Consider the following 54,547-nt stretch of genomic DNA (forward strand, 5'->3'; position numbering starts at 1 on the left):
GAAGGGAGCGCAGCGACCGCCTCGCTTGCACATCGCGCAGCGATGTGGTACCCGCTCCGCGGGTACCACATCGCTGCGCGATGTGCAAGTGCAGCGGTCGCTGCGCTCCCGCTGGCCCGCGCGATGCGCGGGCCCATCCCTGCGCTGCGCTCCGGGATAGATGGGAGCCGGCCGCTGCGCGCCCGGCAGGCCGCGCGGGGCACGGCCGAGCGGCTGACGGCGTGTCGAGTGCGGCTAGCGGGGCCTCCAGTACGGGAGTTGGGGGAGCGCTTCGCACCGGGCGGGTCCGCTGCGCTCCTCCGCCTGACGGTCCTTCCGGCTGCGCCTCCAGAACCTCCTGGACCCGCTGACGCGGGCCGGGCCGGCTAGGAGGGGGTGGGGGGTCACTCGTTCGTGTCGGGTTCTAGTGTAGCGGGTGCATCAGGATGATGCAGAATGTACCGTTGGCGAAAACACGAGACACCCCCAACCAGACGGAGACCTTCCAAAATTCCGAGAGGAACAGCCTCAGATGACCGGTCACCACAAATCTATCGGACCAGATCCCGCGCTGAGCAGCGATTCTCTGCGCCGGGTGACGCAGTACCAGACGGCGGGCGTGAACGCCCGGTTGAAGCTGTTCGCGCTCCTGGAGGCGCAGGGCGTTCCCGCGAGCGAGGCGGACGACCTGGTGGCCGCGCTGGAGGCCGGAGCGGTCGCCGGGGCGCAGTGCGAGGTCGTGGAGCGCGATGTATACACGGGCGCCCGGGGTGAAGAGTTCGGGGAGGGCTGGTACGCGGGTGTGACGGCCGTGAGCGAGGCCCTGGTGGGCATCGCGGACCGGGACTGGGCGCTGCGCGGCGGCCGGTCGGCCGGGGCCGCTGAGCTGGCCGTACATGTCGCGGCCGTGCGGCAGCGTGAGCGGGCGGACCTGGTACGGCTGGAGGCGTTCGTCCGGGAGACTGTGCTGCCGCGTACGCACCCGAACACCACCGAGCGGCGCCGGGTGCTGGAGGCCCTGGGTGAGGCCGGCGGTCTGTGTACGGCGCGGACGGTGGAGATGTCCAGCGGTGACGTCATCCTCTGCACGCGCGAGGCCGGGCACTACGACCCAGACGACTTGCCGGGGTGGAAGCGCGGGAAGTCGGATGGGACGCCCGGCGGCTGGCATCTCGCGTGCGGCTCGATCTGGAGCGACGCCGGTGCTGCCTGTACACCGCACTCGGCCGTCTGAGAGACCACTAGAATTTGGCATCTGGGAGGCAAGGAAATGTCAGTGATCAAGCTCAAGGAACACCAGGTCGACCAGAAGTCGGCGTTCCGTAAGTGGGTGGGATTCCCTGCAAGATCGTCTGTGCCCCCGCAGGGGGCCCGGGGCACGATCGTGTCCGCGACCGGATCGGGCAAGACGATCACGGCCGCCGCGTGCGCGCTGGACTGCTTCCCCGGCGGCCGGATCCTCGTCACCGTGCCGACCCTGGACCTGCTCGTGCAGACCGCCCAGGCGTGGCGCTTGGTCGGCCACCGGACCCCGATGGTCGCCGTGTGCTCGCTGGAGAACGACGCGGTCCTGAACGAGCTGGACGTGCGCACCACCACGAACCCGATCCAGCTCGCGCTGTGGGCGGGGTCCGGGCCGGTGGTCGTGTTCGCCACGTACGCCTCCCTGGTGGACCGCGAGGACATCGACGCTCCCCTGGGGGGTCAGCGGAAGGTCCGCGGGCCGCTGGAGGCCGCTCTGGCGGGCGGGGAACGCCTGTACGGGCAGCAGATGGCGGGCTTCGACCTCGCGATCGTGGACGAGGCCCACGGCACCGCCGGTGACCTCGGCCGGCCGTGGGCAGCGATCCACGACAACCAGCGGATCCCCGCGGACTTCAGGCTCTATCTCACCGCGACGCCGCGCATCCTGGCCGCCGCCCGGCCCCAGAAGGGCAAGGACGGCCAGGAGCTGGAGATCGCGAGCATGGCCGACGACCCGGACGGCACATACGGCGCATGGCTGGCCGAACTGGGGCTCTCGGAAGCGATCGAGCGCGAGATCCTCGCCGGATTCGAGATCGACGTCCTGGAGATCCGCGACCCCTCCCCCGTCCTCGGGGAGTCGGAAGAGGCCCAGCGGGGCCGGCGCCTGGCGCTCCTGCAGACCGCGCTCCTCGAGCACGCGGCGGCGTACAACCTGCGCACCGTGATGACCTTCCACCAGAAGGTGGAGGAAGCCGCGGCGTTCGCGGAGAAGCTGCCGCAGACCGCTGCCGAGCTGTACGTCAACGACGCCTCCGACGACGACCTGGCCGCCGCGGACCGGCTCCCCGCATCATCGATCGACGCCGAGTTCTACGAGCTCGAGGCCGGCCGCCACGTCCCGCCGGACCGGGTGTGGTCGGCATGGCTGTGCGGCGACCACCTCGTCAGCGAACGGCGTGAGGTCCTGCGCCAGTTCGCCAACGGCATCGACGCCAACAACCGACGAGTGCACCGAGCGTTCCTCGCGAGCGTCCGTGTGCTCGGTGAAGGCGTCGACATCACCGGCGAGCGGGGCGTGGAAGCCGTGTGCTTCGCCGACACCCGCGGCTCCCAGGTGGAGATCGTCCAAAACATCGGCCGCGCACTGCGGCTCAACAAGGACGGCAGCACCAAGGTCGCGCGGATCATCGTGCCGGTGTTCCTGGAACCCGGCGAGGACCCCACCGACATGGTCGCCTCCGCCAGCTTTCGCCCCCTTGTAGCGGTGCTCCAGGGCCTGCGCTCACACGACGAACACCTGGTCGAGCAGCTCGCCTCCCGCGCCCTCACCAGCGGCAAGCGCAAGGTCCACCTCCGGCGCGACGAGGACGGTCGGATCATCGGCGCCGATGGCGAGGGCGACGGCGAAGACCAGGAGCAGGACGACACGCAGGCCGCTGCCGAAGCGGCGCTGCTCCACTTCTCCAGCCCGCGCGACGCGGCGACGATCGCGGCGTTCCTGCGCACCCGGGTCTACCGGCCGGAGTCGCTGGTGTGGCTGGAGGGCTACCAGGCCCTGCTGCGCTGGCGGGCAGAACACGAGATCACCGGCCTCTACGCCGTCCCGTACGACACGGAGACCCAGGTCGGCGTCACCAAGAACTTCCCCCTGGGGCGATGGGTGCACCAGCAGCGCAAGGCCCTGCGAGCCGGGGAACTGGAGGAGCGGCGCAAGACCCTGCTGGATGCCCCCGAAGCCGGCATGGTCTGGGAGCCGACTGAGGAGGCATGGGAGAGCAAGCTCGCCGCGCTCCGGTCGTACCACCGGGCCACCGGGCACCTCGCACCCCGGCAGGACGCGGTGTGGGGCGAGGGCGAGGCGATGGTGCCCATCGGGCAACACATGGCCAACCTCCGGCGGAAGGGAGTGAAGAACGGCCTGGGCAAGGACCCGGAGCGGGCGGCGGAGCGCGCGGCGCAGCTGACGGCGATCGACCCGGACTGGGACTGCCCGTGGCCGCTGGACTGGCAACGGCACTACCGCGTGCTCGCGGACCTGGTCGAGGCCGACGGGAGCCTGCCCGAGATCCAGCCCGGCGTGCTGATGGACGGCGATGATCTCGGCAAGTGGCTGGAGCAGCAGAAGCAGCCGACCGCGTGGGCGCGGCTCCTGCCGGAGCAGCAGGAGCGGCTGTCCACGCTGGGCGTCAAGCCGCTCGAGGCGCCGTCTCCCGCCCCGGCGACCACGCGTGCGGTGAAGGGGCCGGGCAAGGCGCAGCAGGCATTCCAGCGAGGCCTGACGGCCCTCACCCAGTGGGTCGAGCGGGAAGGCGCCCACCGGCCCGTGCCAAGAGCCCACGGCGAAGAGATCACGGTCGCCGACGAGACCGAGCCGGTGATCGTGAAGCTCGGCGTGTGGGTCTCGAACACCAAGTCCAGGCGCGACAAACTCACCCAGGAGCAGCTGGACGCGCTGCGGAAGCTAGGCGTGGAGTGGGCGTGAACGGTCACTGATCCGGACCGGCACCGAGGCCCCGGGCGGCAGCCCGGGGCCTTCGTCTTGCCCGCTGGAGCCGGACGAGGGTGCAACACGAGCCCCGGGATGGACATGGACTGGTGTTTGTGCAGGTCATGGGTGCAACGCACAGGCGTGTTGCAGTGCCCGTGTTGCGGTGCCGGGCGTCCGCGTTGCAATCGCACGGCAGCAGAGCGAGGAGATGTCCGGACGGGTGAATTTCCCTCGCGTACGCGGGCGCCTATCTAACCGAAAAGATCCAACTTGCCCACTTTTAAAGCAGCTTGACAGGATTTCAGATATTCTGTCAAGGTCGTGTCCGCCCACTCCGGGCCGACCCACGAGAAGGGAAGATCCCCATGGCACGACGTACCGAGTACGACGAGAGCCAGGCCGCCGGACGCCTCCGGGTGCCCATCACGGCCTTCCGGTGGGCGCGGCACACCGGCCTGGTGCCGGACCCCGACGCCGACTCCCACCAGTGGTCGCGGGCCGCCGTCGAGGCGATGGACACGGAGGCGATCCGGGCCGCGCTCCCCCAGGACCCGATCCCGGGCGGCGTGGCGGCGGACCGGATCGCCGAGGCGCTCGGCACGCCGAACGTGCCGGGCGAGAAGGCGAAGGTCACCTCGTTCGTGGTCCGCCGGCTCGTCGCCCGCGGACTGCTCACCGACCTCAGCGGGAACCCGGAGGGGACTCTCCACCACCCCGGGCAGGTCGCCGAGATCTGCGCCCGCGAGGACCTGGCCGAATTCGTCGCCGCGAACACCCCGCTCGGACCCGACCAGGCCGCCGCCTGGCTCAGGGTGAGGCGCGTCGAGTTCGACTGGATGATCCGGCTCGACTGGATCCGGCCCACGGAAACGATCGAGGTCCGCTTCGGCACCTCCCGGGCCGGAGCCGTCGACGTCCCGCTCTACCGCACCGCCGCCGTCGACGCACTGCCCGCCGCACACCCCGAGGTCGACTGGGAGCAACTGCGCACGATCGAGAAAGGCCGGCGCTCCCCGCTCGCCGCTCTGCAGCCCCAGCCGGCCTGACAGCCTCGCCAGAAAACGGCGACGCCTCTTCGCTGTCGGCTACTGCACAGGGAAGAGGCGTCGCCATCTCGGACGGGCATGCGCAGCACCTGGGAATCAGGAAACCTGCCGTGAGCACGGCCTGCGGTCGGCAGGATGAGCGTATGGGTCATGGGGAATCAAGTCCGGGCGGGATGCGGCCGGTCATCGTCAGGTATCCGGAGGGTCCGGTGGAGGCGGTCGCGGAGGCCGACGCACTCGACGCCGCACTGGATATGAACGCGGTGCTGGTGCGGGGGCCGCTGTTCGGAGTAGCCGCACAGGACGCAGGCGAAGCACCGCGGTGGCGCGTCGTGGTCGGCGTGCAGGCCGGCTGTCCGCAGCAGGCCCGGGACAGCCTCAACTCACTGTTGTGGTTCCGGGCAAAGGACGAGGCGAAGAGCGCGGCGGAGCGGCGGGCCCTGCTGACGGCGGTGGCCCAGCTGGAGAGCGAACGCGTCGACGAGCTCACCGTCCTCGGGACCCGCTACCGGGTGGTGCGCGCCGAGGAGTACGCCGGGCTGGGCCCGGACGGCATCGAGCAGCCCCGGCCGACCGACCCCGAGCCCGCCGTCCCCAACTGGGACCGCGGGAAAAGGGAAGCGCGGATCGATGACGGTCTGGTCCTGGATCCGGAAGCGCCGGTCACCCCCGCCCAGGCCGCGGAACGGTTGGCGTTGCGCGATCTGGACTACGCCGGGGACCGATTTCCCGAGGACGTGCGCCAGGACTCCCGACAGGCGCTCACGACGCATCCGGACGTGCTGCTGCTGCCCACGGTCTTCAGGGTCGTGGAACAGGACGGTCCCGGGTGGAAGACCGGCAGCGGTGCGCATGCCTATGCCCACGACGCCCGCAAGTCGCTGGACTTCGCCCTGACCTGGTTCGAGCCCCGCCGACGGGGCCTGATCCCCTGGGACGCCGACGACAGGGCGGTCGACGCCCGCGCGGTGTCCGCGGAAGGAACCGATCCCGCGGCCACAGAGCTGGCCGAGTACGCCCAGGCTGCCGACCGGCTGCGGTCCGAACGCACCAACCGGATCGAGGCAGGGGGCACCGCCTACCAGATCTGCCGCGCCCGCCGGCTCCTGCGCTGGGGCCCGGACGGGCCCGAACGACCACGCCCCTCCGACACCAACAGCCACCCACCCGCCCCGCTCCACCCCCACCTCGACGAAGACGGCAACGTGCACTACGACCACGACAACGACCAAGCCTGAACTCACCGGCGCGCGCAGAACGACGCACAGATCCCGACGCCGCCGACAACCCGGCCCAGCCTCGAGGAGATCCGCGGGTTCCTCCAACGCCGGCACCACGAGAAGCAGGCGGTCGAGGAACAACTCGACAGCATCGCCCGCGACAGCCACCACGGCGGTGGTGGTGGTGGTGGTGGCGATGCGTAACCCATGGAAGAGCGCGCCGGAGCGCCACGGCCGCGAGGACCGCGTCCTGGAGGGAGGGGAAGCGGTGGAAGAGAGCTGGCCGCCGATCGATGCCGGCGCGGAGATGCGGCAGGCCTTCGTCACCGCGCGGGAGCGCAGCTTGCAGCGCGATCTGCGCGTCCTCGCCGACCGTATCCGGACCGCGGCCGAAGCGCAGGATCAGACCGCGCAGTTCCACGCCGGGGTCGAGTGGGCCGTCCTCTACATCGAGAACACCGCCAACAGACTCACCGAAGGACACCGCTGACACCGCGAACGCGCCCTTCGGCCGGGCGAATTCCGCCGCGGTGGCTCAGGGAACGTCGCCGGACCAGTCCCAGCGGCGTCGGTCGCCGGGGCGCGGGTCGTACATGGCCCGGCCACCGGCACCGAATTCCCCGAGCTCCGTCTGCAACGCGACACCGGTATCTATCTCGTCGGCCGTCCAGCCGGTGATGTCGAGCAGCAGACCGTCCAGCGGCCCGCCCACCAGCTCGGCGTAGCTCCGGCCCGGCTGCGGGCTACGGAGCGGGTCATCGTGATCCGCGCCGTAGACCCGGCCGCGCAGCAACTCCTCGTCCCTGTCCATGCTTCCCAGCCTTCCAGGCACCACCGACAAACGGTTGGCCATCATCGGGCACTCGGGCATCCGGGCGATCGTCCGGCGTGTGCGACGGGCCGTCCGAGAGGCGTCCGCGTAGACAGTTGCGCGGGGCTGGCATCAGCTCTGGGCACCGGACGGACGAAAGACACCGGGGACGAGAGGTTGGGGACGAAGTGACGGGTGAACAGCTCGCCGAAAGCCTGCTGCGGGGCGTGGACGACGAGCAGACGGAGGCGGCGACCCGCCTGCTCGGCGCGTACCGCAGCGGCTACTGGCTGCGACGCCTCGCCGAGGACCAGGGTCTCGCCATGGTGTCGCACTTCCCCCTGGTGAACCGGTCAGGGAACCATCCATCGGTGGAGTGGGAAGCGGTGCAGATCCTCCTGGCGAGAAGCCCCGCCCTCTTCCGAGCGTCGGACAGCGAGCTGGCGATCCTGGAGATCGCCGTCTCCCTCGCAGCCGACCTCCCCATCAGGCTCGGGACCGCTCTCTGCGCCATGGACAGCACCGAGCTCGAGCTGGTCCTGAAGGCACTCAAGGACGCCGGACCGGGCCGCCTCATCCCTCTACCCTCAGCCCACGCCTAGCGCCCCGGAAAACGGCAGGCCGCGCCGCCGGCCCGCCGCCACGTTCACCGCGGTGCCGGCAGCGCGGCCAGAGGCCGACGATCCTCCCCATGACCGACAACCCGCCACACCGGCCGCTCGGGCCCGTGCGCGGTCAGCAGGGGCAGGGTCGTCGTCGCCACGGTGATCCGCCAGTTCGGCCGGGCGCGGTCGTGGAAAGCTGCCTCCCTCGTCGCCGGGGCCGCGCGGCGCTGGGCGGGGGCGAAGACGAACAGCAGCGGCGGGAAGGAACGCTCCAGCGACGGCCCGGCGTAGGTTTCCTGCCAGTGGGAGCGCGGAGCGCGGGCGGCGTTGCCGCGGCCGGACGCCGGTGCGTTGCGGTAGGCGTCGTAGCGCTCGAGCTTGGCGAGCAGGCGGGCGTAGGACATGGTGCGGTCGATCTCCACGAACGCGTGGGAGCCGCCTGTCAGGAGCACCACGCCGTCGGGCACCAGGGAGCCGGCCGGGGTGGGGTGGGCGACTTCCACCTGCCAGTCGGCCTGGTCGGCCGCACCGGCGTGGTGGAAGGCGATGACGGTGTCGGCCAGGGCGAGGGCGTGCTCCCGCAGGCCCGTCTTCGCCGCCGCGCGCTGCCCGGTGGTCCGGCCGGCCTTCGGCGCGAGTTCACCGGAGGCGGCGGCTTCGGCCAGGCCCGCCGGTGTGCAGTACCAGTAGCTCTGCTGGGCGCGGTGGGTCCGGCCGACCAGGGCGTCCGCGCGGAGGTTGCGCAGCGCGCGGCGGATGTAGTCCGTGTCCTGGTGGTGCGGCAGCAGGAGCGCCTTGAGCTGGTGGGGCGTGGCCAGGCGGAGCTGGGCGAGGGTGAGCAGGACATCGCCCCGGATCTCCGCCCCGGCCTTCGCCGGCGCGGTGCGTGCGCGGGGCCGGGACGCTTCTCCAGGCATATCCATGCTGGGAGAAGAGGAGTTGCAACCAGCCTGGGCGGGCGGACAAGGGGTGTGACCAGCAACAACGGCAAGACGGCGGCTCGAGGCTGCAGGGCTGGGAACGGGGCTCGCAGCAGGGCCCACTGCGGGGCTCGCTGCCACAGCGGCATCCGACGCGCTGCGCGTGGCCGATGTCGTCGGCAGGATGGGTGCGGTGGTCATCGCGTCCTCGGGCTTCTCCGGCCATACACGGCCGGGTCGGTGACAGGTCCAGCCGCGTTGCGCGAAGCGGTACGCAGCTGGGGCCCACCGTGAAGAGGCACCCCTTGACCAACGTCTGGTCCAACTCGCTAGCCCCACCCCAACACCGCCCCGATACACACCCTTTCACCCCTTGCACAGCCGGTTTGTCCGTGACCAGCAGCACAACCGTCCGCAGAGCGTGCGCCGCCGAGCGGGGAGGGAGACTTCTCCCCCGCTCGGGCGCGCCCTTTACCCACAGGTGATCCATCCCAGGCTCTGTGGTGAGGCCGCCGCGACCAGCGAGACGGCCCGTACGTAAGGAGCCGTCATGCCCGACACCACCATCACGCCGCTCGCCCCGATGACCCCGGACGCGGCGATCAGCGCGTTCCACTACCTCCGGGCCGTCCAGGCCGACGACACCGTGGCCGCCACCGAGTTCGCCGCCGCCGAGCCGCGGATGCCAGCGCTGCTCGTCGACGTCGCCGAACGGATCGTCGTCCCGATCACCGCGCTGCTCAGGACGGACGTGGCCGTGCCGTGTGACGACGCCTTCGCCCTGGAAGCACTCGGGCGGGTGTTCACCACCACCCTGCGCAACTGGGCGCAGACCGGGCCGGACACGGCGCAGGGCATCGCCCACGCGATCATCGACTTCGCCGCGCAGATCCTCACCGACGACCACGAGGACATCGCCGACATCCTCCGCCAGCTGGAGGCCGTCGGCGTGGACCAGGCCCTCGATGCGCACCCCGCACCGGCCAGCGGGCACCCGGTGCCCCCGGTGCGCATCACCGTCGTGTAGTGCGGCACGCGGTGCGCACCGGCCGATCCGGTGCGGGTGCGCACCCGGTGCGCACCATGGCCGGCGCGCATCGCGGTGCACACGATGCGGCGCATCCCCGGCCGCACCGGATCACACATCGTGACGATGCGGCGCATCGCCTACCGGAACCGGGTGCACACCGCGTCACGGCGCGCATCGCGAACGCATACCAGGACATACAGGGTCTCTAGCGGGCGCTGTCAAGGGGATTCACCGCGATGCTGGGCCTGGTCAAGGGGTGCGCACCGGATGCGCCGCACTCTGGTCAAGGGGGTACGGACCAACCACACGAGCCCGAGCATCGTCACCCTGCGTGCACGCACCGCAGTGGTGCGCACCGGCGCGGACATCGCGATGCGCACTGATGCGACGGCGAGGAGTGCACCGCATCGCCGGTGCGCGACCCGATGCACGGGGTGCGGTGCATCGTGGCGCGCACCGCACCCGGGTGGCGCGTCATGATGGTGATCAGCATCCGCGAGGGCGGGGCGAGACGGAACCGGGGTGGGTGAGGGAGCTGGCCTCCGAGAAGAATCCGCTGGAGCAGCACGCCGACGCGGTGGTCCTCACCGCGTGCGCCCTGGCCGATACGGCGGTCCCGGACGGGTGGAGTCCGGGGGCGGTGGAGGACGTGGCGACGGCCCTGGAGGTCCTGGCCGGCGCCCTTGCTCAGCGCGACCCGGAGAGCGCGGAGATCCTCGCCCTCATCCCCACCGCGGTCGCCGCGCTGCGCGAGCGCACCGAGCAACAGGCCCAGGGGGTCGGCGAGCGCACGCGCGACGGGGCGGGGGCGACGACGGAACTGCGGCGAGCCTTGGGCGTGCACCGCGTTGCCGGGCGGGTCTATCAGCTCGGGGCCGCGCTCATCACGGTCACCCTGGACGCCGCCGACGCCCAGGCCCTGGCCGTCCTGCTCGCCCAGCCCGACAATCAGCACCCACACGCCGCGGCGCGGGAAGCCGAGTGGGGCGCCGGGCCGGCGGCCACGGCGGCCGCCGCCCTCGGCGAAACGCTCACCGCGTACGGGCCAAGCACGTACGCCCGCACCCTCGACTCCGGACAGGTCACCGCCGGCATGAGCCCCGAAGCCGCGCAACAGCTCGCCGCCACCCTGACCGCCAAGGAAGCGGGCGGGAAGGGACGTCGGCGGGGGCTCGGCCACGGGTGGAAGGGCGTCGGAGCTACCACGCGCCCTCGGTAGGCGGTGGGGACTACGGACGGCTCAGATGGTGAGGGCTACCGGCTGCCCAACGGGTGCTCCCTGGGGCTCATCGTTGGTCAGGTCTGGATGACGGCCAGCATGTGCGCCGACATGTCGATCTGGCCTGAGCAAGCGTCAGACAGTCGGGCTGCTTCGACGGCCGCATCGAAGAGGGCCGTGCCTGCGACGGACTGGCCGGTGTGCCGCTCAATGCTTTTGATCAAGGACCAGCTGGGTCCCTCGATTCCGTACATGGCGGCGAGGGGGAGACCGGCATCCGCGACCTCGGCGCGCAGCTCGGTGCTGGTGTGGAAGTACGCGGCGGTGAACAGACCGGTGGGGTCATGGTCCGGCTCGGGAATGTAGCCGGTGCGCAGTCGGGCGCCGAGGCGGTCACGGACTCCGGGGCCGGTGAGGCTGCTGACGGTGCCGTAGTCGAGAAGGAGGGCCCAGCGGCTGATCGCGGCGACGGCCATAGGGCCGCCGGGCCGCACGACGCGGCGGGCTTCGTGCAGGGCGGTGAGGCGGTCTTCCCGGTTGGGGAGGTGGTACAGCGGGCCCAGGAGGAGGGCGCAGTCGTAGGTGTCGTCTTCGGCGGTCAGAGCGCGCGCGTCGCCGAGTTCGGTGGTGCATGCGGCGTACTCGGCGGCCTGGACCAGGTGTCGGGCAACCGGGTCGACCAGGTGGACGGTGTGGCCGTCGTCGGCGAGCCATCGGGCGTGGGTGCCGGGGCCGCCGCCGACGTCGATGATCCGGGCCGGGGCGGCGGGGAGGTGGCGGCGCAGGAGTTCTTGGGTGCGGAGGAGTTCGAGGCGGCCGGCGGCGGGGGTGAGCAGCCGGTCGGTCTGGTCGTGGGTCTCGTAGTGGGCGATGACGCGCGGGTCCATCTCGGGCATCGGTGCCTCCGGCTTCATCGGTAGTCAGCGGGTGGTGGCCGCAGGGTGGTTGGCGTGCAGGGCGGACAGGGTGGTGAACAGGCCGCCGCCGTCCAGGTGCCGGATGAGGGCGGTGTCCCCGTTGCCCTGGCCGTCGAGGGCCGGGGCCCCGTCGTCGACAGGGATTTTGATGAGCTGGCTGTGGGGGAGGAGGTGGTGGAGTTGGTCGCCTGCGGTCCCGGGGAATGGCTGCCAGGTGTGGGCGCAGCGGGGGCAGGTGGCTGCGGCCATGTTCTCGATGATCGCGATGACGGGGATGCCGGCTTCCTGGAGCATGCGCAGTGAGCGGCGGACGTCGACGAGGGCGAGTTCGTGGGGGGTGGTGACGATGACGGTGCCGAGGCAGGGGAATTCGTCGATGACGGCGAGCTGGGTCTCGCCGGTGCCGGGGGGCATGTCGATGACGAGGAGCTCGAGGGGGCCCCAGTCGGTGTCGTGGTAGAGCTGGTGCAGGGCGCCGCGCAGGAGGGGGCCGTGCCAGATGTAGGGGTGGTCGGCGTCGGCGAGGAGCCCGGTGGAGACGACGGGGATGCCATCGGCGATGGCGGGCTGGATGCGCTGGTTGCGGATGCGCAGGCGGGCGTCGGCTCCGAAGAGAGTGGGGGCGCTGGGGCCGGTGAGGTCGGCGTCGAAGTGCCCGACGCGCAGGCCGCGGGCCTTGAGGCCACGGGTGATGGCCTTGGCCACGGTGCTCTTGCCGACGCCGCCCTTGTTGCTCCAGACGTACAGCGACATCGTCCTGGGCCCTTCGGTCATGACGGGGCCTCCTTCCTGCTGGTAGTGGGGGCTTCGTCGATGGAGAGGCGGGTGCCGGCGACGGTGGCGGCCACGCCGACGGGGTAGGTGGGCAGCGGGTCCACGTGTCCGCCGTCCATGCCGGTGATCACGGGGTAGTGGCCGGTACGGGTGTGGTGGGCGAGGACGTCCTCAAAGGCGTCGGCATCGTGATGGGGAGTGCGCAGGAGCACCACGGCGGCCGGGTCGGCGGTGATGCCGGTCTGGTGGAGGTGGGTCAGGTCGGCGTCCGCGTCCTCGGGCCGGTAGCCGCCGTCAGGGACGTCGATCAGCAGGACGTGGCCGGTGAGGTCGGGTTGCCAGGGTGTTCCAGCGAGGTGCCGCAGGGACGGGAGGCAGAACGGGGCCAGAGGGCCGCGGGCCTGGCCGGGACGCAGGACGCGGCGAGGTGGGGCCGGCCGGGCGAGCCGGGGTCGCTGGGCGGCCTGGGCGGTGGCGTGGTCCTCGTGTACGACGTAGCGGGAGGGCGGGACGGGGCCGGGCGCGGTGGTGGCGGAGGTGACGGTGCGGAAGTGGCCGGCGGTGTAGGGGAACGGCTGGTGGTGCTCGCCCCACTGGGGGATCAGGGCCGGGCCGTAGAAGGTGACCAGGCCGGTGGTCTGGCGGAGGGCGTGGTGCAGGACGGTGGTGTCGGAGTAGCCGCACAGCACCGTGGGGTTCGCCGCGATCGTGTCGAGGTCGAGGTGGGGCAGGAGCTGGGCGGTGTGGTTGCCTCCGATGGTGGTGACGATCCCGCGGATGCCGGGGTCGGCGAAGGCCGCGTTCAGGTCCGCCGCGCGCTGCTCGGGGGTGCCGCTGGTCCACCCGGAACAACCGAGTGTCGTCGGGGCGGTGACGGTCCAGTAGCCGAGGGCCTTCAGGTTGCGGATGCCCCTGGCGTAGACCTCGGGGTACTGGGCGGGGCCGGGCGAGGACAGGGTGAGGACCGCGATGGTGTCGCCGGGCCGCAGCGCCGGAGCCAGGAGCCGCCGGGGCGTCACGGCCGGTCCCTGGGAAGGATCTCGGTGATGTCCCCGGGGACCGCGGTCGCCCAGGCGGCGAGATCCGGCGCCATGGCGGCGGGGTAGTCGCCGCGCAGCAGCCCGAGGCACACCAGGCCCACCGCGACGGCGCCGCCGGCCGGGGGGATGCACGCGGCCTCGACGGGGGACGGGCGGCGCACGCGGGCGTAGGCGCCCAGGAGGTCGGCCGCGGCGGCCCGGTCGATGGGGCCGGGCAGGACGGGGGCGAAGGTGGTGGAGTCCTGCTGGTAGTGCACGGAGCAGAAGGACAGCAGGGCCTCGGCGATGTCGCGCAAGGAAGGGCCGCGGTGGGCGTTGTCGAAGTCGATCAGCATCGCCCCCGCGTCGGTGTAGATCAGGTTCCACGGGTTGGTGTCGCCGTGGGTGAGCTGCCCGGCGAGTGTGTCCCACCCACTCGCGTCGGCCTGCTCGGCCCAGGTGTGCACGGCACGTTCCATGGCGTCGAGGACGGTGTGGGAGACGGCGGTGCTCTCCCGGGTGAGCGCGATATGTGCCAGGGCCCCGGCGAAGGCGTTCTCCGCCGGGGCGGACGGGGCGTCGACCGTCGTGGCGTGGAGACGGGCGATGGCCGCGCCGGCCTGGGCCCGGTCGTCGGCGGTGCCGGTGTAGCGGTGGCCGGGGACGTACTCAGTGAGGGTGAAATACGAGCCGGCGATCTCGAACCACGGCGCGCCCGCCCGGGTGTGGAGCAGGCGGGGCACCGGGGCGCCGGCGGCGCGGGCCTGCGTCTGCCAGCGGGTCGCCAACAGGAGGGTGTCGCGCTCGCAGTACCAGGGGATCTGCTTGAGGAACAGCCGGGTGCCGTCGCTGCCTTCGATGACCATCTTCCGGCTGGTCTGCGACCGGACGTCGATGAGCGTGCAGCGGTCGCCGTCCAGGAGGATCGGCCGGAACCCGGTGAGAGGGCCGAGGCCGTAGGCGTCCGAGAGCTGGTGGAGCAACCCGCCGTCGAACGAGAAGAACCCGTACTGCGCGGGTTTGCGGAGAATCGGCATGCTGGGTGTACCTCCCGGGTCCGGCGCTACCATCGGACACCCCGAACGGGCCGACGGAGGAGCCGAGTTGAAGTACGCGATCAATGTGGATGTCGCCCTGCATCGCGGGGACAAGTGGCTGCTGATCGTGCGCGGGCTGAACGAGGAGCACGCGGCCGGGCGCCTGTCCCTGGTCGGCGGCACGGTGGACACGGAGACCCCCGGCGGCGGTGACGTGCTGCTGGATACCGCCCGCCGGGAGGTCCTGGAGGAGATCGGCATCGATCTGACCGGCGTCGATCTTGCCTACGCCGAGAGCGTATTCTTTGTGACCGACACCGGCAGTCCGGTCGTCAACGTCGTGCTGGCGGCCGAGCTCCCGGACGGCGCCGAGCCGCGCATCGCCTCGCCGGAGGAGGTGGCAGGGCTCCGGTGGGAGACCCTGCCCGCGCTCGAAGCCGATGCGAGCTGCCCGCCGTGGACGCTCCAGGGCGTCCAGCGCGCGGACGCCGCCCTCGCCCGCATCCCCGTCTAGCGGTCAGGGGGTGCAGTCCAGGCCGTTGCGCCGCACCAGGATCTGCAAGTCACGGATGTCGTCGTGGTCCAGCACCCACAACAGCAGCCGCTCGACGCCCATGCCGAACCCGGCGGTGCGCAGGGGCCGGCGCTCGCGCATCTCGATGTACCAGCCGTACGGCTCCTGGCCGACCTGGTGGTCGGCCAGGGCGCCGCGCACCTCCTCCGCCGTCGCGTGCCGCTCGCCAGCCCCGACGACCTCCCCCACCCCCAGCAGCAAGTCCGCGTTCAGGGCGGTGCGACGGTCCTCGTCGGCGTACGCCTGGTAGAAGGGCACGGCCAGGTGGTCGTAGTGGGTGACCCACACCGGCCGCCCGCACAGGGCCAGCAGCCGCTGCTCCGCCGCGCGGGTCAGCGTCCGCCACGTGCGCCCGCCCGCCCCGGTCCCCGTCCGGATCAGCTCCGGATCCGACTTCAGCAGCCGGTCCGCCTCCGCGAACGGCATCCGCTCGAACGGGCCCACACCCGCGGCGACATCCTCCAGGTGGACAACCGTCCCCGACACCGTGCGCACGGCGTCGGCGCACGTGGCCAGCAGATGCTGGGAGAGGTGGCGCAGGTAGTCCTCCACGGTGGCCATCACCGTGTCCAGAGAGCCGGGGAGTTCGGCCTCGCTGTGGAAGAACTGGCACAGGTGGGACTCGTCCGGCTCCTCCCCGCGGAAGGACGGCATCAGGTAGTAGCAGCCGCGCCCGGCGAGCCGGCAGCCGTACTCCAGCGCGAACTGCATGGAGTCGGCCAGGTAGACGTGCTTGCCGAACATCTCGACCCTGACCGGCTCGGAGTCGGAGCCCAGCCCCATCGGGGAGGACACCGCCCCCGTCGTCACCGGCAGGTGCAGGGTCGGCACCCGGCGGCCGGCCCAGAACGTGGCCGTCGCGTACGAGACGGCGTCCTGCAAGGTCACCAGCGTCCGGCCCCACGGAGAGCCGATCAGGTCCAGGTACCGGCCGGGCGCGGACCACAGCGGAGGCGTCGTGGCGGTGGGAGCGAGCATCACCGGTTCTCCGTTCCGGCCAGGGGCACGAACTCGTGGGTGAAGTGACGGTCGTACACGCCGGGCTCGAGGAACAGCTCCGGCTGTTCCGGGGCTTCGGCGGCGAGCGGACGGCGCAGAACCACGTCCATCGCTCCGAGATAGCGGTGGTTGTCGTTGAACACGTGGCAAGCGTGCCGCCACTGCTCGCGGACCCGGTCCCGCTGCTCCGGGGGCAGGGCCTCGATCCGGGCGCTGCTGGTGAGGTGCTCGGCGTAGGCGTCGACGACATCCGTCGGCCGGGCCGCCAGGGGACGCAGGGTGAAGTCGTACAGCTCCCACCCGGCGGGAGCGAGCTCCTCCAACCACTCCTCCCACCCATAGGCCGGGACACGGAACCCCAGAACGTCCGCCAACCGGTCCAACAGGGACGCCGACGGAGTACTCCGGTAGTACAGGTGCGTGATCGAGACCATGCCCAGCGGGCGCAGCACCCGCCAGATCTCGCTGAACGCCGACTCCCTGTCCTCGACGAACCCTAGCGCTCCCCCACAGACCACGACGTCGAACGTCTCCTCGGCCCACGGCAGCTTCCGCACGTCGCCCACGTGGAACGAGACCCGTTCGGCGATCCGTGCGGGGAGCGCCGCGGCGCTGCGCCGAGCCTCCTCGACGGCCGCCGCGTTGATCTCCACACCGTCCGTGCGGCAGCCGATGATGGCGGCGAGTTCGATGGAGGTGAAGCCGGTGTTCGACCCGACTTCGAGCACCCGGTGGTGCGGCCCGACGTGCAGGGTCTGGGCGAGGCGGGATATGGCGCGCTTCCCGCCGGGACAGCGGTTGGTCTCGCCCACCAGCGAGACCAGGTCCACGTAACCGATGTGCTGACCGAGAATCATTCACCCTCTCCTGTCGGTTGACGTTCTCCTCGATGACTCGGGCGATGGCACTGCTCAGCGGGCCCGCATGCCGGTCGCAGGCGAGGACCAGGCCCAGGAGCATCTGCCGGTGCCGGGCCATCTCGTGCACCCGCATGAGAGCCGTCTCCGTCTCAACCTCCGTGTCGGGGCACGGCTCCCCCCAGGCGGCACGAACGCGCACTGCACGAGGCCGTGGGTCCCTCTGCTCGGGGAAGTGGTCCGGCCAGTGCCGGCGCTCGATGCCGCCGTCGTTCCGGGCCTGACCCCAGACAAGCGCACCCCGCCCCAGCGTCAGAAGGGCCAGGGTCGGTGTAGGCGGTGTACCGGGTGGATACACCCTTGGCGTGTACGGACACGGCCGGTGTACCTACACCAGCCCGATCACCCCGGCCGCTGCTGCCCGCCCCTGCCCGCTGCTACGTTCCTGGTACACAGACCGTCGGCCCCGAGGGGGAACGATGGCACCACTCGCCCCGGCCACCGGCAACCCGCTCGCCGCCCTCCTGCAGCGGATCGGGATGCGCCCGGAGCAGCTCATCGCCCGCGTCAACGAGCAACGGGCCCGCCGCGGCTCCCCGCCCTTGGACATCAAGAGCGCCTACCCCTGGCTCCGCGACCCCCCAGTACGGCCCGCCAAGGAGAACGAGGCCGACGCCCTGGCCGTCCTGTCCGTCCGCGCCGGCCGGACCGTCACCGCGGCCGAACTCGGCTGGACCGGGCCACGCCGCCGCCGGCACCCCCGCCGCCTCGCCACCCCGTGCGAGGCCCTCGCCAGCGAACTCCTCCACGAGATCACCCAGGGGGACCACATGGACCGCCGCCACTTCATGCTCCTCACCGGAACCGCCGTCACCGCCCCGGCCCTCGCCCTCCTCATCGGAGACAACACCCCCGCACACGCCGCCGAGACCAGCGGCCGCCTCTCCCCCGAACTCGTCACCACCATCGAGAAGTCCGTCCGCGAACTCCGCGACCTCGACGACAACACCGGCAGCGCCACCGGCCTCGTCTGGGCCGGAGGACTATGGCAAAGCGTCAGCCGCGTCGTCCTCAACGCCCGCTACCCCGCCGCCGAAGGCCAGCGCCTGCGCACCGCCTTCATCGAACTGTCCGAGCTCTACGGCTGGATGCTCTTCGACGCCGACCAACACCCCCAGGCTCAGCGCGTCTACCAGACCGGCATGCGCCTCGCCCACGAAACCGACCTCACCCGCGACACCGGACTCGCCACCCGCAACCTCCTCGCCTCCGCGGCCTACCAAGCCTCCTGGCTCAGCCAGCACACCGAAGCCAAGACCCTCCTCGACGTCGCCGGGCACAACCCCCGCTCCATCCCACCGCGCGTCCAGGCCGTCATCGCCGACCGCCAGATCTTCGCCGCCGGCCGCCGCGGCGACACCGAAAGCCTGCGCCGCGCCCGTGACACCGCACACGACCAGCTCCAGGCCACCGGCACGGACGAACCCTGGTGGGCCCGCTGGCTCAGCCACCCCGCCATCGACGCCGCCACCGGCCGCGCCTGGCTCGCCGCCCACCAGCCCGCAGAAGCCGAGGACTACCTCGCCCGTCGGCTCGAAGCCGCCCGCGACGCCTACCCGCGCGACCGCATGCTCGCCACCCTCGACCTCGCCGACGCCCACCGCCTCACCGGCGACCACGATGCGGCCGTCACCCTCGTCCACCAGGCCACTGACCTCGCCGACCATGTCGACTCACAACGAGCCCAAGCCCGGCTCCACGAGATCACCACCGCCCTCACCACGCCTCCCGCCATCCGCACTCGCCACCCCGGCACGGCACGGTCATCATGACCGCATTACTCCGTTATCCCGAGTCAAAACCAGTGTCGGCGTCCGCGAGTTCCTGGAGAGACCCACCAGGTCTCCCCTGACCTCAGACACTGGCCCCATGAGCGCCCAGCCCAACAAGGTCAAGATCCTCCCCGGGCCGCAGCCTTCTGGCCTGCGGGAGACGCAGTTGAGCAGCCTCACTCGGGAGAGACCGGCTGCTTACATCCACCTGGGCAAGCTGTGGCCGATGCGGCCTACCGCCCACGGGCGCAAGTCAAGTGACATCTGGCCTTCCATCGACCACGGCAAAGGGCTGGCCCCCGCGGGGGCCAGCCCTTTGCCGTGGTCGACTACGTTGCCGGCGTTTCCAATGGAAACGGTCAGGCCGCTCTCTCAGTGAAGCCGAGGTGCGTCATTACCTTGCGGTAGTCCACCGACGGGTTGCTGTTCGGGAGGAGGACCGGCAGCGGGCACTCGTCCTCGTACAGCTTCTTCGCGTCGGCCGAGTACCGGATGTAGGGGAGCAGGACCGAGCCGTACATGGCCTCGGCTGCCTCGGCGGCGCGACGGGCGGCCGCCTCCTTATACGTCTTGGTCGGCGTTCCGGTGAGGAGCATGTGGTTGAGGGTGGGGCGGCCGGGTACGGAGCGCCGGTTGCGGTTCTTGTCCCGCACGCGTTCCAGTTCGTCGGTGAGCCCCTTGACGAGGCGGACGTCCTTGGGATCAGCCTTGATCGAGGGGATCACGGAGTCGTCCTCGTCCATCATCCGGAGGATCGAGTAGGGCATCCTGCCGTAGCTGGCCGGGAAGTCCACGTAGAAGACGGTGTCGTCGCCTTCGTAGGCACGGAGGATTTCGGCGAACCAGTCGTTTCGGTCCGGATCCTCGGCAATCGCGGTGTCCGCGCCAGCCATGGCGGGGCTGCTGGGTACGACCCGGAGGTTCGGGATGGGAGCGAAGGCGTCGTCGTCGTAGCCGTCGCCAACGCGGTACCGGGCCGGCAGGGCGACCTCATCGAGTGATGCGCCGTAGATCAGGTCGAGCGAGGTCTTTTTGCCCTTAAGGGCGGTCTGGTCGTAGCCGAGGACGAGCGAGGACGACATGTTGCTGTCCAGGTCAAAGACGACTCCGGGGTATCCGCGCATAGCCGCGATGACGGCCATCGAGGTGACGCTGGTGGTCTTCGTTGAGCCGCCACACTCGATCACGTACGCCCAGATGAGGGGCCAATTGCGGCCCTTGGGGCGGAAGCGGCGGTTGAGGGCCGTCATCGGGTTCCTCCTGCGGTGGACAGACCGAGCTTCTTCTTCTCCCATTCGGTCTGCGGTTCGTACTCCGCATGCTCTTGGAGAACGCGCACGTAGTGGATCTCGCGGCTGCTCCAGGACTGGCGGCGCGCGGCGGTGCGAAGTTCCGCGGCGGCCAGACCGCTTGCGAAGGCAGCGAGCCGTTGCAGCGCGGCGTCACCGAACTCCTGCACCGCGTTGAAGTACGCCATAGCGTCAGCGACCTCGAGACCATGTCGCTTGGCTTCCCGTAGCCAGATGAACGCACGCTGTTGGGCGGCGGACTGCTGCTGTGGGGCGAGCATGGTGGCGGTGAGCACGCCGAGAAGGAGCTCGTGGTTCTCAGGGTCGGCGGTATCGACGGTCTCGATAAGGAGGCGGCAGGCGGCGTCACGAGCTGCCGCTGCGCTGCGGCGGTCGGACTCGTCGTCCCCTTCGGGCACCTGGCGCTTCTTCGGCTTGCGCTGGGCAGGCGGGCCGCCCGCAGCGTTTCCATTGGAAACGGCTTCGCGATTCGCCGACGGTGCCTCAGCGGCGGCTTCGTCGGCGTTTCCATCGGAAACGGGGATGTCGTCGGGTGCGTCATCGGCCTGGCGTTGGCGAGCCAGGATCTGTGCGTGGGCCTCCGCGGGTCGCTTGCCGCCGAGCACGAGGGCGAGGTAGTCCCGCTGGTCCTTGCCGTCCAGCTTCTGGGCCTTCTCAGCGGAGCTGACGTTCAGCCTCCCGTCCCTCAGCGCCTGCTGCACCTCGGGGGCGAGGTCGAGCAGTTTGACGCGCTTCCAGACGGTGCCTTTAGAGATAGTGCCCTCGGCGGTTTCGCCCACCTTCTCTGCGATCTGCTCGTAGGAGAGGCCGGACCCACGGAGCTCGTGGTAGTGCTCGGCTTCCTCCAGCGGGCTGAGCTGGGCGCGCCTCAGGTTCTCGATCAGGGTGACGAGGCGGGCGTCTTCCACCTTGTCGTCTCGCAGCACGCTGGGGATGGTCTTCCAGCCCAGCTGCTGGATGGCGCGCCAGCGGTGCTCGCCGAAGAGGATCACGTTCGGTGCGGTGATCTTGTCGGCGGTCTCCGGGTAGGTCTTGAGCCAGACCTCGGCACGGATGTGAGCGATGTTCTGCAGGAGGCCGACTTCACTGATGGTGGCGGCGAGCTCGGGTACCCCCTTCATCTCCCTTCGGTTGAAGGGGTTGGGGCACAAGGTTGCAGGGTCCAGGTCCAGTGTGTCGCCGCTGCGGTCCTTGTCGGTGTACAGGACCTCTTCAGGGGCGACGAGCGGGGTGGACTTGGTGCTTTTGCGCTTGGGCCGCGGGAGCGTGCCTGCCATTGATTCTCCAGGACTGCGGTCAGAAGTACGGCCCGAGAGTAGCGTTTCCAATGGAAACGGCGCCTCCTGGCGTCACCGAACTCGCCCTCGCGTCGCTGGCTAATCATCATAAACCAGGGCAATACGCCTGCATGAGCGAGCGTTTCCATTGGAAACGGCCCCCAGAACCACAGGAGGGTCCGACCCATCCCAGCTATTCCCGGATGAATCGGACCCCGACGTCGTGAGGATCAGTAGGTACCCAGCTGCTCCGTCAGGAGCCCATGGGGTCCGGGCCTTTGGGGTCTGCAACGGTCGAACCCCATCAGAGGGCCACCAGGAGGCATAGCGGCGTCATCCTCGTACGAGTCGTGGTACGACACCCGGTCCCCGACGTCGACCGAGGCACCTTTGGCAGCGGCACCCTCCAGGTGACCCATCTTCTGCAGCCGTGCGGTGGCGGAGACAACGGGGTCGGTCGTGAAGTCGGCGACGTGGCCGCGGGGCAGGACCAGGAGGTGGCCGTCGGCGCAGCCGCCGCTGCGGGGCACGATCGCGAGGGCGTCGGTCCACTCCTGGACGATCGCGGCCGGGGCTCCGTCATGGCTGATCCGACAGAACAGGCAGTCAGGGCGCATGCTGCCGTCGTCACCCTCGCTGATCTCGATCTCGCACAGGGCCGGAGCGGTCACGCGCTCACCCCTTTGATGGCGTCGGACAGGAGCGCAGCGACGTCGGCGCCGTGCGGGTCGGCGTAGCTGTCGTGGTCGCTGATGTCGAACACGGCGCCCTTCGCGGCGACGGTGAAGCCGGGGACGACGAGGGCGGCGCGGCCTTCCAGCTCGGTGTTGAGGCGGTCGGCGTCGAGGGAAGCGAGCCAGGTCTGGGTGTAGGGCCCGAGGCGCAGCAGCGTGTAGCCGGTGCCATCGGTTCGGCGGGCTTCAACGTGGACGCCGTAGTGGGCGGGGTCCATGCCGATGTCGCCGGGCAGCGGCAGGTTCGCGGCGGCGTGGGTGAGCATCGCGTAGGCCGGCTGCCAGGCTCCGAGGATCGCGGTCGTCTTGCAGCGCAGCCAGCCTCGGTCGGTGTAGCCGAGCTGGCGGCCGTGGAGGTAGGCCGCGGCGTGCGGGGTGTCGGGGTGGACCAGGGCCACGGCGATCATCTCGGTGCCGTGGTCGTCGCCGGGGCGCGGGTGCGCGCGCTCGACGAACGGGCCGACCCGCACGGCGATGTCCTGGGAGCAGCCAGGCGTCCAGGGCTGCGGATCGCGCACGGCGGCGAGTATGGCGCGGAAGTCGTCGACGGCGGCCTGGTCGTCGGGGGAGAGGACGCCGGGCGCGCGGCCGGGGCGGCGGAAGAGGCGCTTCATCGGGTGGGCTCCTGTTCGCGGGCGGGGTGGGGCCAGGGGAGGGCGAGGCCGTCGTCGGCAGTGCGGGGCAGCAGGTGGCCGTGCAGGTGGAAGACCGTCTGGGTGGCCGCCTCGCCGCAGGAGGTGAGGTAGTTCCACTGCCCGCCCAGTTGCTGGGCGAGCTCGGCGGCGCGCAGTTGGACGGTGGCGGAGACGACCGGGTCGACGGTGAAGTCCGCAACGTGAACCTTGGGGAGGACCAGGAGGTGGCCGTCGGTGCAGCCGCCGCTGCGGGGGACGATCGCGAGGGCGTCGGTCCACTCGCGGACGATCTGCGCCGGGGCGTCGTCGTGGGCGATGGCGCAGAACGGGCAGCCGGAGCGTGGATGCTTCCGGGGTACTGGGGGTTGGTCGATGTGGTGGTGGGTGACCGCGACGCGGACGTCGGCCTCCTGCATGCGCCGGCCGATCGCTTCGGCGATGGCGGGTGCCCTGTGCCTGCCGTACCAGCAGTTCACCAGGAGCTGGACCGGGTGGCCGTGCGCGGCGGCACGTAACGCGGTGAGCTCGTGCACGGCGTCGTCGATGATGCGAGCCGCGCCCGGGGTGGCCAGGACATAGTCGCGGATGCCAGCGTCGCGTCCGGTCTGGCGGGCGACGACGTCGGCGAGGGTCGGGTCGTCCGGCGGGTTCAGCAGGGCGTTGGTGAGGTTGATGGCGAGGACGGCGGCGCGGTAGCGCGGGGGCGGCGGGTCCTGCCAGCGGGCGCCGAAGCTGTCGATGAACACGTCGTACTGCACGGGGTCTCCAGGAAGAAGTGAGAGCGGTGGCCGCGCGGGGGCGGGCCGCCGTGCGAAGGGTCGGTCAGGAGCGGGCACCGCGCCGTGCTCCTGGCAGTACACGGTGCCCGCAGGCTCGACGACGCGGACGTCATGGGTCATGTCGATGTCGCGGACGTCAGGAGCTCTAGGAGGTGGGCCAGGCTTTTGGGCTTCGTCGGTGTGACGGGCCGGACGCTGGTGTCGTAGAGGGCTATGTGTTCGTACCAGGGGTCCCGGGTGGTCTCCTCGGTACCCAAGGGCTCCATGACGTGGGCGTGTGCGCGGTTGTAGTGCCACTGTCGGGCGGAGAGTGAGGTGCCGACCTGGTCGTCGGACGGCTCGTAGCGCAGGAACGCTGTCTCGGCGAGTTGGAGATGGGCGCTGCCGTCCCGGTGTCCAGACCAGTTCTCGGGCCGCGCGAGACGGGACTGGTCGTAGGGGTCGAGCGTGGCCTTGGCGAAGGCTGCGGCTGCGTAAGCGGCGTGCTCGCTGACGGCGGCAGCGAGGGCGCGGGCGGCGGTGCCGGTGTCGCTGACCGCCACCGGCTGGCAGGGACGTTCGGGCGCGACGGGCTCGGTGCGGGCGGCACGGGAGAACAGGGCGAACGCCATTGGGAAGCTCCTTGTCGAGACAAGAGCGCCGCACTCTGCGGTGGAGGCAGGGCGCGGCGCTCGGGGTGTGCGGGGCTACGGAGTGCGGGTGGGACGCCGTGCGCGGGCCAGGAGTTCGCGGTTGCGCCGCTGCTGGTCGGGGGTGAGCGGCGCGGGTTTCGGTCCGCTCCGGCGCCAGTTCGGGTGTGGTTCAGGTTCGGGATAGGCGAGGGCGCGGTCGCGGTCGTCCTGCGGGGTGCTGCTCATGGCGTGGCCTCCGGGCGGAGGTGCGGGAGTTGAAGGAGGATCTGGTCGACGAGGGCCTGGGTCGGCTTCCAGGCGCCGAGCGCGCCCTTCGCAGGCACGGGCAGGACGAGCTCTTGGACGTCTGCGAGGACGAGGTGGTGGGCATCGCGCTGTGCCCAGGAGCTGGTGCACCGCGCGGGGCCTTCGTCCTGGTGGCAGGCGGTCAGGCGGGCGACGCCGATGACCGCGCCGAGGTGCAACTCGTGGCCGCGGATCGCGGTGGCGACCAGCGGGTCGCGCAGTACGGCGCGCTCCAGTTTCTGTCCGGCGTGCAGCAGGACCCAGCCGCGCCACGACCAGGGCTTGGGCCGGTTCTCCGGGTTCTTCCCGGCGAGGATGCAGGTGGCCCAGGGCTGTCGGATCGTGATGCCCCGGATCCAGTCGCCGCCCTCGAGTTCGGCGGCGGTCACGCGGCCCTCGCCACGGTGTGGGTGCCGAGCCGTCCGGCGCGGCGCCCGTTGATGCTCGGGGCGTCGGCGTGCTCGGCGTTGGCCTGGACGACGGTTCCGGTGTGCTTGCCGGCGTACATCGCGGCGTCGGCGGCGCGCATGAGTCGCGATCGGTCCCGGGTTCCGATGATGTCCGCGGAGGCGGCGCCGACCGAGACGGCGACGGGCACAGTATGGCCGTCGCCGGTGGGAACCGGCTCGTGCAGGGCCCGGTTGAGCTGGTCCAGACGGACGGTGCGGCGGCCGGGGCCGACCCAGGCGGCGACGATGAACTCGTCTCCGCCGTCGCCTCCGAGCCGTCCGACGACGCCGCGGCTGCCCGCCCACTCCATGATTCGAGCGGCCGTGGTCGCCAGGACCAGGTCGCCGACGGCGTGGCCGTAGTCGTCGTTGAACCGCTTGAAGTGGTCGATGTCGCAGACGAGGACCAGGGCGTTGTCGCCGTAGCGGTTGATGAACCGTTGCACCTGCGGTTCCCAGCTTTCGCGGCGCAGGGCGCCGGTGAGCGGGTCGCGGCCCGCGGCGGCCAGACGGCGGTGCAGCGCCACGGCGTGGACGGTCCAGCCGGTCAGCGGCACCGCGACCGTGGTCAGGACCAGGGCGCACTGCGCGAAGCGGTTCTGTGCACGGGTGTTGGAGGCCATACTGGTGGCTCCCTCTCGTTTTATGCGGGGTGGGTAGGCCCGGGGCGGCCGACTGGTTTTCCGGCCTTTGGCGGCCGTCCCGGGGCGAATTCAGATCAGGCTGTTGGGGTTGATCCACGCCTTCGTGGTGGCCTCGTGCCAGTCCATGACCCAGTCGGGACGCAGGCCGCGAACGGCCCATCCGTCGCCGGAGTCGTCCGGGACCGCGCGGCCGGCGGACACGTACTGCATGGCCTTGTCGTAGGCGCCGTGCGCGGCTGCCAGGGCCTCACCGGGTCCGGTGGCACGGCCGGTGAAGACGTGATGGCCGCGCCGGGCCTGGTCCGTTGAGTGGTGTATCGGGACGTCGACCTCGTAGTACCGCAGGCTCATGACGTCCATCTCCCTTCGTGTGCTCGTGGTTGAGGGGCCACTGCGACCGCCCCGGCCCGGCGAGTGCGGGTCCGGGGCGGCGCAGAATGCGCTCAGCTCGGGGCGCGGGATCAGCTGGCCGTCGCGATGCCGTCGCGCAGATGGGTGCGCGCCCAGGCCAGTAGCGAGCGCTGGTCGCCGTCCACGCCGGTCAGTGCGTCGGTGAGGTAGCCGGCCGCGCGGTCCAGCTCCTCGCTGGCGTCCTGCCAGGCGCCGATGCTGGACGAACCGAGGACGTCGCGGGCCTCTTCGACCAAGTCGATGAAGGCGTTCGGGGTCTCACCGCGCTGGGCCTGGTCGCCGATGAGGGCGGCGAGGTCGGTGGCGAAGCAGTTGCGCAGCGCGGCGAAGGTGTCGTTCCTGGTCTGGACGGCCATGCGGATCTCCTGTCAGAAGTCGAGCCGGATCGTGAGGGGGATGCGGCGGTCGCCGTAGTCGCGGCGGGGGTTGTGGACGGTGCGGCGGTGCGCGGCGAGGCCAGCGCCCCCGCCCTGGATGGGCAGGTGGCAGTCCGGGCAGCCGTGGAACCAGTCGTCGCCGTCGGGGAGTTCGGCCGGGGTGAGCGGGTGCGGGTGCGGCCCGTCGGCGGCGCGCCTCATGCGCGGACCGCGTCCGCGTACTGGCCCTCCAGGTCGGCGCGGCCCTCGGGGTCGTCGTCCTGGAGGTCGTGGTCGTCGGCCTCCAGGTCGACGTCGTCGGCGCCGCCGTGGACGGTGCAGCGCACGTCCGGGTCGTGCATCAGCTCGCCGGTCAGGGCGCGCAGGAGGTCGGCCACGTTGCAGACCGGCGCCCACGCCTGGCCCTCGCATTCGTCGCCGGCCGGGCAGCCCACCAGGACCTCGAAACCGACGTCGCCCGCCCCGTCGACGTCGTTCCGCAGGGCGAGGACGATGCGGTCGGCTCCGAGCCGGATCTCCGCGACGCGGTCGCCGCCGGCGAGCTGCGAGCCGTCGCGCCAGCGCCACATCGGCAGGATCTCGGCGCCGAAGTAGCGGCGCACCAGCAGCAGCTCACCCAGGCCCTCGCTGCCGTCCCAGCCGAGTTCCGCGCGCCGGGCGTCGCTGAGCGGCCGGAGCAGCGCCTCCAGGCGGTAGAGATTCTCCGCGACGACGTGATCGAAGCCTTCGCCGGGCAGGCCGGGCCACGCGTCGACCATGGCGGCGTGCTGCGCGAGCACGGCCTGCTCGGGCACGCGCCGGTTCGCAGGCCGGTCTTTCTGGCGGTCGACGCACAGGGAGGCCGGGGTGGGCACGACCAGCGCGACGGTGGGCACGCCGTGACGGCGGGCGGTCGCGATCAGGTTGCCGCGCACGGCCTGCTCGCAATTCGTCGCGTCGACCACCGTCATCTTCCGGCGGGCGAGGCGCGCCTCGAGGACGGTCTGGAGCGCGAACACGGCGTCGTCGGTCGCCTCCTGGTCCCCAGCGTCATCGCTGACCAGGGCCCGGAACCTGTCGAGCTCCAGGACCTGCGTGGCGGGCCAGGTGCGCGCCCACGTCGACTGGCCCGACCCGGCCGCGCCGATCAGGACCACCAGCGACGAGTCGGGGATCGTCGTGTCGACGGGCAGCGCGTTGTCCAGGCGGAATGTCTTCATGCGGATTCTCCCTGCGGGTCAAGAGCACGGGTGACGTAGTAGGTCTGGAGGCCGGCGTTGTCGGTGATGAGCGCGGCGGCCTCGTGCAGCAGGCAGGACATCTCGCCGTCGCGGTCCGGCTCGATCCGTCCGGCGGCCTGCGCGGCGACGGTGAGCAGCTGCGCGAGGGAGCCGAAGACGCCGTCCTGGCGGTGTCCTCGTGGTGGAACTCGCGTAGGACCTCCGCGAGCTCGCGGGCGTCAATCTCGCCGCGCAGTTCGTCCTCGATCTACTGGAGGGCGAGCTTCACGATCCCGGCCGACGCGCGTACGTGGTCCAGGCGGGTGCGGGTCACCGGCGGGCGCCGGGGCGGGTGGTGAGCCAGGTGGTGACGGCGGCAGCCGCGATGCCGATGGAGCGGTGCAGGGCCGCGTCCAGCTCTATCCACGCGCTGCCCGGCCCGGTGAGTTCCGAGGTGGCTTTGCCGTCGTCGTCGACGCGGGCGGCCTTGCAGTGCTCGATGTAGCCGGTCTTGCCGGTCTTGCCCGCCAGCCACAGCAGGACGGCTCCGCGGTCGATCGCGGCGTGCGTTCCGGCGTTGATGGCCGCGCCGGCGAGCAGCGCGGTCGGGGTGACGCGGTAGCCGAACGCGCGGGTGATCGCGACGGCCGCCCCGAGCTGCACGGCGGTGTACGAGGCGACATGGCAGGCCACCGCGCGGCGCCCGAGGGCGCTGGTGGTCATGGTCGGGCGGGTGGAGTCCGGCGTGGCGGGGGAGCCGTCGGCGTGGACCAGGTCCTCGCCGTACAGGCGCTTGCGCATCGCCGTCTTCGAGCCCTGCACCCACTGGTCACACAGCGGGTGCAGCTCACCGAAGGTGGCCAGCAGAGTGCCGAAAAGGGCCAGACGCTCGGTGGTGAGACGGGGCATGCTGGAGGTCTCCTTGATCTCGAAGAGGTGTAAGGGAGCGGGGTGGCCGGCCCTTTGCCGATGCGCGGCCACCCGCCGGTCCCGACCCCGGCCGGTGTGGCCGGGGTCGGGTCGTTCAGAACGGGGGTTCGTCCGGCCAGGCCGGGAGACTCGTTGATCAGGCAGCCAGCCGGTGGACGACCGGGGCCATGGACGGCAAGTAGGTGTCGGCGCTGGGCTCGTAGCCCCTGGCGCACGGGTCGCAGCAGCCCTGGGTGCGCAGCGGGAGGCAGAAGTAGTAGCGCCGGCCGCACTCGGGGCAGGTCTGGCGCGCGGCCATCGCCCGGTCCAGCGCCCATTCCTGCGCGAGCGTCGGCGTCCGCTTCGGCCGGGCAAGGCTCACGTCGTAGAGCCAGCCCCGGGTGGGGTGGTTGCACGACTGGTCGGGCCGGTACGAGCACCCCTTGCAGCGCAGGACCGCGACCGGTCCGTGCCCGCCGGGGCTGAGGCCCTTGTCCCGTAACTGGCGGCGCGTGACCAGGCCCTCGGGACAGGTGCGCCGGTCGTACTCCGGCAAGGTCGCGGTGCTGCGCGGCACCTTCTTGACCTCGCGGCGGCGCCCCTTCTTCCGGGGGCGGGGCATCACTGGTTCCAGGCGCCGGGCAGCCGGTCGGGGCGGTGCGGGTAGCGGGGGCCGGGACGCTGCGGGCGGGGCCGGCCGATCCGGCGGCGCGGGCGGGGGATGAGCACGAGTGATCTCCTCCAGTCGTCGAGCGGACAGCGCTGCGCCCCGCCGACGTCGTGCTGGTGTCGGCGGGGCGCAGCGTGCGGCCGGGCGGCCTAATCCGGAGTTAAGAGCGGTCCGGCAAGACGAGTAGTCCGGCAGACCGTTCGAGTGGTGGTGGCCCTGCGGGGTGCCGGGTGGATGCATACGGTTCGGCCTGGCCCGTGAGGCCTTCGGACAGACGGGGCACGTCCCGACAGCTCGTTTGGCCACCGCCACAGCGGATGTTGATCCTCGTCGGCGCTGGACGGATGCCTGCTCATGACCAGGCTTGAACGCCTTGAGATAGATCGGTGCCGCCCAGCGTCGTCGAGCGTCAACACTGCAACCTTGATCACTCGTTGGTGTTGGTGGGACGAGCCCACCCCACGGTGACCTCTCAATACGCCCGAGCCGCCGAGCTCCCGCATAGACCGAGGCCCGTGGGGCGAGCTGGTGCCACGAATAGCTACTGAGGTGGCGGACCGGCCGCGAAGGTTGAGTCCTGGGATTAGGTCGCTGCGTGGCCCGCATGAGCTCGTGGACAGAAGGAAGAGCACAACGGAGGGGAACACCTTGATCTACTGCGGCATCGACTGGGCCGAGCACACTCATGACGTCGCCCTGGTCGACGACAGCGGCCAACTACTCGCGAAACGGCATATCACCGACGACGCTGCCGGCTACCGGATCCTGCTGGACTTACTCGCCGAGTATGGCGATACCGAGGAAAATCCGGTGCCAGTCGCCATCGAAACCTCCCGCGGCCTGCTCGTCGCAGTACTGCGGGCAGGCAAGCGCAAGGTGTTCGCGATCAACCCAATGGCCGCCGCCCGATACCGCGACCGGCATTCCGTCTCTCGCAAGAAGTCCGACCCCGGCGACGCCCTGGTCCTCGCGAACATCCTGCGCACCGACATGCATGCCCACCGGCCGCTGCCGCAGGACAGTGAGCTGGCTCGCGCCATCGCGGTACTTGCGCGCGCCCAACAGGATGCCGTCTGGAACCGGCAGCAGATCGCCAACCAGCTCCGTTCCCTGCTGAGGGAGTACTACCCCGCGTCCTTGACAGCCGTTGAAGCGTGGAAGAGGGGCCTCTGCCGACCCGAGGCACGCGAACTTCTCCGCCTCGCTCCCACTCCGAGGCGAGCCGCAAAGCTGAGCCGCACCCAGCTGCAGGCCGCCCTCAAGCGAGCCGGCCGCCAACGCGGAATCGAAGCTGAAGCTGAGCGGCTCCGCGGCATCCTCCGAGCTGACTGGGCTCACCAACCTCAGCTGGTCGAAGATGCGCTCGGCAAGCAGATGCTCGCCCTCCTACTACAGCTCGAAGCGGCCACCAAGGCCGCCAACGACCTCGAAGAAGCGGTGGCCGAAGCGTTCCCTCAGCACCCGGACGCTGACATCATCCTTAGCTTCCCCGGCCTCGGCACCCAGCTCGGCGCCCGGGTACTCGCCGAGATCGGAGACGACCGCCAACGATTCGCAGACGCCCGCGGCCTGAAGGCTTACGCAGGCGCCTCGCCCATCACCCGCGCCTCGGGCAAGAAGTCGAGCGTCACCCGACGGTGGGTGAAAAACGATCGGCTCAACCACGTCGGCTATCTCTGGGCCTTCTCTGCCCCCAACGCCTCGCCCGGCGCCAAAATCCACTACCGCCGGCGTCGCGACGAGCACGGCGACTGGCACGCATCTGCTCAGCGGAACCTCTTCAATCGTCTGCTCGGACAGCTTTATCACTGCCTCCAGCGGAGCCAGCGATTCGAGGAGTCGATCGCCTTCCCATCCTTCTCGGAGGAGACGTGCACGGCGGCGGCATAGGCGGGCACCTCTACTGGGGAGGTCGCACCCACGGAGCAAAGCGCTGGCCGGCTGCCGTGTCCTCGCGCCAGTACCTCAAGACCGTCTCCTGGACGATCTCGAGTCGCTCAGCGGCGATGAGGCACGCGACCGGCTCCTGCCCGCCAGCGTCTGCCTCAAAGGCGACCACGACGGGCAGTTCTTCGCCGACCTGACGGGAAACCTTCAGCAACTCGTCAGGCGAGGGGGCACGGAACGTCGGATCGTGGAAGTTCGACGGGCAGCTGACGTAGACAGGATCGTCAAATACCAGCTCCAGACCATGGTGGTAAGCCAGATCATGACCAGCAGCAAGCCGGAGCTGCCCGGCATTCCAGGCGATCACGTCCCAGTCCCACCAGGACCCCTCAGGAAGCTGGATCCCAGCATGCCGTCTTTCGACGTCCACCCTCAGCCCCTCACCAGTTCGAACGAATCGCCAGGTCACACAGCGGCTCCAGCCCCTCAGCTTGACGGGTTAGGCACCTGAGGTGTCTGTCCGGTCCTCGCTCGGCCCCGGGGGGCGGGGCGGGGCGGGGCGAGGGCCGGGCAGGGCGTCAGGTCAGCGGGCGGTGCGGAAGCGGCGGGCGGCCCACGACCGCAGCCGGTCGAAGCGGGTCGGGTGGGTGTGCCGCCAGGCGGTGGGCCACGCGCCGTCTACGGTCGGAAAAGCGCGGGACGCGCCGCACGTGCACGTCCATGCGTACGGCTCGGGGCGGGTGTCGTCACGGGTCGCGGTGACCGTGGCCGTGGTGCGGTCGTGGCTCCCGTGAAAGGTGCCGACCCAGAACTCGGTCTCCTCCAGCTGCGGCTTCATCAGATTTCCCTTCGGTGCTCAGTGGGTGGTGCCGGACGAGGTGCGATGTCGGCGCTGGAGCCGATGGACCGGCGCGGTGCTGTGCCGCGGGGGTCTGGGCGAGGTTCAGCGCGGACGGGAACGGCGCGCCTCCCGTGTGGGAAGCGCGCCGTTGTGTGACAGCAGCCAGGCGGCCTCTTCGCCGGTCTCCACCGGCCGGGCACCCAGGGCCACCTTCGAGGTCTTCCCTTCCTTGATCCGGTGGATCTTTCCTGCCTTTTCCAGCTTGTTCAGCACGTTCGCGAAGGTCGACTCCGCCACCCCGCAGGCGGCCTGCAGCTGGCCCCGCTCCACGTAGTCGATGTCGTCGGGGTCGATCTCGTCGCCCTCGTCGACCATGTCCACGTACATGGGGTCGGACTCGTCGCGGAGGGCGGCCAGGACCTTCTCCTCCGACGTCAGCTCCTTGGCCTTCGGGAGGTCGACGCCGGGGAACGACATGCCCGCCTCGCCGGTCCCGCCCTCGCCGTCCTTCTCCTCGAAGCCGGGGATGGGAGTCATGGCCAGCTCCTCCATGCGCGCTTGGTCGCCCCACCAGGGCACGTCGACCGGCGCCAGGATGTTCTCCGGCCGGATGTGGGGGGTGGCGTCCTCCAGGGTGTCGATGCGCATCATGCCCGCGCGCCCGCCCGGTGCCGCGACGTAGCCCAGGCCGAAGGTGCGGCGCGGGTCCGACTCCTCCATGGTCGGGTCGTACACCAGCGACTCGTCCTCTTCCACCCACACCGGCGGGATCAGGGAGGGGTCGATCCCCTCGAAGCCGGGGGGAAGGTCGCCCAGGTTCACCTGGTCGCTGTCGGTGCGCAGGATGATCCAGGTGCCGCCGGCCAGGAGGTTGGCGCGGATCGCCTGCTCTCCGCCCAGCTGGTCCAGGTTCACGGTCTGGTTGATCAGGACCCAGGGCATGCCCATGGAGCGGGTCAGGGAGGCGCCGTCCTTGACGATCTTCACTGCCTCCTTGCGGTTCTGTGCGCCCGGGGCCAGCATCTGGGCGGCCTCGTCCAGGATCGTGGCGCAGTACGGCCGCATCGCGGACGGCTCGAAGTTCTTTAGTTCCAGGCGGGCGGCTTCTTCGATCCGGTGCTGGAGGACCCACCAGGACAGCCGCATGGCGCCCAGGGCGCCGTACTGCGTCAGGCCGCTGTAGGCGGCCATCTTCGGGATCGCGGGGTTGCTGGCGCCCTTGGGGTCGCCGTAGATCTGAGCCATCTTGTTGGCGTGGTAGGCCAGGCTGATCATCTGGCCCGTGCCGCCCTTTCCGGAGCCGGTGGTACCGGCGATCACGACGTGGAGGGCGCCCAGCTTCGGGTCGAACAGCTGAATCCTCGCGGGGAAGCCGCTCACGATCTTCCCGATGTTGACCCAGCCGCCCGGGGTGGCATTCAGGGAGTCCAGGCCCTGGAAGTCGTGGCCGGCCTCCAGCGGGTTGTGGTCCATGATGCGGATGATCGCGCGCCGGGGGTCTCGCCGTCCCGGCTCGTAGGAGACGAGGTCGATGGAGCGGCGGAGCGCGCCTGCCAGCTCCCCGAGGTTGACGACGCGGGGGAGTGCGTCCAGGTCGTCGTCGGCCACGACGCGCGCCACCTGGCCGCCGGTGTTCTCGTCCTTGCCGACCTCTTCCAAGTGGGTCTTGGGCAGGACCCTCGCCTGGACTCGCTTCCAGGCGCCCTGGAGCGTGGAGGGGTCCAGCTCCGCGCGCTGGGTGTACCAGACGGTGAGGAAGACCTCTCCGGAGTGCGTGCCCACCTTCATGTCGATGTCCTCTGGGGGGCGGCCGAAGAGGGAGGAGACGGTCTCCTTCGCGACGTTGACGGAGTCGCCGAGCGCTGCGGTGATCCGGCCCTCCCAGCGGTCGGCGTAGATCACGACGTCGGACAGGACCTGGTTCTTGTGCCGGCCGTTCTTCGGGTCGCTGATCACGCGCCCCCAGGCCGCGATCATCTTGTCGGCCAGGGACACCGGGCCCGGGGTGCCGGTATTGGCCGGGGCGGCCTGCGTCGGCGCCTGCTCCGCCTCGATCTTCCGTCGGCCGAAGACGCGGCGAAGGCGCCAGCCGGTGAAGACGACCGCGGCCCACCAGCCCAGCGACAGGATCCCGGGAATGGTGGTCGGCTCGAGGGCGCCGGCCATCAGCGCGTCGGACGCCTCGGCTCCGCCCAACTGGCCCAGGGCCAGGCCCATTCCGGTCGTGATCGTGGAGATCCCCATGGTGTCGCGGTGCGCCCGCGCGATGTCGATCCCGGGGAGCTGGTTCGCCCAGCGGCCCAGGCGGTTCATGTAGTTGGCGCCGGCGAACGTCGCACCGACCAGGAAACCGGCCCCGGCGTAGGCCGCCGCGTTCGGGTCCAGGTAGGGGGCCAGGATGCCCGCCCCGACGGGGAGGACGATCTGGAGCGCCGCAGCGGCGCGCTCCGCCGGCTCCGCGTTCGGCACGGTCTTGATGGTGGTGGACATCGGGGGCTACTCCTGTCTGGATCCTGGGTGATCCGCAAAGGGCGCGGCCGGCCCGAGGGGTGCGATCCCCGGGCCGGCCGCGCCGGTGGTGGGTGGTGCTATTCCTGCTCGAACCAGTCGCGCGAGACCTTCTCCAGGTCCGTCACGTCGGAGCGGTCGAAGGCTTCCTGGAACCCGGCGTGGGTGGTGCGGGCCTGGTCGCCTGCCGCCTTCGCGGCCTTCGCGGTGTCGGCCGTCTTCGACGCGTAGGTGATCGCGCCGTCCGACACCCCGCGGATGATTTTCGCGAGCTCCTGGCACTCCGCCAGGGAGTCGCGGTCCACGCTCTTGGCGCCCAGCGCGTCCGCGTCGGAGGCGGTGTCGTCGGCCAGTTCCTTGATGTTCTCCGCGGCCTTCTTGACGCCCTCCGCGTTGCGGGCCAGGGCCTTCTCCTTGGCCTCGGTCTTTCGGACGAGGGCCTTGTACGTCAGCTCCGCCATGATCGGCACTCCCGTCTGGTCCTACGCGGCAGGCGCGTAGGAGCCCTTGTCGTTGTAGAAGCGGAGCTCGGCCGGCTTCGTCTCGTCGCTGTCGACCACGGCCTTGTACAGCGGCGCGTACCTGGTCCCGATGTTGGTCAGGACGACCTTGCACATCTCCGCCGCCCGCTTCGCGCGCTTGTGGAGTTCGGCGGCCTCCGCCGCCTGGGCCTTCGCCGCGTCGGCCAGCTTCGTCAGCTTCGCGGCCAGCTTCTCCCCGCCTTCGACGGCCTTCGCCTGCTCGGCCAACTGCTGGCAGTCCTTCGCCTCGTCCTCCGCCGCGGCCTCGAGCGACTTGCACGCGTCGGCCACCTTGATCAGGTGGTTCTCCTTGGCCTCCAGCTTGCGCTCGTACTGCTTGAAGTTGCGCAGCTCCTTCCGGCTGATCGACCCACGGGCGCCCTCCGTTCCCAGGGTCAGCGTGTTCGCGTCGATCTCCTTGACCAGGAGGGGCTTCACGTCCGTGCTCACTCCGTCGTCTCCTTCATCCGGCGGGGCGATGACGAGCGTCTGGCCGCTGGGCCCGGTGACCGTCGTCCCCTTCGGGTTGTCCTTCTTCGGGTCCTGCTGCTTCGCCTTGTGATCGGCGTGCGCCTTGTCCAGCCGCGCGTGCTCCTTGCCGTTCTCCTCCTTCTTGTCCTGGTAGCCGTCCTTCGCGCCCTTCGCGTACGCCTTCACGTGGTCGACCACGTTCCGGACCGCGGAGCCGTCGCCGTGACCGACCTCCCGCGAACGCTGGAGCGGGGTCCGGTTGTCGGTCCCGTTCAAGCTGTGGCCGGCCGCACCGTTCTTCCCGGCGCCGCCGTTCTTGCCGGAGGAGCCGCTCGAACCGGAGCCGCCGCCGCTCCCAGAGGAACCGCTCTTCCCGGAGCCGCCGCCGCTCCCGGAGGAGCCGCCCGAACCCTGGCCGCCGCCGCCCTTCTTCAGGTCGACCTTCGTGCCCTTGCCCTGGTCGGCCTTGTCCTTCGAGCTGCCGGAATTACCGCCCGAGGAGCCGCCCGACGTCGATCCGCCGCCGCTTCCGGAAGCACCGGCCTTCCCGTCCTTGCCAGCCTTTCCACCAGCTCCCGCGTTCCCCGAGGAGCCGTCCTTTCCCTTACTCCCGGAGTCCTTCGCCCCCTTGGGGCTGGTGTCCTTCGACGAACCTCCGCCACCGTTCCCGCTGGTGCCGCGCCCGCCGCCGGATCCGCCGCTCCCATTCGAGCCGGTCGAGCCGCGCCCGCCGCCTCCGGTGGCGCCGCCACTTCCTCCGCGTCCGGTGCCCGTGGAGCCGTTCCCGGTGGAATTACGGCCCGAATTACCGCCGCTATTGCCGCCGGAATTACGGCCCCCTCCACCGGCCCCTCCGGAGCCGCTTCGGCTGGGGAGTCCAGACGATTTCATGACCGTGGTGGTCCGGGTCTCTTTCACCTGGTGCGCACTGGCCCTGGCCTTCTCCAGATCCAGCCGCTTGTTCGCGGTCCCGCCACCCTTTGCCCAGCGGGTCGCGCCCGCCCGGATCAGCGTTTTGAACACACCCTCCTTGTGCCGGGCACCGGCCGCGTCGGATCCGGCCCCGGTCAGGTCCTCCGGGGTCTTGAACGACTCGCTGGTGACGCCCGGGGAGGAGCGGTCCACCACGCCGTCGGCGTCCGCCTTCGCGGCCGGATCGTCACCGTCCGGCCGGGCCCCGGCACCGGTCGCGATGACCGGTCGGGCGGGCTCCACCGCTGCCATCAGGGCGGCCATGATGCCGGTGTCCGCGGCGGGTGCCGACGCGGTGCTGGCGGCCGGCGCAGCGGGCGGATCAGGGGGTTCCGCGGGGGCCGGGGGCGCCGTATCAGTCGCCATCATTTCCTCACTCTCCGTGGTCGCCGGTGGTTCCTTACTCCTTACCTCTCAGCGGAGAGCAGCCGATCAGCCGGACCAGGGGAGTCCGAATGCGACGCTCTCCGCTAGGTAGGAGGGAGGGAGTAATTAATCACCGTGCGTGACTATGCGTCGACCTTCTTGCCCTTGCGTGCGAACACCGCGACGGCCAGGCCGCCGCCGACGACGAGACCCAGCAGGGCGGGGGAGCTGATCCCGCCGCCCCCTGCGTTACCGGCATCCCGGGCGTTGCCGGCGGCCTCCATGCCGGACGCGTCGGTGGCCTCGTACTGCTGCTTGCAGCCCGCCACGACGTCGCTCCTCGAGGGCGATCCGTACCCCTTGCCGATCAGGCCGGAGGAGTCCTTCACGCACTTGTCGACGGCCGCCTGGATCTTTTCGGCGGAGGCGGTCGCGGCCTTCTTGTCGGTGCTCGCCTTCTCGTTCCGGATCTTCATTTCCTCCAGCTCCAGCTTCTTCATCTGGATCTGGAGGGCGGCGGCCTCCTTCTCGTCCTTCGCGACGGCCGCCGAATGGACCTGGAACCAGATGGTTCCGCCGCCGACGATCGCCACCCCGGCCACCGCGATGGCGACCTTTCCCCGGCGGGTCAGACCGGCCTTCTTGTGCACGACCGGGGTTCCGTACGGCCCTTCGTCGGCGTACGGGGAAGCGTCCGGAGCACTGTTCCCGAAGGTCATTCCGGCCGCCATTCCGGCCTGAATTCCTTCGAATGCCCTCTCTTCGTCCGGTGTCATTTCAGTCTCCGTTCTTACGCGCCAGGTCAGAGGCCGCAGAGATGGTGGCCTCCACACCCCGGAAGGTATTGCTGGAAAGGTCGTTCCACTCCCAGAACCGCATGTTCACGCCCTGCCGGGCCAACTGGGACTGGAGGTAATTCACGGCCTTCCCCCGGTCGATCGTGGTGACGTGCCCGGTGGATTCCAGAAAGGTCTGGGCACCCCTGATGCACATACGTCCGGTGGGGGAGAAATCGAAGGACTGGCACCAGCCGTAGCGGGTGAGGACCTCGATCACCTGGACCAGGTGGAACGAGGGCTTCAAGGGGCGCGGCTCCTGCCAAAGCCCCAGGTCAGCCATCGCGGACCGGACCCCCTTGGGGATCAGTCGCTGGCCCCAGGTCGGGGGGTCCGGCGCCCAGATCTCCAGGGCCGGCGGGATGACCGCCGGCGGTGCCGGGCGGGGCGTCGGCGGCCTCGTCGTACGTGTGTCAGGCCCCTGGTCGGGGGCCAGCCCCACGGTCGTGGGTGCCATCATGCTCCTTGCTTCGCTCGTCGTCGGGGGAAGCCGAAGGCCCCCGCTGATTTCGTTTCAGCGGGGGCCTTCGTGGTGCCTGAAAGCGTTCAGGCACCACCGCCTCCGGACGTGCCGGAGACGATGGTGTTCGAGCGCTTCGCAGGAATCATGTGCTCACGAGTTACGTCAGGTACTTGTCCGCGTCCTCGGGACGGAGGAGGCCGGCCGTCTTCAGCAGCCGGATCGCGCGGGGCTGGTTGACGGAGAGCTCGGTACGAACGCGGCTGATGTTGACGAAGCCGTCCGTCTCGCGCGGCAGCTCTCGTACGAGCGGAAGGAGTTCGGCGTCCGTACGAGCGGGCGTGGCCGTACCGGTACGCCCGGCGATGGCCGTTCCGCTTGTACGCGGCCGGGCGTCCGTCGTACTGGTACGCGTGAGCAGAACGCCGTCGTCCGGGGTCGTACGGGCGGTGACCGTACTGGTACGTGCCCCGCCCTCGTACGCGGCGGCCCTGGTACGGCCGGAGCGCTCTGTACTAGTACGCGCGGCCCCGTTCGGGGCGGCCTGTACGCCGCCTGTACGGCCGCTGTACGCGCTGGTCAGGACCGCATTCGCTCCGGCCGGGGCGGGGTGGTGCGGGGTTCCGTGTACAGGCTCCGTACGAGCGGTGCCATGGTCCGTACGAGCGGGGACCGTAGGGGCTGACGCATCATACGAGTCCGTACTGGACGGGCTTGTACGGGCGGGCTGCGTACCGGCCGCGCCATCCGTACGAGCGGCCGTACCGGTACGTCCGTCCGTTCCGGTTGCCGTGTCCGTACCACCGTGTCCGTCCGTACCAGCGTCGTGCATGAGCGAGTGGACGCGCCAGATGACGGCCACGAAGATCAGCACGACGAACGTCGTCAGCCACCACGGAGCGGAGTGTCCCTCGGGGACGAGGTGCGCCTGCTCCGACAGGTGGAAGACGACGTTTGCCGACGCCATCAGCGCGAGCGCCGCCCCGATGTCCTTCTTGGTGCGGAACGCCGTGACGCAGTAGACGTCGATGGACACCGGCAGCAGCGGGGCGACGTACGGGTGGATGCCGACCATGCGGGCCAGCTCGTACTCGCCGGAGGCGGCGAGGCCGATGCCGGCGGCGAGCGCGATCCACGGCGCCGTCTTCCACGCCTTACGGCTGAGCTTGTGGTGCCAGTCGCGCCAGCGGGAGTTGGCCCGCTTGGCCTCGCGGGCCTCATCGAGCATCCGGCGGGCGCGGGCCTCGTCGGCCTGCGCCCGGTCGGTGATGCCCTTGGCCTTCTTCTCCGCCTCCGCTGTGATGCGGTCGGCCTCCTTCTGCGCGGCCTCCCGCAGCTGCGCGGCGACGGTCTTGACTTCCTCACGCAGCCGCTCGCGCTGCTTGTCGCACGCGGCCTTGAGCCCGGCGAGTTCGTCGGCGAGAGCCTTGCGTCGGGTGACGGCCTCCGCGTCGAACTGGTCGGTGAGCTTGCGCAGTTGCTCGCGCAGATCGGTGCGGGACTGCTCCGCCTCGGTGTGCGCGGCAGCCACATGCTGGTCGGCCTCGCGACGCCGGTCGTCGGCGGCCTTGACCGCGTCCGCGTACAACTGCTCCGCCTCCGCACGCCGGCCGTCGTACTGTTCGGCCGCCGTCTTGGCGAGCTGGGCGAACCGCTCGCGGGCCTGCTCGACCTCGCGCTGCGCCGCGGCCACCAGTTCGTCGGCCTGCTCCTGGGCGCGGGCGAGAATCGCGCTGGCCTCGGTGCGGCGCTGGTCGACCAGGGCGCCGATCTCGGTGAGGTCGGCTTCGGCCAGGCGCCGCAGCTCGGCAACCGCCGTGGCCGTGGCCTCGCGGTCGGTGGCGGCCAACTCGGTCAGGTCGTCGACCTGCGCACGGGCCTCCGCCACGAGGGTCTTGGCACGTTCACGGGCGTCGGCCAGAAGCTGGCCGGCCTCGCCGCGTGCCGCCTCCAGGTCGTTCTTCGCCGCCTCGAGCAGCTCGGTGCGCTTCGTCTCCGCGTCGGCGAGGACCTGCGCGGCCTCCGCCTGCACGATGTCGGCTTTCGAGGCCGCCGCGGTGGTGACCTCCTGCGCCTGGCGGCGGGCGCCGGCGAGCAGTTGCTCGGCAGCCGCCTTGGTGTCGGCCAGGACCTGGTCGGCCTCGACGGACGCCGTCGCCGTGACGCTGTCGGCCTCCGCGCGGGCGTCGGAGAGCAGCTGCTTGGCCTTCGCGTCGGTGTCGGCCAGGACCTGGTCGGTGTCGGCGGCCGCGGTGGTCGCGGCGTCCGCGCGGACCCGCTCGGCGTCGGCCTGCGCGTTGGCGAGGACGCGGGCCTGCTCGGTGGTGGCCGCCTCGGTGATCGAGGCCGCCTCCGAGCGGGCGCCGTCCAGGAGTTCGGCGGCGCGGGCCTGACCGTCGGCGAGGATGCGCGCGGCGTCGTCGGCGGCCAGGTCCCGGAGGTCGGCGGCGCGGTCGGCAGCGTCGGCCAGGACCGGGTCGGCTTCCTCGAACCCCAGCGGCGTCTCTTCGGGGGCGGCGGCCTGGGCAGGAACGGCTGCCGGGGCCGCCGGCGCCTTGGCGCGGCCGGCGGCTCGGGGCTTCGCCGGGGCGGTCTTCCGCCTGCGCCGGGTGGTGGTGTTGGCCACGGGGTGTCCTCTCTTTCTGGCGCCTCGTGCAAGAGGCCACCGCGAGTCGGCATCGGTCGGTAAGGTCGTGACCAGGCCCTCCGAGGCCCCGGCAGCTCGAATGCCGAGGACTCGGAGGGCCGTCTGCGTGAGCAGGTGGTCAGGGACGGGCGGGCAGCGCGCTGCTGTCCTGCCCGAGGTGCTGGCGCAGCCAGGCGACGGCGGCCGGGGTCATCGCCCCGGTGTCCGGCTCGCTGAGCAGCGCGGTGTCGATGTCGTGCATCGCGTCGGCCGGCGGGAGCAGCCGCATGTAGTCGGGGTCGATCCCGGCGCGGTGACGGTTGCCGCTCAGCTCTACCAGGTCGTAGAGGGCCTTGCCGGTGTAGGCGTGCCGCCAGGCCCGTTCCACCCGGGCGACGAAGGTGTGGCCGCTCTTGCCGAGCCAGAACCGTTCGGCGTCGCGGAACAGGACGATGTCGCCCTGGGTGTAGATGGTCGTCGGGCGGGTGGCCTGCGTCTGAGGCTGGGTCACGTGCTCTCCTCACATCGCGTGCACCGGCGCGGGGCCGGCGGGTCCGGACTGCCCGGCTCCCAGTCACCGCCCGACCCAGCCGCCGTGGTCGGCGGTCGGTGCGGGCGGATCAGGCAGCTGCCAGACCGGCTATCCGGCGAGGTCGACGACCACGCGGTCGCCGTCGGCACGCCGGCCGATGATGACCCGGCCCTCGCGGGCGGCGCGGGCGATGTCGGGGTCCGTGCCTTCGACCAAGTGCTCGTACGACTCGTAGTCCGCGAGGGTCCAGGCCGTGCAGTCACCGTGCCGGGAGCGGAACTGGGCGGGGGTCATCCGGCCTTCCTCGTGGGTGCAGCCATGGGCCGTTCCCTGACGGAGAGGGTGCGGTTCCAGGCCGAGGACGTGGGCGTGGCGGACGAGGATACGGGCGGTGTCGCTAACGGCGTCGGCCGGCACGGTGCCCGGTTTGGTGAGCAGGTCAGCGATGGCATGACTGGCCTGGCGTGCCTGGGCAAGCTCGCGGTGCAAACTGCGGATGGTCTCATCGCGCTCGGCAAGGAGGTTCTCGTAGATGTCTACCGTGCCCGCGTAGGTGTCGAGCATGCTCTTGGTGTCGTCGCACGGGTTGTGAGCTTCCTGCAGCGCGTGATCGCGCTGGCCGCCCCGGACGGTGAGGGCCTTGAGGATCTTGTTGCGGAGGTTGCGCATCATCGCGGAGGCTCCTTGGTGTCGGCATGACGGTCGAGGGCAGCTGCATCCACACGGCGTCGGCGCTCGGCTGCCCAGAGCTCCGCGCAGCGGGCGCTGCGGTGGGCGTCGGCCTGGTCCCGCAGGCCGTGCTGACGGAGTGTTTCCGCCGACAGGCTGCGGGCCAGAGCGCACGGGGCGGTCACGGCGTCTTCGTGGCGCGGTTGCGGGCGGCGCGGCGCTGGATCAAGCGGCGCTCGTCCTCGTGGAGACCGCCCCACACGCCGTACTCCTGGCCGGACTCGAGGGCCCACTGCAGGCACTGCTCCATGACGGGGCAGCGGCGGCAGACGGCCTTGGCTTCCTCGATCTGCAGCAGCGCCGGGCCGGCGTTGCCGATCGGGAAGAACAACTCCGGGTCCTCGTCGAGGCATTCGGCCTGGCGGCGCCATTCCATGGCATCCTCCATCTCGTGTTGTCAGGGGGGTATGCGGGGCCGCGGGGGCGGGCGTGAGGTGATCCCGGCCCTCCGGTGCAGCGTGCGCGCCGTCGGCGGGCTGACCTTCCTCGCACCCGCCCCCTGCGGCGGTGGGATGAGTTGTTCGGTCCCGGTGGCGCTGGATCGGTTGCTCAGCGCCGGTGCCGGAGCGCGTTGTTGTAGGCGTCCTGGAGCCGGGCGAGGCGCTCGTGGAGCGGCGCGCCGGCCTTGCACGGTTTGCTGTTCTGGCAGGACTCGCAGTTGCTGGTGTGTTCGGTGGAGTCCTGGAAGGCGCGCATGTAGCGCTGGTAGAGGTCGTTCTTTGCGGTCATCGGCCGCTGTTCTCGGACTGCTTGTTGGCCTCCGCGACCTTCCGCGACAGTTCCGCCCGCTCTTCGTCGGTCAGCGAGGTGATCACAGGGTCACCCCCTGCCCGGCCGTACCGCGGACGTCGCCGGCCTCGCGGACCAGGTGGTCGGACGTAGTCCACACGGTCCCGACCGCGAACGGCTCGGCGCCCGGCTGCAGCACGTCCTTGACGATCAGGGCCCACTGCGCGCAGCGGCGACGGAGCAGTTCCCGGGCCTGCCGCGGGTCGCGGATCAGGGCCAGGACCTCGAACATGCCGTCCTGGTTCCGGTAGATGGCGCCCCTGCGGCGCGGGCCGATCTGGTCGTCGATGACCCGTCGGAGCGCTTCGAGGGTCGCCGGGTCGGCCTGGGTGGCGGGGAGCGGTTGTGCCATGCTGACGGTCATCTGGATCTCCGATCAGGTCCAGTGCGTGAGATCAGCCCCCAGGGACACGCATCCCTGGGGGCTGCTGACTGCCGCACGAGCAGCCACGACCGCCTCCGTCCGGAGAACAGGTGGGGGCGACCGTGACCGTTCGTCAGCCGTCAGTGGCCGACAGCCGCGCCAGCCAGTCGGCCCACCTTGGCGACGTGGGCGTCCTGCTCCGTGATCAGGGTCTGGGCCTGGCCCGCAATGGTGTGGGCGTCGTACTCCCCGCGGTAGTCCTTGCCGTAGTAGTCGCCGGGCGCGATGTGCCAGTCCTTGGCCTCCGGGTATCCGGCGGCCACCAGGGCTTCGTCGAAGCCCAGCATGTGCTCGTGGAAGTTCCGGTCATGGACTTCCGCGATCTCCTGAGCGCGGAGGTCGAAGGCAATGGCCGCGGTCAGGTAGGCGTCCTGGGCGTCGACGAGGCGGGAGATGGCGGCGGTCCACTCCTTGGCGGCCTCCGGGTCGCGGAGATACGCGAAGGCGGCCTCCACGGCGCGCTTCGCCTGGCTGTGCGCCTTCCACCGGTCCCCGGTGTCCTTGACCACGTCCTTCAGCTCCGCGACGTGGGCGGCGTTGCGCCACTCGATACGGGCTTGGCGGTAGACCTCCGACAGGAAGAAGCGGGCCTTCTCGCGGAGGTCGTATTCGTCCTCGTTGGACTCCGTGCGCCCGGCGTCCTTGTCGACGTGCCGGTACGCCAGCCTCGAGTCGTCCCAGTAGCGCTCCGGCTCCTCCGGACGGGCCTCCCGGCCTGTGAAGGGCTTGAAGGTGTAGCTGTTACCCCAGCCGGAGGGGTGGGGCTCCACCTTCTCCAGGTTGGCGGGGAGGTAGGGGGCCAACCGCACATTGAAGATTTCCTTCAGTTCGTCGGCGGTGACCTGGAACGTTTCGCCCAGCATGTGATTGCTCCTCATGGATTGCCTGAGATGTCGAGCGGCTGTCGTACGAGCAGCCACGGCCCCGGCCGCCCCGCTGTGTTCGGGGTGGCCGGGGCCGTAGTCGTTCGTGCGCTGCGGAACTACCGGCTGAGCTGCTCCGCTTTCGTGGCGAGCAGCGTGATCGTGCTCAGCAGGTCGGCCCGCTCGAACGGGCCCAGATGCGGGCCGTACTGCTGGAGCGTCGCCTCGAGTGCGTCGTGGACCCGCTGGACGTCAGCTCGGCGTACCGAGTCGGCGGTCGACGCCCACTGGAGCTCGCGCAGCAGCCACAGGCCCTGCTCCCGCTGCTCCTCCTGTTCCTCACGGACGGTGAGCGCGGCGCGGCGGGCGGGTTCGGTCCGCTGCTTGTGTGCGAAGAGGTGCGCGAGCCGAGCGCCGTCGGTGCAGCGGCTTCGGCCGGGCCGCTGGCAGACCACGCAGCCCTGGCAGTGGGACTGGTACAGCCGGAGCGCGGCCTTCGCGTCCAGGAGCGGCGCCACGATCTGGGTGACCGCCGGGGCAACCGTCATCCTCGGCTTGCGCATGACGCGCTTCGAACGTCGGCCATCGGTCTGCGCAACACCTTCCTCCAGGCGGCGCCGCCAGCGCTCGATGTCCACGTCGAGGACGACCAGGCGAAAACTGCCGCGGCAGCGGCGCGGATCCTTGGTGCCGGCCTTGTTCGTGTGGTGCACGACCAACTTGGTCTTCGCCTTCGACGTCGCGGCGACGTGGATCGGAACCCAGGTCCGGCAACTCGGGCAGACCAGTGACAGGCAGGCCGGTCGGAGGTCGTACTCGTGCGGCTGGAGGCTGGAGATGACGAGGGCGGGGAGGTCGCTGACGGCGCGGGAACGGGTCCGACGCTGGCGCGGCCGGGCGGTGGTCTCAATTTCGCGGAGCCTTGCAGGCATGGGGAACTCCTCACGAACGGGAGGGGCAGAGGTCGCGGGTGCTCTCTCCGTCCGTCAGGGCCCACGGCGAGCCGGTGTCCTGACGGGCGGACAGCGCATCTGCGCTGCGACGTGCACACAGCAGTCACGGACCCGGAGGAGTTGGAACTGCCTCTGAAACTCCGGGGCCACCGAGGGTGGCGGCTGCTGCGAGGGTGCTACAGGCGCACAACGTGTCGATATAGCGCCCGCAACCGGTCTGTTTAGTGCCCTAAACTCACCGGCTGCCCACACCGTAGACCGCACTGCAGCGCGCGTCAACCACCTTGAACTGATGCGGTTTAATGAGGTAAACACGACCCTGGAGGGAGGCGCGCATGGAGCAGGAACGGCTCGACGGGGACCTGTCCCCGCTGAAGGAGCAGCTCGACGCCGCTTTCGACGTCACCTTGTCCCGGTTGAAGGAGTTGTCCGACCCCCTGGAGCGGGCCAAGGCTGCGCACGCCCTCGCTGGCCGGGTACAGGACCTCTACGGGGCCGAGTTCCAAGTCGTCCGCAACGAGGCGATCAACGAGACGCTGCGTGTGGGCAAACTGAACAGCACCCAGCTGGCAGCACAACTCGGTATCAGCAAGGGGCGCGTGAGCCAGCTCGCCAAGGGTGCTCCGCCTGAGCGCCTGTTCCTCGGTTCGGGCAAGGTGATCGTGGCCCTCGCTGAGAAGCTCGAGGATGGCAAACTGCAGGACGGCCAGGACAAGCCCCTGCAGGGCCCTGTGATCGCCACCGAGGACGTCCAGACCTATGAACGCCTCCGTGATCTGGCCGAAGACGTCGGCCTCGAGATCACGTTCGAGCGCATCCCCCGTGGGGGCAACGTCCGGCTCAACCGCAACAACTTGATCGTGATCTGCGGCCCCCGGCTCTCGCCTCTGATCGAGCAAATCCTTGAGAGCGACCCCCACCTGCGGTTCGGCAGGGACGATGAGGGCTGGCACCTCGTCGACCGGAACACCGGCAAGGTCTACCGCTCGCCCATGGACCGCGGCGAGAACGCCGACATCGCCTACTTCGGCCGGCTGCCCCGGCCGGACGGCCAGGGGACCTTCCTCTACATCGCCGGCATCCACGCCCGCGGCTCCGGCGGCGTCGTCCACTGGCTCAACACGGAGCTGGCCAACGTGCACCGCGAGCTCAAGGCCAAGCGGTTCTCGACTCTCGTCTCCAGCCGGTTCGACCCGGAGACACTGGAGATCGTCGAGAGTGCGCGCATCACGCCGTTCTACCGCCCGGAAGGGGCATGACGTGCAGGTATCCATGGCGTCGGCCCAGGGCGCGGGCGCTGCGAACGAGGACTCCGTCCACGTCAGCCCCACCGGCGTCGTCGTGCTGGATGGCTTGTCCGCCCCACAGGACCTGCCCATGGGCTGTATCCACGGCACTCCATGGTTCGTGCGGCAGCTCGGCGCACGCCTGATCAACTTGATCGGCGACAACGCGGTCGCGCTGCGCGAAGCGCTGCGGACCGCCATCGCCGAGGTCAACGACCTGCACCGTGGCACCTGCGCGCTGGACCAGGATGCCGTCCCGGCCACGACCGTCGTGATGGTCCGGGAGCGGGACGACGTCCTCGACTACCTGGTGCTCTCCGACAACGTGTTGGTGCTCGACCTCGGCGACGAAGGCGTCCAGACCGTGACCGACAAGCGGGTCGAGGAGGTCGCCGGCGAAGAGATGCGCGCCGCCCTCCAAGGCCCGACCGGCACCCCCGAGCACGCTGCCCGGGTCTCCGCGCTCGTCACCGTCCAGCGTCAACTCCGAAACCGACCGGGCGGCTACTGGGTGGCATCAACCAACCCGGCCGCGGCCGATGAAGCAATCACCGGCACTGTCGAGCTTGGCCAGGTCCGGCAGGCCGCGCTGCTGACAGACGGCGCGAGCCGCCTCGCCGACAGCTTCGGCGCCCTGAGCTGGGTGCAACTCCTCGACCTGCTACGCACCGAGGGGCCAGCGGCCCTCATCGCCCGCACCCGAGCAGTCGAACTCGCCGACCCGGTCGGCGAGCGGTGGCCGCGGTTCAAGCAGTCCGACGACGCAACCGCCGCGTACGTCCGCTGGTCTGCGAGGAGGATGGCCCGATGCTGATCACCACACAGCCGCATGCCCCCCTCGCCGCCCTGGAGTTCGGAGGCTGCATCGGTGACGGTTCGTCTGAACATGCCGGAGGAAGCGAGAAGACCCGCCACGCTACAGTTCCGAAGATCGCTCCGGTAATGTATCTTTCGTCGTGATGTTGATGTTGGCTGGAGGTCTTGGATGTCGGATCCGCTGCGGCGAGTTGACGCCCTTGTGGATCGGGAAATCCTGCCCTCGCCACGAGTTCGCCAGCAGCTCCGCGTCGCCGCCGGCCTGTCGCAGACTGAAGTCGCAGAGGCGATCGGCGTCAAGAGGCTGGCCGTTGCCCGCTGGGAGTCGGGAGAGGCCCACCCACGCCGTCCGCATCGCGGGGTGTATGCCCACCTGCTGCGACGGCTGGCTGAGAGATACCCCAACGCGGCACGCGATAGCGAGGAGGTCAGCGCTGAATGATGTCCCTCTCGACGCTCGACTGCAAGTCGACCCCGCAATTCCCCGCCGACTTCGCGTGCTGCCGCGCTGCGCGCCGGGGCTTTTTCGTACTTCCGGGTACCCCGACCAGCCCTCCGCAGAGGGGGTCGGGATGACCTAGGTCTGGGGCGGCTTCGCCGCCGGGGCGCTCAGCCACTGAGGTGATTCGCACTCACCTCGGCCAGCGGCCCAACTGTCTCCGGAGGGTTTCGCACGCCCTCTGAAGGGATTGCCCGCCCGGTTCGCACCCGGTCGAACAGTTCATTTTCTGGTTCGCCACGAACCAACGAAGACCACGAGGGCCTTCGTCATGCCCTCACGCGTAAGGAGAGGAGCGCTGCCATTTTGCACTACCTCTTGGGGGCCTGTCAGCCCCGGCATGTCCGTTTGGCGCGGAATGCGGCTTCGTGTGCGTCACATCTCCGTCCGACGAGTGATCGCGCACCGGCGCAACAGCGCCAGCTCAGCGCGCCCGGCCGACCGCACGCCCCTGTCTCTCGAACTGCGCCCCCGGCCGGATTTCTTCGGAGCAGGGCTCGGTTGTCCGCAGCACCCCTGGCCCTCGCACCTGTCCTTTCCCCGTTGCTCCCTTTGACCGTCCGTTGCGCGGCCCGGGGTAGGGCGGTGAGCGCGGTGATGGCGAGTGCCGCTGCGGTGATCCGGAGGCCCGTCCCGCGGGGCGGGACGGGAGTCAAGGTTCCTGTCCGCCGGGCGGGAGCTCTCGGGGTTCTGGCTGCTGCTTGGGCTCTGTCCACAGGGGGCCTGCGTAAGGCTGCCGGGATGATCTTCGAGCAGCTGTTCACGTCCTCGACCGCTACGGCGGTGGGCCGGTGAGCGCCGTAGCGGCGAGGGACGCTGCGACGTCCTGTGTGCCTGCCGCCCGGCGCCCACGCCCGCGGCTGGTCCCTGTGCAGGCGGGTCCGGTTCCGTCGCGGGGCCCTGGCCACCCGCTGGCCCTGGGGCGTGATGCCCGTGCACGACTGGGCGGTGCGGTGCGCGCGCTGCTGGACGTGCCCGGTCTGGAGGGTGCGTCGGACGCGGCGCGGCTGGCGGTGGTGGTGCTGGCGTCACGGACGCCGTCGGAGACCGGCGTGGTGGAGATCCGTACGGGTGAGCTGGGCCGGTGGCTGGGACTGTCGGCGTCGCACGTCGCCTCCGCGGTGGTGCCGGTGCTGCGCCGGTCGGGCGTGGTGTCGGTGGAGACGGCGGAGGGCGAGTACGGCCAGGACGACGGCCTGGAGTGCCAGGTGCTGCCGCTGTGGGCGGCGCAGGACGTTGTCGGGCACCCGCTGAATCTCGCGAAGAAGGAGTACGCGACGCTGCTGCGGCTGCTGGAGGCCGTGATGGCGCCGGGCTGGACGCACCGGGACGGCTCGGTCACTCTGGCCGGTCTGATCGGTACGCGTACCGGTCGCGGCGCGGCGACGGACCGTCTCGCGCTGTTGCTGCTGGTGCTGGAGGCGCGGGAGACCGGGCGGGTGCGGCAGTGCGGCGGGACGGTGGACACCAAGCGCGGCCGGGCCGCGGCGACGGTGGCCCGGCTGCTCGGGTGCACGGCGTCGGCGGGGGAGCGGGTGCTGGAGCGTCTGGAGGCCCGGGAGCTGGTGCTGCGGGTGCGGCAGAAGACGGGCTCGGGCATGGCGAACCGGTCCCGGCTGATGGTGCCGGCGGTCGCCGCCGCGCACGGCCGTACGGTCGCCGACGACGTCCAGGAGGACCGTACGGAGGCCCTGGAGCCCGAGTTTTCAGACCCCGACGTTGCGGCAGGGCCTGTCCAGGCGCCGGACTTGACGACGAAACCCCAGGTCAGCGGCGCGGCGGTGACGGATGAGGCTGCTGTTGCAGAGCCCGACGTTGCGGCAGCCCTTCACACTGACCACCCTCACCTGGGTACTCCCGTCGTTACCCTGCAGCTCTCTGGTGGCTTTTCCGGCGAAGGCCGTGGGGCTGAAGGCCGTCGGCCGGAGCGCGCGTGCGCGGGCGAGGACCAGGCCGCCAACGGCGGAAGCGCCGTTGCCGGGCCCGGGTCGCCGGTGGCTGAGGGCGGCCCGCTTCGCGGGGAACAGCCGAAGGAGTCCCCGGTCGATGAGCAGGTGGGGCAGCGCACTGCCCGAGCTGGTGCCGGTGGCCGGCCGAAGGCTATGGGTGGTGGAAAAGCGCAGCAGCAGCGGAGGGTGGGCCTTCCGGCTGATCTTCGTCTGCGGGTGGCGCTGGGGCCGGTGGCGTGGCTGTGGGAGCGGCTGTCCGGGTGGCAGCAGGACCAGGTGGAGGCGGCTGCGAAGACGGAGCTGGCCCGTCTGGAGGGCCTGCTCGCGCTGCCGGGCGGTGCGCCGCGGCTGCTGGCCGACCGGCTCACCGACCGCCTGGAGGAGACCGGCGGCGAGGCCCTGGTCACCGGCCCGTACGGCTGGCTGATCCGGCGGGGCCTGGTCCAGCGGCCGTCCTGCACGGATCGGCGCTGCGACGACGGGATCCGGCTGGACACCGGGACCGGGTGCGAGAACTGCCAGAACGTCATCCACCTCCGCCGCGCCCGCCGGGCCCGGATCGGCGCGGACATCGACCGGGAGCTGCCCGGCCTGTCCGACGGCGAGCGTCGGCGCGTCCTCGAGGAGCGGCTGCGCGAACAGGCGGCCATCGAGGCGGAGGACCTGGCGTGGCGCCGGGAGCAGGCCCGCGAGCAGCAGGCCCGCCGGGATGCCGCCCGTGCGGCAGCGGCACTGCGGGCGGAGGCCGAACGCGCGGCCGCGGCCGCCGCCGACGCGGTGCGAGCGGCCCTGCCGTGCGAGGACTGCGGGCGGCAGCGGGCGGCCGGGCTGTGCGAGCGCTGCGACCACCGCCGTCAGACCGAGTCCCTGATCGGTGAGGCCGGGCTCTTCGCGGCGGCCTGGTCCGCTGACCTGGCCGACGCGGGCAGTGTCGCGGCCGTCGCCGCCCAGGCCCGGACGGCCATCGGCGACAGCGTCGCCGCCGCATGGCAGGAGTTCCTGGCAATCACCGACGTAGCCGCCCTGGAGGCCGACCCGGAGGCAGCGCAGGACGCGTACGCCTTCGCCGCGCTCCAGACCGCGCAGCAGGCCGTTCAGGAGTACCAGGACACCGCCCTGGCGATGCTGGGCCGGACCGAAGAAGCCGAAGCGGAGGCCCGGCGGGCGTACACGACCGAGCAGGGCCGCCGGTGGTTCAAGCACAACCCGAACGGCGCCGACGCCATCGCGGCCGCGACCAAGGCGGCCGACACGGCCCGCGAGCGCGTGGCCAAGTACCTGCTCGTGACACGGCTGGAGCAGCTGCGCGAGCTCACCGCGCGCCCGCTGGACGGCGACACGGCCTCGGCGGTGATCGCATGACCGAGCTGAGCGGCGTCGACCTCGCGCGCCAGGCCCTGGTCGCCGCCCGGGAGGCGGCGAAGAAGAACGGCGCCACCAGCAAGAAGCCGAAGCGGCGCACCACCACGGTCGCACGGCGCGACGGGCGCGAGCCGCTCGGGCTCGGCGCGGCGATCGGCTTGATGATGACCGAGCGCGGCATGGTCGCCCCGGCCGCCGGCGGCAGCGTCCTCGCCCGGTTCGACGCCATCCTCGCCGCGGCCGTGCCTGAACTCGCCGGGCGGGTCCAGGCCGTGAAGTTCGACGCGGACACCGGCCGCTTGGACGTCGTCCCCGACGCTCCGGCCGTCGGCACGAAGCTGCGCTGGAGCACACCGAAGCTGATCGCGGCGGCCAACGAGACCGTGCCGAAGGCGAACGTCCGCGCCCTGCACATCCTGGCGCCCGCGCCCATGAAGGCCGGCCTCCCCGCGGCGGCCGCCGACCCGGCCCCGCAGCCGACCGCACCCGCCGCGCCGGTGGAGCGCCGCACCCCGCCGGACGGCTACCGCCGCGCGATCGAGGCACACCGCGAGGCCGCCCGGCCGTCCCGGGTGGACCCGGCCATCGCGGCGGCGGTGGAACGGCAGACCGCCGCGATGCGGGAGCTGTCCCGCCGGGCGTTCCCCGAGCCCGCCGTCGTCGCGGACGACGCGCCGACCCCGATCGAGCAGGTTCACCTCCAGCGCCGCCGCCAGGCCGCAGCGACCGAGGCGGCCGCACTGCGCCGTGCCCGCGCCGAACGAGCCAGGGCGACCGTGCCCTCGGCACCTGGCTCTCGACAGGTGACGGGAGAGGTGGCGTGAGCCGGTACCCTGATCAACCACCTTGGACATGGGCAGTTCGCGCCCTGCCGCCCGTTCGGGCCGTGGCTGCGCTGCCGCCCAGTCCCTCGCCAACGACTGACTCAGCTGGCGCTCGCGCGCTGTAGTGCTGCGGCGGCGCGGGGCAGCTCGGTGGTGGTGTGCTCGGCGAGTCAGGTGTGGAACTCGGTCCACAGCGTCCAGTCGAGGGCGGCCAGGACGGCCGCCGCCGGTTCGTACGGTGCCACCTCCCTGCCCGGGCCAGGAGAGCTGGCTTCAGGGACGGTGGTGCTGGCCCAGCGTCAACGTGGATACCGCGTGGCGGCCCGGTGACGGCCCTTGCTGGTCCCACACTGGGGATCACGCGCCCATCTCGCGTGCCCCCGGGCGGGGAGACGATCGGCTTCCCCGCCCGGACATTGATGCGGAGCCGGCCTCTACGGTCCTGCCACCAGCCACAGGACCAGCACGGCGTCGAGCTCGCCGCTGTACCGGTACACCACCGAGATGCCGCGGCCGCCGGTCTCCTCCGGCAGCAGGTCGACCACCTGCAGGTCGCTGTCGGGCATGGGGTGGCCCTGCCGGGGGTCGGCCTCCAGGGCCGCGCGGACGCGGTCGACGGCGGCCCGCTCATCGCGGGTCAGCTCGATGCGGGCCTTCTCAGCGGCGTCGGAGTAGAACGCGTGGGTCACCGGGCCGCCCCGTCGGCGAGCTTGCGCCGCAGCTCGGCCATGACGTCGTCGGTCGGCCGGCCCACCGCGGCCGATCCCACGGGATCGAGCCGAAGCAGGACTCGGTGGCGGTAGTGCTGGGTGATCCGGCGCACCGCGGTCAGGTCGTCCAGGTCGGCGGCGTCCAGCTCCTCCTCGAACTGCTGCAGGTCCCCGAGCCGGCCGTGGGTCCGGAGGGCGGCCCGCAGCTCGCGCAGGGTGCGCATGGGCGGCGGTCCAGGCACGGGGCTGTGTTCGGCGGACGGTACGGTCACGGTGACGGCCTCCTTCGTGAGGGAACCGACGCTACTCGGTGGGCCGGGACCCGCGCGGCCCGTTCCGGGCCCGCGCCTGTCAACCCGGTATACGGCCGGTTGGTCAGAGCCAGGCGATGAGCTGGTGCACGGCGACGGTGACCCCGCCCGTGCCGATCGCGTAGGCCCCGCCGAGCGCCGCGCGCCACAGCAGGGCCTTGACCCGTCGACGCCGCCTCCCGCGCTCGCCGCACCGGCTGGGACGCTGGGCCACCGGCCCGGACCGGGCGGAATGGGGGTGGGGGACGCGCTCGACTGCGAGGCGCAGCGCACCGGCGCGCAGCTCGAAGATCGAGCGGGGCTGCTGCGGCGAAGGCGTGGGGGACATGGCGTTCTCCATTCCGTTGCGGGGCGTCCGGATAGGGTCAAGTCCACTGCGTATTGGGGTGGTTGCGGCAGGCAGCAAGGGCTCTCTGCCCGGTTCCCGGCACATTGCGAGCAGCGCAAACTGAGGGAGGGATCTGTGACGGAACAGCGATTACAGGCGGCCGGAATGCCGCGGGCGCGGGGGCTGGCGCCCCTCAGCGACGACCTGGGCGCGGAGGACCGGGTCTTCGCGGAGCACCTGCGGGAGCTGCGCGAGCGGGCGGGGATGACGTCGACGGACCTGGCCGCGGCGCTCTCCGTCGACGCCACGCGCCTCTCGCGCTACCTGTCCGGGCAGAGCCTTCCGGCCCCGCAGGTACTGACGCGCCTTCACCAACTTCTGGCCGGGCCGGATGCGCCTTCCGTCGAGGCGGCGGCGCGGGAGAGCCGCGCCCTGCTGTACGCGGCCGCGAGGTCCCGGGGCCCGTTGCAGGCCCACGCGTATCAGGTCGCCGAGTTCCAGGAGAAGCTCCAGGAACAGCGGGCCGAGACCGCCCGCGTGCTGGCCGCCCTCGGCCAGGAGCTGGAGGAGGAACGGGCACACCGGCAGCGGGCCGAGCGGGAGATCGACCAGCTGCGGCAGGCCGGCGCCGCGGACCGCGACGAGCGGATACGGACGCTGGAGGCGGAGCGGGATGCCGCGCTGCGCCGGGTCGCCGAGCTCGAAGGCGCGGTGGCCCAGACCGGTGCGCTCTTGCGGCTCCAGCAAGATGAATCCCAGCAGGTGGAGGCCATGGCCCAGGCGGCTCACAGTGAGGTGGAACGCTGGGAGGACGGCGACGGTGGCGGCAGCTCGCGCCCGGCGCCGGAGCAGGACGACGTCCTGCGGCTCAGCAGAGAGGTCGGCGTGCAGAGCGGGAACGTCATCGATCTCCTCGCCCAGCTGCGCGACGTCGGCCGCGATGACGAGGCGGGCCAGATCATCCAGTTCGCGGCCCTCAACGCCTCCCCTCCCGCCGTCGGCGCCTTCTACGCCCTGCTGGACCAGCACCGGCGGCGTCCGGACGCCGACCGGCTCGTACATGCCATCGCCGAGCTCTGCCCTGCGATACGGCTGCGTCAACTGGCCGTGGACGTCAAGGTGCCGCAGCCGCGGTTCCACTTCCCGCCGGTCATGGGCCCTGATGGGGTGCTCAAGGACGAGCGTTGGAAGGTCGGCTTTCAGCAGGAGGAGAGGCCGTTCGGCGAAGTGTTCCTTCCCTACGTCGGCAGACTCGCTTCCCCCGAGGTGCTGGTCCAGCTGGTACGGGCCTTCCGCGAGCGTGACGAGACCGACTTCGCCCACACCGTCGTCTCCGCCGCTTCGCACCGATCGCGCGCGGAACGACGAATACTTCGCGAAGGCGGCCTGCCGGTCCCCGGCCGGCTCTTTCGCTGAAGCCCCGCGAAGCCAGCCGCTGGTGGACAACGATCCGCCCGGTTCCGGCCACTGTCCACGAAGCTCCAGCGGAACCCACAGGTGGTCGGTAACTTCGGTCCGGTTTGGATTGTCCGGCTACCTGCTGGCCGGTGGCGTACAAGGGCACGGGCATCACAGGGGT

59 protein-coding genes are annotated in these 54,547 nt (G+C 71.0%); 18 read left to right on the plus strand and 41 right to left on the minus strand.

Annotated elements, in window-relative coordinates; all coding sequences use genetic code 11:
* Positions 1-511: 511 nt before the first annotated feature.
* From I5Q34_RS26485 to I5Q34_RS26505, 5 genes are all read left to right on the plus strand, one after another.
* Positions 512-1,213: a hypothetical protein gene (locus tag I5Q34_RS26485; protein ID WP_199894955.1), complete on the plus strand. Its 702-nt coding sequence runs from the start codon at positions 512-514 to the stop codon at positions 1,211-1,213.
* Between the two features lie 36 nt (positions 1,214-1,249).
* Positions 1,250-3,928, plus strand: a complete 2,679-nt coding sequence (locus I5Q34_RS26490; protein ID WP_199894956.1) for a DEAD/DEAH box helicase — start codon at positions 1,250-1,252, stop codon at positions 3,926-3,928.
* A gap of 371 nt (positions 3,929-4,299) precedes the next feature.
* The gene (locus I5Q34_RS26495) at positions 4,300-4,980 is read left to right on the plus strand and encodes a hypothetical protein (RefSeq protein WP_199894957.1); all 681 of its coding nucleotides are present in this window, start codon (positions 4,300-4,302) and stop codon (positions 4,978-4,980) included.
* Positions 4,981-5,123: 143 nt separating this feature from the next.
* Complete coding sequence (locus tag I5Q34_RS26500; protein ID WP_199894958.1) at positions 5,124-6,218, plus strand: DUF5954 family protein; 1,095 nt, start codon at positions 5,124-5,126, stop codon at positions 6,216-6,218.
* 160 nt (positions 6,219-6,378) lie between these two features.
* Positions 6,379-6,690, plus strand: a complete 312-nt coding sequence (locus I5Q34_RS26505) for a hypothetical protein (RefSeq protein WP_199894959.1) — start codon at positions 6,379-6,381, stop codon at positions 6,688-6,690.
* Between the two features lie 45 nt (positions 6,691-6,735).
* On the opposite strand, the gene I5Q34_RS26510 is transcribed toward I5Q34_RS26505, so the two are convergent.
* Positions 6,736-7,011 (minus strand): hypothetical protein, encoded by a 276-nt coding sequence (locus I5Q34_RS26510; protein ID WP_199894960.1) that lies wholly within the window; start codon positions 7,009-7,011, stop codon positions 6,736-6,738.
* A gap of 188 nt (positions 7,012-7,199) precedes the next feature.
* On the opposite strand from I5Q34_RS26510, the gene I5Q34_RS26515 reads away from it, so the two are divergent.
* A complete protein-coding gene (locus I5Q34_RS26515) occupies positions 7,200-7,613 on the plus strand; it encodes a hypothetical protein (RefSeq protein WP_199894961.1) in 414 nt (137 codons plus the stop codon).
* 44 nt (positions 7,614-7,657) lie between these two features.
* On the opposite strand, the gene I5Q34_RS26520 is transcribed toward I5Q34_RS26515, so the two are convergent.
* A complete protein-coding gene (locus I5Q34_RS26520; protein WP_234429590.1) occupies positions 7,658-8,539 on the minus strand; it encodes a replication-relaxation family protein in 882 nt (293 codons plus the stop codon).
* 547 nt (positions 8,540-9,086) lie between these two features.
* Here I5Q34_RS26520 and I5Q34_RS26525 point away from each other — a divergent pair.
* Positions 9,087-9,563, plus strand: a complete 477-nt coding sequence (locus I5Q34_RS26525; RefSeq protein WP_199894963.1) for a hypothetical protein — start codon at positions 9,087-9,089, stop codon at positions 9,561-9,563.
* A 529-nt stretch (positions 9,564-10,092) separates the two neighbouring features.
* A complete protein-coding gene (locus I5Q34_RS26530; protein WP_199894964.1) occupies positions 10,093-10,785 on the plus strand; it encodes a hypothetical protein in 693 nt (230 codons plus the stop codon).
* Between the two features lie 77 nt (positions 10,786-10,862).
* Here I5Q34_RS26530 and I5Q34_RS26535 read toward each other — a convergent pair whose 3' ends face one another.
* Genes I5Q34_RS26535 through I5Q34_RS26550 form a run of 4 tightly spaced genes read right to left on the minus strand, consistent with a single transcriptional unit; the run spans position 10,863 to position 14,532 of the window.
* Complete coding sequence (locus I5Q34_RS26535; protein ID WP_199894965.1) at positions 10,863-11,681, minus strand: bifunctional 2-polyprenyl-6-hydroxyphenol methylase/3-demethylubiquinol 3-O-methyltransferase UbiG; 819 nt, start codon at positions 11,679-11,681, stop codon at positions 10,863-10,865.
* A 24-nt stretch (positions 11,682-11,705) separates the two neighbouring features.
* Entirely contained in the window at positions 11,706-12,476 is a 771-nt protein-coding gene (locus tag I5Q34_RS26540) for a P-loop NTPase (RefSeq protein ID WP_199894966.1), read from the minus strand.
* Positions 12,473-13,495, minus strand: coding sequence for an LD-carboxypeptidase (locus I5Q34_RS26545; protein ID WP_199894967.1), 1,023 nt, complete (start codon positions 13,493-13,495; stop codon positions 12,473-12,475). Before I5Q34_RS26545 ends, I5Q34_RS26540 begins: the two co-directional genes overlap by 4 nt.
* Positions 13,492-14,532 (minus strand): phosphotransferase enzyme family protein, encoded by a 1,041-nt coding sequence (locus I5Q34_RS26550; RefSeq protein ID WP_199894968.1) that lies wholly within the window; start codon positions 14,530-14,532, stop codon positions 13,492-13,494. The genes I5Q34_RS26545 and I5Q34_RS26550 overlap by 4 nt, the downstream gene beginning before the upstream one ends.
* Positions 14,533-14,599: 67 nt before the next feature.
* On the opposite strand from I5Q34_RS26550, the gene I5Q34_RS26555 reads away from it, so the two are divergent.
* A complete protein-coding gene (locus tag I5Q34_RS26555) occupies positions 14,600-15,046 on the plus strand; it encodes an NUDIX hydrolase (RefSeq protein WP_234429591.1) in 447 nt (148 codons plus the stop codon).
* A gap of 3 nt (positions 15,047-15,049) precedes the next feature.
* Here I5Q34_RS26555 and I5Q34_RS26560 read toward each other — a convergent pair whose 3' ends face one another.
* Positions 15,050-16,084 carry an amino acid--tRNA ligase-related protein gene (locus I5Q34_RS26560; RefSeq protein ID WP_234429592.1) on the minus strand — a complete coding sequence of 345 codons (1,035 nt, stop codon included), beginning with the start codon at positions 16,082-16,084 and terminating at the stop codon, positions 15,050-15,052.
* Complete coding sequence (locus I5Q34_RS26565; RefSeq protein WP_199894970.1) at positions 16,084-16,962, minus strand: class I SAM-dependent methyltransferase; 879 nt, start codon at positions 16,960-16,962, stop codon at positions 16,084-16,086. The genes I5Q34_RS26560 and I5Q34_RS26565 overlap by 1 nt, the downstream gene beginning before the upstream one ends.
* 479 nt (positions 16,963-17,441) lie before the next feature.
* On the opposite strand from I5Q34_RS26565, the gene I5Q34_RS26570 reads away from it, so the two are divergent.
* Positions 17,442-18,794 (plus strand): XRE family transcriptional regulator, encoded by a 1,353-nt coding sequence (locus I5Q34_RS26570; protein WP_199894971.1) that lies wholly within the window; start codon positions 17,442-17,444, stop codon positions 18,792-18,794.
* A gap of 359 nt (positions 18,795-19,153) precedes the next feature.
* Here the strand turns inward: I5Q34_RS26570 and I5Q34_RS26575 are convergent, their stop codons facing one another.
* The 15 genes from I5Q34_RS26575 to I5Q34_RS26650 form a co-directional block, all read right to left on the minus strand.
* Complete coding sequence (locus tag I5Q34_RS26575) at positions 19,154-20,044, minus strand: ParA family protein (RefSeq protein ID WP_234429593.1); 891 nt, start codon at positions 20,042-20,044, stop codon at positions 19,154-19,156.
* Positions 20,041-21,381: a ParB/RepB/Spo0J family partition protein gene (locus I5Q34_RS26580; protein ID WP_199894973.1), complete on the minus strand. Its 1,341-nt coding sequence runs from the start codon at positions 21,379-21,381 to the stop codon at positions 20,041-20,043. The genes I5Q34_RS26575 and I5Q34_RS26580 overlap by 4 nt, the downstream gene beginning before the upstream one ends.
* Positions 21,382-21,611: 230 nt before the next feature.
* Positions 21,612-22,052 (minus strand): HIT family protein, encoded by a 441-nt coding sequence (locus I5Q34_RS26585; protein WP_199894974.1) that lies wholly within the window; start codon positions 22,050-22,052, stop codon positions 21,612-21,614.
* Complete coding sequence (locus I5Q34_RS26590; protein ID WP_199894975.1) at positions 22,049-22,729, minus strand: hypothetical protein; 681 nt, start codon at positions 22,727-22,729, stop codon at positions 22,049-22,051. Before I5Q34_RS26590 ends, I5Q34_RS26585 begins: the two co-directional genes overlap by 4 nt.
* Positions 22,726-23,508: an HIT domain-containing protein gene (locus tag I5Q34_RS35880; protein ID WP_277965789.1), complete on the minus strand. Its 783-nt coding sequence runs from the start codon at positions 23,506-23,508 to the stop codon at positions 22,726-22,728. The genes I5Q34_RS26590 and I5Q34_RS35880 overlap by 4 nt, the downstream gene beginning before the upstream one ends.
* A gap of 137 nt (positions 23,509-23,645) precedes the next feature.
* Entirely contained in the window at positions 23,646-24,140 is a 495-nt protein-coding gene (locus I5Q34_RS26600; RefSeq protein WP_199894977.1) for a hypothetical protein, read from the minus strand.
* Positions 24,141-24,215: 75 nt separating this feature from the next.
* Positions 24,216-24,386 carry a hypothetical protein gene (locus tag I5Q34_RS26605; protein WP_199894978.1) on the minus strand — a complete coding sequence of 57 codons (171 nt, stop codon included), beginning with the start codon at positions 24,384-24,386 and terminating at the stop codon, positions 24,216-24,218.
* Positions 24,383-24,835 (minus strand): hypothetical protein, encoded by a 453-nt coding sequence (locus I5Q34_RS26610; RefSeq protein WP_199894979.1) that lies wholly within the window; start codon positions 24,833-24,835, stop codon positions 24,383-24,385. The genes I5Q34_RS26605 and I5Q34_RS26610 overlap by 4 nt, the downstream gene beginning before the upstream one ends.
* Positions 24,832-25,518 (minus strand): GGDEF domain-containing protein, encoded by a 687-nt coding sequence (locus tag I5Q34_RS26615; protein WP_199894980.1) that lies wholly within the window; start codon positions 25,516-25,518, stop codon positions 24,832-24,834. Before I5Q34_RS26615 ends, I5Q34_RS26610 begins: the two co-directional genes overlap by 4 nt.
* A 90-nt stretch (positions 25,519-25,608) precedes the next feature.
* On the minus strand, positions 25,609-25,890 hold the full coding sequence (locus I5Q34_RS26620) for a hypothetical protein (protein ID WP_199894981.1): 282 nt from the start codon (positions 25,888-25,890) through the stop codon (positions 25,609-25,611).
* Positions 25,891-26,000: 110 nt separating this feature from the next.
* Positions 26,001-26,306: a hypothetical protein gene (locus I5Q34_RS26625; RefSeq protein ID WP_199894982.1), complete on the minus strand. Its 306-nt coding sequence runs from the start codon at positions 26,304-26,306 to the stop codon at positions 26,001-26,003.
* 12 nt (positions 26,307-26,318) lie between these two features.
* A complete protein-coding gene (locus I5Q34_RS26630; protein WP_199894983.1) occupies positions 26,319-26,528 on the minus strand; it encodes a hypothetical protein in 210 nt (69 codons plus the stop codon).
* Positions 26,525-27,526 (minus strand): ATP-binding protein, encoded by a 1,002-nt coding sequence (locus I5Q34_RS26635; protein WP_199894984.1) that lies wholly within the window; start codon positions 27,524-27,526, stop codon positions 26,525-26,527. The genes I5Q34_RS26630 and I5Q34_RS26635 overlap by 4 nt, the downstream gene beginning before the upstream one ends.
* Before the next feature lie 330 nt (positions 27,527-27,856).
* Entirely contained in the window at positions 27,857-28,435 is a 579-nt protein-coding gene (locus I5Q34_RS26645; RefSeq protein ID WP_199894985.1) for a hypothetical protein, read from the minus strand.
* 157 nt (positions 28,436-28,592) lie between these two features.
* On the minus strand, positions 28,593-29,057 hold the full coding sequence (locus tag I5Q34_RS26650; protein ID WP_199894986.1) for an RRQRL motif-containing zinc-binding protein: 465 nt from the start codon (positions 29,055-29,057) through the stop codon (positions 28,593-28,595).
* Between the two features lie 696 nt (positions 29,058-29,753).
* On the opposite strand from I5Q34_RS26650, the gene I5Q34_RS26655 reads away from it, so the two are divergent.
* Positions 29,754-30,995 carry an IS110 family transposase gene (locus tag I5Q34_RS26655; RefSeq protein ID WP_199894987.1) on the plus strand — a complete coding sequence of 414 codons (1,242 nt, stop codon included), beginning with the start codon at positions 29,754-29,756 and terminating at the stop codon, positions 30,993-30,995.
* Positions 30,996-31,005: 10 nt separating this feature from the next.
* Here I5Q34_RS26655 and I5Q34_RS26660 read toward each other — a convergent pair whose 3' ends face one another.
* From I5Q34_RS26660 to I5Q34_RS26730, 15 genes are all read right to left on the minus strand, one after another.
* Positions 31,006-31,422, minus strand: a complete 417-nt coding sequence (locus I5Q34_RS26660; RefSeq protein ID WP_199894988.1) for a hypothetical protein — start codon at positions 31,420-31,422, stop codon at positions 31,006-31,008.
* 153 nt (positions 31,423-31,575) lie between these two features.
* Positions 31,576-31,830: a hypothetical protein gene (locus tag I5Q34_RS26665; protein ID WP_199894989.1), complete on the minus strand. Its 255-nt coding sequence runs from the start codon at positions 31,828-31,830 to the stop codon at positions 31,576-31,578.
* Between the two features lie 105 nt (positions 31,831-31,935).
* Positions 31,936-34,323, minus strand: a complete 2,388-nt coding sequence (locus I5Q34_RS26670; protein ID WP_234429594.1) for a hypothetical protein — start codon at positions 34,321-34,323, stop codon at positions 31,936-31,938.
* 98 nt (positions 34,324-34,421) lie between these two features.
* Complete coding sequence (locus I5Q34_RS26675) at positions 34,422-34,802, minus strand: hypothetical protein (RefSeq protein WP_199894990.1); 381 nt, start codon at positions 34,800-34,802, stop codon at positions 34,422-34,424.
* A 21-nt stretch (positions 34,803-34,823) separates the two neighbouring features.
* A complete protein-coding gene (locus I5Q34_RS35085) occupies positions 34,824-36,569 on the minus strand; it encodes a hypothetical protein (RefSeq protein ID WP_234429613.1) in 1,746 nt (581 codons plus the stop codon).
* A gap of 245 nt (positions 36,570-36,814) precedes the next feature.
* Positions 36,815-37,402, minus strand: coding sequence for a hypothetical protein (locus I5Q34_RS26685; protein WP_199894991.1), 588 nt, complete (start codon positions 37,400-37,402; stop codon positions 36,815-36,817).
* A gap of 46 nt (positions 37,403-37,448) precedes the next feature.
* On the minus strand, positions 37,449-37,754 hold the full coding sequence (locus tag I5Q34_RS26690) for a hypothetical protein (RefSeq protein ID WP_234429595.1): 306 nt from the start codon (positions 37,752-37,754) through the stop codon (positions 37,449-37,451).
* Between the two features lie 373 nt (positions 37,755-38,127).
* On the minus strand, positions 38,128-40,593 hold the full coding sequence (locus I5Q34_RS26695) for a hypothetical protein (RefSeq protein ID WP_277965792.1): 2,466 nt from the start codon (positions 40,591-40,593) through the stop codon (positions 38,128-38,130).
* A 139-nt stretch (positions 40,594-40,732) separates the two neighbouring features.
* A complete protein-coding gene (locus I5Q34_RS26700) occupies positions 40,733-41,104 on the minus strand; it encodes a hypothetical protein (protein ID WP_199894992.1) in 372 nt (123 codons plus the stop codon).
* 129 nt (positions 41,105-41,233) lie between these two features.
* Positions 41,234-41,797 carry a hypothetical protein gene (locus tag I5Q34_RS26705; RefSeq protein WP_199894993.1) on the minus strand — a complete coding sequence of 188 codons (564 nt, stop codon included), beginning with the start codon at positions 41,795-41,797 and terminating at the stop codon, positions 41,234-41,236.
* A gap of 178 nt (positions 41,798-41,975) precedes the next feature.
* Complete coding sequence (locus I5Q34_RS26710) at positions 41,976-42,230, minus strand: WhiB family transcriptional regulator (RefSeq protein WP_199894994.1); 255 nt, start codon at positions 42,228-42,230, stop codon at positions 41,976-41,978.
* 173 nt (positions 42,231-42,403) lie between these two features.
* Positions 42,404-42,583 (minus strand): hypothetical protein, encoded by a 180-nt coding sequence (locus I5Q34_RS26715; protein WP_199894995.1) that lies wholly within the window; start codon positions 42,581-42,583, stop codon positions 42,404-42,406.
* Positions 42,584-42,665: 82 nt separating this feature from the next.
* Complete coding sequence (locus I5Q34_RS26720) at positions 42,666-42,995, minus strand: hypothetical protein (protein WP_199895033.1); 330 nt, start codon at positions 42,993-42,995, stop codon at positions 42,666-42,668.
* Positions 42,996-43,147: 152 nt separating this feature from the next.
* The gene (locus I5Q34_RS26725; RefSeq protein ID WP_199894996.1) at positions 43,148-43,930 is read right to left on the minus strand and encodes a hypothetical protein; all 783 of its coding nucleotides are present in this window, start codon (positions 43,928-43,930) and stop codon (positions 43,148-43,150) included.
* 119 nt (positions 43,931-44,049) lie between these two features.
* Positions 44,050-44,862, minus strand: a complete 813-nt coding sequence (locus tag I5Q34_RS26730) for a hypothetical protein (RefSeq protein WP_199894997.1) — start codon at positions 44,860-44,862, stop codon at positions 44,050-44,052.
* Positions 44,863-45,218: 356 nt separating this feature from the next.
* On the opposite strand from I5Q34_RS26730, the gene I5Q34_RS26735 reads away from it, so the two are divergent.
* The 6 genes from I5Q34_RS26735 to I5Q34_RS26765 all read left to right on the plus strand — a co-directional run bounded on the left by I5Q34_RS26735 (position 45,219) and on the right by I5Q34_RS26765 (position 51,619).
* Positions 45,219-46,142, plus strand: coding sequence for a sigma-70 family RNA polymerase sigma factor (locus tag I5Q34_RS26735; RefSeq protein WP_234429596.1), 924 nt, complete (start codon positions 45,219-45,221; stop codon positions 46,140-46,142).
* A gap of 1 nt (position 46,143) precedes the next feature.
* Complete coding sequence (locus I5Q34_RS26740; RefSeq protein ID WP_199894998.1) at positions 46,144-46,983, plus strand: protein phosphatase 2C domain-containing protein; 840 nt, start codon at positions 46,144-46,146, stop codon at positions 46,981-46,983.
* The gene (locus I5Q34_RS26745; protein ID WP_199894999.1) at positions 46,977-47,129 is read left to right on the plus strand and encodes a hypothetical protein; all 153 of its coding nucleotides are present in this window, start codon (positions 46,977-46,979) and stop codon (positions 47,127-47,129) included. The genes I5Q34_RS26740 and I5Q34_RS26745 overlap by 7 nt, the downstream gene beginning before the upstream one ends.
* A gap of 25 nt (positions 47,130-47,154) precedes the next feature.
* Positions 47,155-47,427, plus strand: coding sequence for a helix-turn-helix domain-containing protein (locus tag I5Q34_RS26750; protein WP_199895000.1), 273 nt, complete (start codon positions 47,155-47,157; stop codon positions 47,425-47,427).
* Positions 47,428-48,437: 1,010 nt separating this feature from the next.
* A complete protein-coding gene (locus I5Q34_RS26760) occupies positions 48,438-50,795 on the plus strand; it encodes a hypothetical protein (RefSeq protein ID WP_277965793.1) in 2,358 nt (785 codons plus the stop codon).
* Positions 50,792-51,619 carry a DciA family protein gene (locus I5Q34_RS26765; RefSeq protein ID WP_199895001.1) on the plus strand — a complete coding sequence of 276 codons (828 nt, stop codon included), beginning with the start codon at positions 50,792-50,794 and terminating at the stop codon, positions 51,617-51,619. Before I5Q34_RS26760 ends, I5Q34_RS26765 begins: the two co-directional genes overlap by 4 nt.
* Positions 51,620-52,053: 434 nt before the next feature.
* Here the strand turns inward: I5Q34_RS26765 and I5Q34_RS26770 are convergent, their stop codons facing one another.
* From I5Q34_RS26770 to I5Q34_RS26780, 3 genes are all read right to left on the minus strand, one after another.
* Positions 52,054-52,308 carry a hypothetical protein gene (locus I5Q34_RS26770; RefSeq protein WP_199895002.1) on the minus strand — a complete coding sequence of 85 codons (255 nt, stop codon included), beginning with the start codon at positions 52,306-52,308 and terminating at the stop codon, positions 52,054-52,056.
* Positions 52,305-52,601: a hypothetical protein gene (locus I5Q34_RS26775; protein WP_307811741.1), complete on the minus strand. Its 297-nt coding sequence runs from the start codon at positions 52,599-52,601 to the stop codon at positions 52,305-52,307. The genes I5Q34_RS26770 and I5Q34_RS26775 overlap by 4 nt, the downstream gene beginning before the upstream one ends.
* Before the next feature lie 103 nt (positions 52,602-52,704).
* On the minus strand, positions 52,705-52,968 hold the full coding sequence (locus I5Q34_RS26780; protein WP_199895003.1) for a hypothetical protein: 264 nt from the start codon (positions 52,966-52,968) through the stop codon (positions 52,705-52,707).
* Positions 52,969-53,103: 135 nt separating this feature from the next.
* On the opposite strand from I5Q34_RS26780, the gene I5Q34_RS26785 reads away from it, so the two are divergent.
* Positions 53,104-54,384, plus strand: coding sequence for a helix-turn-helix domain-containing protein (locus I5Q34_RS26785; RefSeq protein WP_199895004.1), 1,281 nt, complete (start codon positions 53,104-53,106; stop codon positions 54,382-54,384).
* Positions 54,385-54,547: the final 163 nt, after the last annotated feature.

The organism is Streptomyces sp. AV19 (genome assembly GCF_015999245.1).
Classification (GTDB): domain Bacteria; phylum Actinomycetota; class Actinomycetes; order Streptomycetales; family Streptomycetaceae; genus Streptomyces.

Bases quoted from the DNA above. Each gene is read 5' to 3' on its own strand.
- I5Q34_RS26485 (WP_199894955.1), top strand. From the start codon at position 512: ATGACCGGTCACCACAAATCTATCGGACCAGATCCCGCGCTGAGCAGC.
- I5Q34_RS26490 (WP_199894956.1), top strand. From the start codon at position 1,250: ATGTCAGTGATCAAGCTCAAGGAACACCAGGTCGACCAGAAGTCGGCG.
- I5Q34_RS26495 (WP_199894957.1), top strand. From the start codon at position 4,300: ATGGCACGACGTACCGAGTACGACGAGAGCCAGGCCGCCGGACGCCTC.
- I5Q34_RS26500 (WP_199894958.1), top strand. From the start codon at position 5,124: ATGGGTCATGGGGAATCAAGTCCGGGCGGGATGCGGCCGGTCATCGTC.
- I5Q34_RS26510 (WP_199894960.1), bottom strand. From the start codon at position 7,011: ATGGACAGGGACGAGGAGTTGCTGCGCGGCCGGGTCTACGGCGCGGAT.
- I5Q34_RS26520 (WP_234429590.1), bottom strand. From the start codon at position 8,539: ATGGATATGCCTGGAGAAGCGTCCCGGCCCCGCGCACGCACCGCGCCG.
- I5Q34_RS26525 (WP_199894963.1), top strand. From the start codon at position 9,087: ATGCCCGACACCACCATCACGCCGCTCGCCCCGATGACCCCGGACGCG.
- I5Q34_RS26535 (WP_199894965.1), bottom strand. From the start codon at position 11,681: ATGCCCGAGATGGACCCGCGCGTCATCGCCCACTACGAGACCCACGAC.
- I5Q34_RS26540 (WP_199894966.1), bottom strand. From the start codon at position 12,476: ATGACCGAAGGGCCCAGGACGATGTCGCTGTACGTCTGGAGCAACAAG.
- I5Q34_RS26550 (WP_199894968.1), bottom strand. From the start codon at position 14,532: ATGCCGATTCTCCGCAAACCCGCGCAGTACGGGTTCTTCTCGTTCGAC.
- I5Q34_RS26560 (WP_234429592.1), bottom strand. From the start codon at position 16,084: ATGCTCGCTCCCACCGCCACGACGCCTCCGCTGTGGTCCGCGCCCGGC.
- I5Q34_RS26565 (WP_199894970.1), bottom strand. From the start codon at position 16,962: ATGATTCTCGGTCAGCACATCGGTTACGTGGACCTGGTCTCGCTGGTG.
- I5Q34_RS26570 (WP_199894971.1), top strand. From the start codon at position 17,442: ATGGCACCACTCGCCCCGGCCACCGGCAACCCGCTCGCCGCCCTCCTG.
- I5Q34_RS26575 (WP_234429593.1), bottom strand. From the start codon at position 20,044: ATGACGGCCCTCAACCGCCGCTTCCGCCCCAAGGGCCGCAATTGGCCC.
- I5Q34_RS26580 (WP_199894973.1), bottom strand. From the start codon at position 21,381: ATGGCAGGCACGCTCCCGCGGCCCAAGCGCAAAAGCACCAAGTCCACC.
- I5Q34_RS26590 (WP_199894975.1), bottom strand. From the start codon at position 22,729: ATGAAGCGCCTCTTCCGCCGCCCCGGCCGCGCGCCCGGCGTCCTCTCC.
- I5Q34_RS26600 (WP_199894977.1), bottom strand. From the start codon at position 24,140: ATGGCGTTCGCCCTGTTCTCCCGTGCCGCCCGCACCGAGCCCGTCGCG.
- I5Q34_RS26605 (WP_199894978.1), bottom strand. From the start codon at position 24,386: ATGAGCAGCACCCCGCAGGACGACCGCGACCGCGCCCTCGCCTATCCC.
- I5Q34_RS26615 (WP_199894980.1), bottom strand. From the start codon at position 25,518: ATGGCCTCCAACACCCGTGCACAGAACCGCTTCGCGCAGTGCGCCCTG.
- I5Q34_RS26620 (WP_199894981.1), bottom strand. From the start codon at position 25,890: ATGAGCCTGCGGTACTACGAGGTCGACGTCCCGATACACCACTCAACG.
- I5Q34_RS26625 (WP_199894982.1), bottom strand. From the start codon at position 26,306: ATGGCCGTCCAGACCAGGAACGACACCTTCGCCGCGCTGCGCAACTGC.
- I5Q34_RS26630 (WP_199894983.1), bottom strand. From the start codon at position 26,528: ATGAGGCGCGCCGCCGACGGGCCGCACCCGCACCCGCTCACCCCGGCC.
- I5Q34_RS26635 (WP_199894984.1), bottom strand. From the start codon at position 27,526: ATGAAGACATTCCGCCTGGACAACGCGCTGCCCGTCGACACGACGATC.
- I5Q34_RS26645 (WP_199894985.1), bottom strand. From the start codon at position 28,435: ATGCCCCGTCTCACCACCGAGCGTCTGGCCCTTTTCGGCACTCTGCTG.
- I5Q34_RS26650 (WP_199894986.1), bottom strand. From the start codon at position 29,057: ATGCCCCGCCCCCGGAAGAAGGGGCGCCGCCGCGAGGTCAAGAAGGTG.
- I5Q34_RS26665 (WP_199894989.1), bottom strand. From the start codon at position 31,830: ATGAAGCCGCAGCTGGAGGAGACCGAGTTCTGGGTCGGCACCTTTCAC.
- I5Q34_RS26670 (WP_234429594.1), bottom strand. From the start codon at position 34,323: ATGTCCACCACCATCAAGACCGTGCCGAACGCGGAGCCGGCGGAGCGC.
- I5Q34_RS26675 (WP_199894990.1), bottom strand. From the start codon at position 34,802: ATGGCGGAGCTGACGTACAAGGCCCTCGTCCGAAAGACCGAGGCCAAG.
- I5Q34_RS35085 (WP_234429613.1), bottom strand. From the start codon at position 36,569: ATGGCCGCCCTGATGGCAGCGGTGGAGCCCGCCCGACCGGTCATCGCG.
- I5Q34_RS26685 (WP_199894991.1), bottom strand. From the start codon at position 37,402: ATGGCGGCCGGAATGACCTTCGGGAACAGTGCTCCGGACGCTTCCCCG.
- I5Q34_RS26705 (WP_199894993.1), bottom strand. From the start codon at position 41,797: ATGATGCGCAACCTCCGCAACAAGATCCTCAAGGCCCTCACCGTCCGG.
- I5Q34_RS26710 (WP_199894994.1), bottom strand. From the start codon at position 42,230: ATGGAATGGCGCCGCCAGGCCGAATGCCTCGACGAGGACCCGGAGTTG.
- I5Q34_RS26715 (WP_199894995.1), bottom strand. From the start codon at position 42,583: ATGACCGCAAAGAACGACCTCTACCAGCGCTACATGCGCGCCTTCCAG.
- I5Q34_RS26720 (WP_199895033.1), bottom strand. From the start codon at position 42,995: ATGGCACAACCGCTCCCCGCCACCCAGGCCGACCCGGCGACCCTCGAA.
- I5Q34_RS26725 (WP_199894996.1), bottom strand. From the start codon at position 43,930: ATGCTGGGCGAAACGTTCCAGGTCACCGCCGACGAACTGAAGGAAATC.
- I5Q34_RS26730 (WP_199894997.1), bottom strand. From the start codon at position 44,862: ATGCCTGCAAGGCTCCGCGAAATTGAGACCACCGCCCGGCCGCGCCAG.
- I5Q34_RS26735 (WP_234429596.1), top strand. From the start codon at position 45,219: ATGGAGCAGGAACGGCTCGACGGGGACCTGTCCCCGCTGAAGGAGCAG.
- I5Q34_RS26745 (WP_199894999.1), top strand. From the start codon at position 46,977: ATGCTGATCACCACACAGCCGCATGCCCCCCTCGCCGCCCTGGAGTTC.
- I5Q34_RS26750 (WP_199895000.1), top strand. From the start codon at position 47,155: ATGTCGGATCCGCTGCGGCGAGTTGACGCCCTTGTGGATCGGGAAATC.
- I5Q34_RS26765 (WP_199895001.1), top strand. From the start codon at position 50,792: ATGACCGAGCTGAGCGGCGTCGACCTCGCGCGCCAGGCCCTGGTCGCC.
- I5Q34_RS26780 (WP_199895003.1), bottom strand. From the start codon at position 52,968: ATGTCCCCCACGCCTTCGCCGCAGCAGCCCCGCTCGATCTTCGAGCTG.